48 protein-coding genes and 1 pseudogene (1 of these 49 running past the window's edge) are annotated in these 57,671 nt (G+C 47.8%); 40 read left to right on the top strand and 9 right to left on the bottom strand.

Features of this window, described 5'->3' with window-relative positions:
* Both PPA03S_RS15515 and PPA03S_RS15520 read left to right on the top strand, forming a co-directional pair.
* Nucleotides 1–385: pseudogene (locus PPA03S_RS15515) on the top strand (NADP-dependent phosphogluconate dehydrogenase); the annotation flags it as partial.
* A gap of 519 nt (nt 386–904) precedes the next feature.
* Nucleotides 905–1,414, top strand: coding sequence for a shikimate kinase (locus tag PPA03S_RS15520; RefSeq protein WP_245683634.1), 510 nt, complete (start codon nt 905–907; stop codon nt 1,412–1,414).
* Nucleotides 1,415–1,691: 277 nt separating this feature from the next.
* Here PPA03S_RS15520 and PPA03S_RS15525 read toward each other — a convergent pair whose 3' ends face one another.
* Complete coding sequence (locus PPA03S_RS15525) at nt 1,692–1,997, bottom strand: rhodanese-like domain-containing protein (RefSeq protein ID WP_062324228.1); 306 nt, start codon at nt 1,995–1,997, stop codon at nt 1,692–1,694.
* Nucleotides 1,998–2,145: 148 nt separating this feature from the next.
* Between PPA03S_RS15525 and aroA the strand changes: the two genes are divergently transcribed.
* The 4 genes from aroA (at nt 2,146) to ptsP (ending at nt 7,824) form a co-directional block, all read left to right on the top strand.
* Complete coding sequence (aroA, locus tag PPA03S_RS15530) at nt 2,146–3,441, top strand: 3-phosphoshikimate 1-carboxyvinyltransferase (protein WP_062324229.1); 1,296 nt, start codon at nt 2,146–2,148, stop codon at nt 3,439–3,441.
* Nucleotides 3,442–3,485: 44 nt separating this feature from the next.
* Nucleotides 3,486–3,920 carry a CoA-binding protein gene (locus PPA03S_RS15535; RefSeq protein WP_053784277.1) on the top strand — a complete coding sequence of 145 codons (435 nt, stop codon included), beginning with the start codon at nt 3,486–3,488 and terminating at the stop codon, nt 3,918–3,920.
* Between the two features lie 266 nt (nt 3,921–4,186).
* Nucleotides 4,187–6,067, top strand: a complete 1,881-nt coding sequence (locus PPA03S_RS15540; protein WP_062324230.1) for a glucose PTS transporter subunit IIA — start codon at nt 4,187–4,189, stop codon at nt 6,065–6,067.
* Nucleotides 6,064–7,824: a phosphoenolpyruvate--protein phosphotransferase gene (gene ptsP / locus PPA03S_RS15545; protein WP_062324231.1), complete on the top strand. Its 1,761-nt coding sequence runs from the start codon at nt 6,064–6,066 to the stop codon at nt 7,822–7,824. Before PPA03S_RS15540 ends, ptsP begins: the two co-directional genes overlap by 4 nt.
* Nucleotides 7,825–7,942: 118 nt before the next feature.
* Here ptsP and PPA03S_RS15550 read toward each other — a convergent pair whose 3' ends face one another.
* The gene (locus PPA03S_RS15550; RefSeq protein ID WP_062324232.1) at nt 7,943–8,470 is read right to left on the bottom strand and encodes a type 1 glutamine amidotransferase domain-containing protein; all 528 of its coding nucleotides are present in this window, start codon (nt 8,468–8,470) and stop codon (nt 7,943–7,945) included.
* Between the two features lie 272 nt (nt 8,471–8,742).
* Between PPA03S_RS15550 and PPA03S_RS15555 the strand changes: the two genes are divergently transcribed.
* The 4 genes from PPA03S_RS15555 (at nt 8,743) to PPA03S_RS15570 (ending at nt 11,552) form a co-directional block, all read left to right on the top strand.
* Nucleotides 8,743–9,156 (top strand): hypothetical protein, encoded by a 414-nt coding sequence (locus PPA03S_RS15555; RefSeq protein WP_062324233.1) that lies wholly within the window; start codon nt 8,743–8,745, stop codon nt 9,154–9,156.
* 122 nt (nt 9,157–9,278) lie between these two features.
* Entirely contained in the window at nt 9,279–9,626 is a 348-nt protein-coding gene (gene ytxJ / locus PPA03S_RS15560) for a bacillithiol system redox-active protein YtxJ (RefSeq protein ID WP_062324234.1), read from the top strand.
* A gap of 92 nt (nt 9,627–9,718) precedes the next feature.
* Nucleotides 9,719–10,732: a catabolite control protein A gene (gene ccpA / locus PPA03S_RS15565; RefSeq protein WP_024631149.1), complete on the top strand. Its 1,014-nt coding sequence runs from the start codon at nt 9,719–9,721 to the stop codon at nt 10,730–10,732.
* Nucleotides 10,733–10,856: 124 nt separating this feature from the next.
* Nucleotides 10,857–11,552, top strand: a complete 696-nt coding sequence (locus PPA03S_RS15570; RefSeq protein WP_062324235.1) for a 5'-methylthioadenosine/adenosylhomocysteine nucleosidase — start codon at nt 10,857–10,859, stop codon at nt 11,550–11,552.
* Nucleotides 11,553–11,701: 149 nt separating this feature from the next.
* On the opposite strand, the gene PPA03S_RS15575 is transcribed toward PPA03S_RS15570, so the two are convergent.
* A complete protein-coding gene (locus PPA03S_RS15575) occupies nt 11,702–12,334 on the bottom strand; it encodes a GNAT family N-acetyltransferase (protein ID WP_062324236.1) in 633 nt (210 codons plus the stop codon).
* Between the two features lie 455 nt (nt 12,335–12,789).
* On the opposite strand from PPA03S_RS15575, the gene acsA reads away from it, so the two are divergent.
* Nucleotides 12,790–14,514: an acetate--CoA ligase gene (gene acsA, locus PPA03S_RS15580; RefSeq protein WP_062324237.1), complete on the top strand. Its 1,725-nt coding sequence runs from the start codon at nt 12,790–12,792 to the stop codon at nt 14,512–14,514.
* A 173-nt stretch (nt 14,515–14,687) separates the two neighbouring features.
* On the opposite strand, the gene PPA03S_RS15585 is transcribed toward acsA, so the two are convergent.
* Together PPA03S_RS15585 and rpsD are read right to left on the bottom strand one after the other, a co-directional pair.
* Nucleotides 14,688–17,807, bottom strand: coding sequence for a transglycosylase domain-containing protein (locus PPA03S_RS15585; RefSeq protein ID WP_062324238.1), 3,120 nt, complete (start codon nt 17,805–17,807; stop codon nt 14,688–14,690).
* Nucleotides 17,808–18,168: 361 nt separating this feature from the next.
* Entirely contained in the window at nt 18,169–18,768 is a 600-nt protein-coding gene (rpsD, locus tag PPA03S_RS15590) for a 30S ribosomal protein S4 (RefSeq protein ID WP_062324239.1), read from the bottom strand.
* Nucleotides 18,769–19,235: 467 nt separating this feature from the next.
* Here rpsD and PPA03S_RS15595 point away from each other — a divergent pair, with 467 nt between their 5' ends.
* From PPA03S_RS15595 to PPA03S_RS15615, 5 genes are all read left to right on the top strand, one after another.
* Complete coding sequence (locus tag PPA03S_RS15595; RefSeq protein WP_062324240.1) at nt 19,236–21,215, top strand: sensor domain-containing diguanylate cyclase; 1,980 nt, start codon at nt 19,236–19,238, stop codon at nt 21,213–21,215.
* A gap of 130 nt (nt 21,216–21,345) precedes the next feature.
* Nucleotides 21,346–22,212, top strand: coding sequence for a hypothetical protein (locus PPA03S_RS15600; RefSeq protein ID WP_062324241.1), 867 nt, complete (start codon nt 21,346–21,348; stop codon nt 22,210–22,212).
* 110 nt (nt 22,213–22,322) lie between these two features.
* Nucleotides 22,323–23,438, top strand: a complete 1,116-nt coding sequence (locus tag PPA03S_RS15605) for an aminopeptidase (protein ID WP_062324242.1) — start codon at nt 22,323–22,325, stop codon at nt 23,436–23,438.
* Between the two features lie 96 nt (nt 23,439–23,534).
* Nucleotides 23,535–23,780: an HPr family phosphocarrier protein gene (locus PPA03S_RS15610; protein WP_062324243.1), complete on the top strand. Its 246-nt coding sequence runs from the start codon at nt 23,535–23,537 to the stop codon at nt 23,778–23,780.
* A 224-nt stretch (nt 23,781–24,004) separates the two neighbouring features.
* Complete coding sequence (locus PPA03S_RS15615) at nt 24,005–24,298, top strand: Fpa/YlaN family protein (RefSeq protein ID WP_024631139.1); 294 nt, start codon at nt 24,005–24,007, stop codon at nt 24,296–24,298.
* A gap of 183 nt (nt 24,299–24,481) precedes the next feature.
* Here PPA03S_RS15615 and cax read toward each other — a convergent pair whose 3' ends face one another.
* Nucleotides 24,482–25,591 (bottom strand): calcium/proton exchanger, encoded by a 1,110-nt coding sequence (cax, locus tag PPA03S_RS15620; protein ID WP_411835284.1) that lies wholly within the window; start codon nt 25,589–25,591, stop codon nt 24,482–24,484.
* 145 nt (nt 25,592–25,736) lie between these two features.
* On the opposite strand from cax, the gene PPA03S_RS15625 reads away from it, so the two are divergent.
* Nucleotides 25,737–26,099 carry an Asp23/Gls24 family envelope stress response protein gene (locus tag PPA03S_RS15625; RefSeq protein WP_024631137.1) on the top strand — a complete coding sequence of 121 codons (363 nt, stop codon included), beginning with the start codon at nt 25,737–25,739 and terminating at the stop codon, nt 26,097–26,099.
* 159 nt (nt 26,100–26,258) lie between these two features.
* On the opposite strand, the gene ftsW is transcribed toward PPA03S_RS15625, so the two are convergent.
* Nucleotides 26,259–27,542, bottom strand: coding sequence for a putative lipid II flippase FtsW (gene ftsW, locus PPA03S_RS15630; RefSeq protein ID WP_062324244.1), 1,284 nt, complete (start codon nt 27,540–27,542; stop codon nt 26,259–26,261).
* A 13-nt stretch (nt 27,543–27,555) separates the two neighbouring features.
* Nucleotides 27,556–27,903 (bottom strand): YugN family protein, encoded by a 348-nt coding sequence (locus tag PPA03S_RS15635; protein WP_053784292.1) that lies wholly within the window; start codon nt 27,901–27,903, stop codon nt 27,556–27,558.
* 212 nt (nt 27,904–28,115) lie between these two features.
* Between PPA03S_RS15635 and PPA03S_RS15640 the strand changes: the two genes are divergently transcribed.
* The 8 genes from PPA03S_RS15640 (at nt 28,116) to PPA03S_RS15675 (ending at nt 36,668) form a co-directional block, all read left to right on the top strand.
* Nucleotides 28,116–29,285 (top strand): M20 family metallopeptidase, encoded by a 1,170-nt coding sequence (locus PPA03S_RS15640; RefSeq protein ID WP_062324245.1) that lies wholly within the window; start codon nt 28,116–28,118, stop codon nt 29,283–29,285.
* 203 nt (nt 29,286–29,488) lie between these two features.
* A complete protein-coding gene (locus tag PPA03S_RS15645) occupies nt 29,489–31,162 on the top strand; it encodes a DNA repair helicase XPB (RefSeq protein WP_062324246.1) in 1,674 nt (557 codons plus the stop codon).
* 54 nt (nt 31,163–31,216) lie between these two features.
* Nucleotides 31,217–33,067, top strand: coding sequence for a helicase-associated domain-containing protein (locus tag PPA03S_RS15650; RefSeq protein WP_062324247.1), 1,851 nt, complete (start codon nt 31,217–31,219; stop codon nt 33,065–33,067).
* 135 nt (nt 33,068–33,202) lie between these two features.
* A complete protein-coding gene (locus PPA03S_RS15655; RefSeq protein ID WP_062324248.1) occupies nt 33,203–33,640 on the top strand; it encodes a YlbF/YmcA family competence regulator in 438 nt (145 codons plus the stop codon).
* A gap of 87 nt (nt 33,641–33,727) precedes the next feature.
* Nucleotides 33,728–33,991, top strand: a complete 264-nt coding sequence (locus tag PPA03S_RS15660) for a YlbG family protein (protein WP_062324422.1) — start codon at nt 33,728–33,730, stop codon at nt 33,989–33,991.
* A gap of 214 nt (nt 33,992–34,205) precedes the next feature.
* Nucleotides 34,206–34,643: a hypothetical protein gene (locus PPA03S_RS15665; RefSeq protein ID WP_062324249.1), complete on the top strand. Its 438-nt coding sequence runs from the start codon at nt 34,206–34,208 to the stop codon at nt 34,641–34,643.
* A 135-nt stretch (nt 34,644–34,778) separates the two neighbouring features.
* Nucleotides 34,779–35,705, top strand: a complete 927-nt coding sequence (locus tag PPA03S_RS15670; RefSeq protein ID WP_062324250.1) for a selenium metabolism-associated LysR family transcriptional regulator — start codon at nt 34,779–34,781, stop codon at nt 35,703–35,705.
* 102 nt (nt 35,706–35,807) lie between these two features.
* The gene (locus PPA03S_RS15675) at nt 35,808–36,668 is read left to right on the top strand and encodes a PHP domain-containing protein (protein WP_062324251.1); all 861 of its coding nucleotides are present in this window, start codon (nt 35,808–35,810) and stop codon (nt 36,666–36,668) included.
* A gap of 181 nt (nt 36,669–36,849) precedes the next feature.
* Here PPA03S_RS15675 and PPA03S_RS15680 read toward each other — a convergent pair whose 3' ends face one another.
* Nucleotides 36,850–38,616, bottom strand: a complete 1,767-nt coding sequence (locus tag PPA03S_RS15680; RefSeq protein WP_062324252.1) for an Rqc2 family fibronectin-binding protein — start codon at nt 38,614–38,616, stop codon at nt 36,850–36,852.
* 317 nt (nt 38,617–38,933) lie between these two features.
* Between PPA03S_RS15680 and PPA03S_RS15685 the strand changes: the two genes are divergently transcribed.
* The 15 genes from PPA03S_RS15685 to pknB all read left to right on the top strand — a co-directional run.
* Nucleotides 38,934–41,786, top strand: a complete 2,853-nt coding sequence (locus PPA03S_RS15685) for a calcium-translocating P-type ATPase, SERCA-type (RefSeq protein ID WP_062324253.1) — start codon at nt 38,934–38,936, stop codon at nt 41,784–41,786.
* Nucleotides 41,787–41,919: 133 nt separating this feature from the next.
* A complete protein-coding gene (gene dapF / locus PPA03S_RS15690) occupies nt 41,920–42,753 on the top strand; it encodes a diaminopimelate epimerase (RefSeq protein WP_062324254.1) in 834 nt (277 codons plus the stop codon).
* A gap of 176 nt (nt 42,754–42,929) precedes the next feature.
* Nucleotides 42,930–44,819: a bifunctional homocysteine S-methyltransferase/methylenetetrahydrofolate reductase gene (locus tag PPA03S_RS15695; protein ID WP_062324255.1), complete on the top strand. Its 1,890-nt coding sequence runs from the start codon at nt 42,930–42,932 to the stop codon at nt 44,817–44,819.
* Nucleotides 44,820–44,838: 19 nt separating this feature from the next.
* A complete protein-coding gene (locus tag PPA03S_RS15700; RefSeq protein ID WP_062324256.1) occupies nt 44,839–45,738 on the top strand; it encodes a YicC/YloC family endoribonuclease in 900 nt (299 codons plus the stop codon).
* Between the two features lie 50 nt (nt 45,739–45,788).
* On the top strand, nt 45,789–46,049 hold the full coding sequence (gene remA / locus PPA03S_RS15705; protein WP_006209218.1) for an extracellular matrix/biofilm regulator RemA: 261 nt from the start codon (nt 45,789–45,791) through the stop codon (nt 46,047–46,049).
* A 13-nt stretch (nt 46,050–46,062) separates the two neighbouring features.
* Nucleotides 46,063–46,635, top strand: coding sequence for a guanylate kinase (gene gmk, locus PPA03S_RS15710; RefSeq protein ID WP_024631121.1), 573 nt, complete (start codon nt 46,063–46,065; stop codon nt 46,633–46,635).
* Between the two features lie 154 nt (nt 46,636–46,789).
* Nucleotides 46,790–47,005 (top strand): DNA-directed RNA polymerase subunit omega, encoded by a 216-nt coding sequence (gene rpoZ, locus PPA03S_RS15715; RefSeq protein ID WP_024631120.1) that lies wholly within the window; start codon nt 46,790–46,792, stop codon nt 47,003–47,005.
* A gap of 119 nt (nt 47,006–47,124) precedes the next feature.
* Nucleotides 47,125–48,360: a bifunctional phosphopantothenoylcysteine decarboxylase/phosphopantothenate--cysteine ligase CoaBC gene (coaBC, locus tag PPA03S_RS15720; protein WP_062324257.1), complete on the top strand. Its 1,236-nt coding sequence runs from the start codon at nt 47,125–47,127 to the stop codon at nt 48,358–48,360.
* A gap of 1 nt (nt 48,361) precedes the next feature.
* Nucleotides 48,362–50,911, top strand: a complete 2,550-nt coding sequence (gene priA / locus PPA03S_RS15725; protein WP_062324258.1) for a primosomal protein N' — start codon at nt 48,362–48,364, stop codon at nt 50,909–50,911.
* 183 nt (nt 50,912–51,094) lie between these two features.
* Nucleotides 51,095–51,583, top strand: coding sequence for a peptide deformylase (gene def / locus PPA03S_RS15730; RefSeq protein WP_024631117.1), 489 nt, complete (start codon nt 51,095–51,097; stop codon nt 51,581–51,583).
* Nucleotides 51,584–51,595: 12 nt separating this feature from the next.
* On the top strand, nt 51,596–52,549 hold the full coding sequence (gene fmt / locus PPA03S_RS15735; protein WP_062324259.1) for a methionyl-tRNA formyltransferase: 954 nt from the start codon (nt 51,596–51,598) through the stop codon (nt 52,547–52,549).
* Complete coding sequence (gene rsmB / locus PPA03S_RS15740; protein WP_062324260.1) at nt 52,546–54,066, top strand: 16S rRNA (cytosine(967)-C(5))-methyltransferase RsmB; 1,521 nt, start codon at nt 52,546–52,548, stop codon at nt 54,064–54,066. The genes fmt and rsmB overlap by 4 nt, the downstream gene beginning before the upstream one ends.
* A gap of 229 nt (nt 54,067–54,295) precedes the next feature.
* Nucleotides 54,296–55,336 carry a dual-specificity RNA methyltransferase RlmN gene (gene rlmN / locus PPA03S_RS15745; protein WP_062324423.1) on the top strand — a complete coding sequence of 347 codons (1,041 nt, stop codon included), beginning with the start codon at nt 54,296–54,298 and terminating at the stop codon, nt 55,334–55,336.
* Between the two features lie 7 nt (nt 55,337–55,343).
* Nucleotides 55,344–56,120 (top strand): Stp1/IreP family PP2C-type Ser/Thr phosphatase, encoded by a 777-nt coding sequence (locus PPA03S_RS15750; protein WP_062324261.1) that lies wholly within the window; start codon nt 55,344–55,346, stop codon nt 56,118–56,120.
* Nucleotides 56,117–57,671, top strand: the 5' portion of a protein-coding gene (gene pknB / locus PPA03S_RS15755) for a Stk1 family PASTA domain-containing Ser/Thr kinase (protein ID WP_062324262.1). Its footprint extends 656 nt past the window's final position; 1,555 of the gene's 2,211 nt are visible here — the first part of the coding sequence; it begins with the start codon at nt 56,117–56,119; the stop codon falls past the right edge of the window. The genes PPA03S_RS15750 and pknB overlap by 4 nt, the downstream gene beginning before the upstream one ends.

A 57,671-nucleotide genomic window follows, 5' to 3' on the forward strand; every position in this document is an offset into this window, starting at 1 on the left:
TGCAGCTTCCGATGAGTATGGCTGGGATCTGAAATACGGCAATATCGCCATGATCTTCCGTGGCGGTTGCATCATCCGTTCACAGTTCTTGCAAAACATTAAAGAAGCGTACGACAAAGATGCAGCACTGAAAAACCTGCTTCTGGACCCGTATTTCCAAAATATCGTTGAATCTTACCAAGGCGCATGGCGTGAAGTAGTTGCAGCTGCCGTAACCCAAGGCATCCCGGTTCCTGGATTCTCCAGTGCGTTGTCCTATTATGACAGCTACCGCACAGAGCGTTTGCCTGCAAACCTGCTGCAAGCACAACGTGACTACTTCGGTGCTCACACGTTCAAACGTCTGGACAAAGAAGGAAGCTTCCACCACAACTGGATGGAATAGTATCATATATACGAGTCCGTGAGATTTGGCTAATGCGCCCTGAATCAGGAGCCTTGGCCTGCCGAGAGGCTTAAGAGAGGCTTGGAGATTCGGTTATTGCCGAGGAGCTCCAGGTCTCTTTTTTTACCGTTGTGTATGTATGGGGAGCAGACGGGGCCTGTCCTGCGTCTAACGAATAGGACACTCTATTTCCAGGAAATGAGAAATTTCAATTTTTTATCGAATTGAGGAGTTCTTATTTTGATGATTTGCAGCGGAACTAGGCTGTTTTGACGGTGATTTAGTGAAATAAGTTTAATGAGATTTCTTAGGATTTTAATCGTACTTATTTCCCGTGAATAAGCTCATTGGAGTTCGTTAGGTTACCGATTGGTTATGATTGAGACTTGTGGGGGCTCAAAAGTGCTTGCGGCTGCTGGGAGGATGTCGGGAATAGGATAGCCTTCCCCCGTCCGCAGGGCTGTGTTATGATAGGACAAAAGTGCTCACGAATTGCTTGAAAATAAAGGAGTGTACACCTTGAGCAAGTCTAACAATATTATTCTCATCGGCATGATGGGAACCGGCAAATCAACCGTCGCTGACATGCTCTCACGCGAGCTTGGTTACCGACTGATTGATGTAGACGCCGCGGTGGAGAAAGAGGAAGGCTGTACGATTCCTGAATTGTTCACAGGAAAGGGAGAGACGTATTTCCGCGATGCCGAGAGCCGCATGTTATGCTCGGTGCTGGAGAATAAGTCGCAGGTCATCGCAACCGGAGGCGGTGTGGTTCTGCGTTCGGACAATTGTGATGTCATGTCCAGGAACGGATGGGTGGTTGCCCTGACTGCGGATCCTGCCGTTATAGTACAGCGCGTTAGCGGTTGTGATCATCGTCCACTCTTGGCAGGTAATGCGGAGGAACGTATACAGACGATTATGCAGGAACGGAAGGACGCGTACCGGTTCGCACATTACACAGTGGATACAACAGAGTTATCCGCGGCTGAAGTGACTCGTTTAATTTTAGCGCATTACCGCGTCTAAGCTTGTGATTATTTCATATTTTCGTCAGTAAATGTAGGAATTGATTGTACACAGGAGTACATTGCCGATGCACGGAGAAGGATAACTTTCGCATATGGGAGAAGTTTGTGCCGAAGGAATTAATGGTTCGTGGAGCCGATACATCGGAGTAGGTAGATCTAAAAAACGGGCCGAGGGGCCCGTTTGACATACAGAGGCATGGGCTCAGCCAAGCGATGTAAGACTGCTGATGCAGCTGCTATATATCTCATGCATGAGTCACGCCCCTGATACTATTTTAGTTCTCCTGTTGCCATTGAAGCATACCGCCGACCATGTTCGTGCAGCCATCATATCCTAGCTGCTGTAAATATTCACAGGCACGCTCACTGCGGTAACCGCTCCGACAGATCAGGATAATTTCACCTGATTTCTCGATTTCGGACAGTCTGTCCGGAATTTGCCCAAGGGGGATGTGCTTGGCTCCCTCAATCATGCCTTGCGCGACTTCATCGTCCTCCCGGACGTCTATCATCTGCAGCTTTTCACCCGCCTCTAAACGGCGGCGAAGCTCAGAAGTGTCAATTTCAGCAATTTGTGTCATATTCAGGTCCTCTTTTCTGTATGGACTTAACGCCTATAATGATACCCAAGCGATGCATGGAATGTCAATTTGGCAGAATAGCAGAACTCAAGTAATTACCTTATGAACTCAAGAAGCACATTATACTCAATGAAGGAGAATTTCATCCATGGACGTTATCGTTAATCCGACCCCAACCCTAAACGGGGAAATTGGAGCCCTGTCTTCCAAAAACTACACCACACGCTACTTGCTTGCTGCTGCGCTGGCAGAAGGCACCAGTATAATTCATTATCCAGCACATAGTGAAGATAGTGATGCTATGCGCAGATGTATTCGGGATCTTGGAGCCGTGCTTGAAGAAGATGACAGCAAAATCGTAATCAAGGGCTTTGGCAGCCATCCCCGTGATGTGCGTGAATTAAATGTTGGCAATGCGGGTGCTGTACTGCGCTTCCTGATGGGGGTCACCGCACTTTGCCCTGAAGTAACGTTTGTGAATACGTACCCGGATTCTCTCGGCAAACGTCCACATGATGATCTGATTGATGCACTTGGTCAGCTTGGTGTTGATGTTGAGCACGAGCAAGGGCGTCTGCCGATTACGATCAAAGGCGGTCATGCCAAGGGCGGACATATTCGTGTGTCCGGTTCGGTCAGCTCCCAATACTTGAGTGCATTACTGTTTGTGACACCTCTGCTTGCAGAAGACAGCACCATTGAAGTGCTGAATGATCTGAAATCGAAGGTTGTTATTGGGCAGACGCTGGAAGTACTGGAGCAGGCAGGCATCGTCATTCATGCAAGTGATGATTATATGTCCTTCCGCGTACCTGGGGGGCAGGCTTATCAACCGCAGACGTATACCGTTCAGGGAGACTATCCGGGTTCAGCAGCTGTCCTCGCGGCCGCGGCTGTCACTCAATCGGATGTTAAAATTTTGCGATTGATGGAACAGAGCAAACAGGGGGAGCGTGCTATTGTTGACGTTCTGCGCATGATGGAAGTGCCGTTGACGCATGAGAACGATGTGGTACATGTTCAAGGTAACGGTATATTGAAAGCGATCGAATTTGACGGAGATGCCGCGACGGATGCGGTGCTCGCGATGGTAGCTGCGGCTGTATTTGCGGAAGGGACCTCACGGTTCTATAATGTAGAGAACTTACGTTATAAGGAATGTGACCGAATTACAGATTATTTGAACGAGCTGCGGAAGGCAGGTGCCAACGTAGAGGAACGTCAAGCCGAGATTATCGTACACGGTCGTCCGGAAGGTGTCGAAGGCGGCGTTGAGATCAACGCTCACTACGATCATCGTGTAATTATGGCGCTCACTGTTGTTGGTCTGCGTTCCAAGGAGCCGCTCCGTATTCGGGATGCACACCATGTAGCCAAGTCTTATCCACAATATTTCGATCATTTGCAGGCGCTTGGCGCCTCGGTTCAATGGGTAAAAGAGTAAAAGAATAAAAGAACACGATAAGCAGAAAAGGATGGTGCTTGAACATGGAATTTAACAATCCTACTCGTGAAGAAATTGGACAACTTTTGCGCAAGGCAGGCAACATCGCAGTGGTCGGCTTATCGGACAAATCGGATCGTACCTCCTATATGGTTGCAGAGGCCATGCAAAGCAGAGGTTATCGTATCATACCGGTAAATCCACAAGTGCAAGGCGAGATTCTCGGTGAGACGGTATATGCTACATTGGCTGACATTCCTGAGCCGGTTGACATTGTGAACGTATTCCGCCGTGATGAATATTGTGCGGATGTCGCTCGTGAAGCTGCCGCGATCAAGGCGAATGTATTATGGCTCCAGCTTGGTATTCACAGTGATGAAGCCGTACAGATTGCTGCTGAGAACGGAATGACAGCCGTGACGAATCGTTGTATCAAGGTAGAGGATTCCATCGTTCTGCGCGGTGCTGGACGCGGTTAAATCTCGATTCTTGAAAATCCCGTTAACCTCGAGTTGACGGGATTTTTTCTGTTTTATGAAAAACATAGGAACTCACCTGCAGATTAGAGGAATGAAGTTGAAATCAAAGCGCTGTTCCGCTCCATGTACTAATGGGCGACCACAGATATGCACTCCTTTTTGTCATGTCTGAAGGCAGAGGGATACAAATTGCCAACAGTTTACTGTTTTGCTTTGACAAAACGTTGCGTAAAGCTTACCATCTAGGATAGAAAGGAGAGGTCGCCATGAATTGGCTCGGATCCTTGCAGCAGCTCGGACGAGCGGTAATGCTGCCTACAATGGTCCTGCCCGCCGCCGCAATTTTGCTGAGTGTTGGCAGTTTGCCCTGGGACGCCTGGGGATTGAAAGTTGTTGGTGAAGTGTCTACCGTGGCCGGACACGGTATTTTTTATTTTTTGCCGTATTTGTTCGCTGTCGGTGTAGCACTGGGACTCTCCAACCAGGCCGGACAAGCGGGACTCGCTGCTCTGGCTGGTATTGTGATATATGATCAGGTGACTCGCAATTTCGGGGATGGCACCATTCAACCTGCTTCCTTAATCGGAATTATTCTCGGCGCACTCGCCGGGGTGACGCATAATCGGTTCAAAAGCATTAAACTGCCCGAAATCTTACAGTTTTTTGGCGGCTCAAGATTTGTTTTGCTCATTGTTGGACTGTGCTCTGCACTGTTCTCCTTTTTTATGTTATGGATCGCACCCATTCTGCAGCATGCATTGAACGCCATCGCCACCTGGGAGTACAGTCTCGGCGGTTTTGGGCTGTTTATATATGGGGTCCTGTACAGGGTGCTGGTGGCCTTTGGACTGCATCATCTGCTTAACAATGTGTTCTGGTTCCAACTGGGAACGTATGAAACAGCAGACGGAAATATTGTGCAAGGGGATTTGCCGCGATTTTTTGCAGGCGATCCGACAGCAGGGTATTTTATGGCCGGGTTGTTCCCGATCATGATGTTTGCCATTCCAGCGATTGCCTTTGCGATTATCCAGGAGGCAAGGGAAGATCTGAAGCCGAAAATCAAAAAAACATTTCTAACTTCCGCACTTGTTTGTTTTCTGACAGGGGTATCGGAGCAGATTGAGTTTGCCTTTTTATTTGCGGCACCTTATCTGTTTATCGTACATGCCGTCATGTCGGGTCTTGCGATGTGGATCAGCTATTGGCTGGATATACGCCATGGTTTCTCCTATTCGGCTGGAATTATTGACTACATACTCAATTTTCATCTATCGGAGAATGCGTGGAAGCTCATACCGATTGGCATACTATATGGGTTGGTCTATTATTTCCTGTTCAGGTGGGCGATTCGAACGTTCAAGATTCCAACTCCAGGACGCGAAGAGGGGTCCATGCTGGAGGATTGGGTAGGTAACATACCTTATCAGGCTCCTCTTATTTTGGAAGCACTGGGTGGGAAAGAAAACATTGTGCAGGTAGAGGCCTGTATTACACGGCTTCGGCTCACCGTGCATAATGATCGTTTAATCGATACTGGTGCAATGAAGAGTATGGGGTCGGCAGGTCTCATCAAGCTGGGTGGCGGTAACGTACAAGTCGTATTTGGCACCTATTCGGAGCTAATCCGGGAAGAGATTGCGAAGCTGCTCGAACGGGATCTGCAGCAGGTTCTGTTCTGCGCTCCGGTGCAGGGTAAAATGTTACCGATTGAAGAGGTACCTGACCAGATTTTCGCAGCCAAGCTTGTGGGTGATGGAGTCGCCTTTGTCCCGGAAAAGGGAGAGCTGGTCTCACCTGTGTACGGAACGATTATGCACATGTATCCGACGATGCATGCTCTGGGGATTTCAACCCGGGAAGGACTTGAGGTCCTGTTGCATATCGGAATCGACACATCCCAGTTGAAAGGCCACTTTGAGGCCTTTGTTCAAGAAGGGGATACGGTTGAGCCGGGGCAGTTGCTGATCAAGTTTGACCTGGCTGTATTGAGAGCCGAGGCCGCATCACTGACGACACCGATGGTGATCACGAATCCGGATCGTGTCAAATCATGGAGCTTTGCTCCATTTAAGCAAGTTAAGAAAGGTCAGGCATCCGTTATGTCCGTGGTGCTCTATGACAGGAACGTTGGAGGGGTAGAATGAAGATACAAGGCATCAACGGCGCTGCAGGCATAGCCATCGGCAAAGCATTTGTCCTGCCCAGTTGGGAATGGGATCTGCCGGATCAGAAGATGGATTCGGTGGATCTCGCCCAAGAGTTCGAACGGCTGTACGAGGGCATACGGACATCGAAGGATGAGATCGAATATATCAAGAATGAGTTCAAGGAAGTCGTTGGGCCGGAAGAGTCCAGCATCTTTGATGCCCATCTGGCGATTCTGGAAGATCCCGTATTCATGAACGAGATTCGTGGCATAATTGAACGTCAATACAAGGCGGCAGAAGTGGCCGTCAAAGAAGCGATCGATCATTTTGTCACCATGTTTGATCTGCTTGACGATGAATATATGAAGGAACGCGCCATAGACATCAAGGACGTTGGAAACCGATTGTTAAAGCATTTGCTGGGTGCACCGGAAATTACGCTTCCATCGGATACACAACCTTATATCCTCGTGGCTAAAGAGCTGTCTCCCTCCCAACTGGCGCATTTGAATCCAAGTCATGTGCTGGGCATTGTGACCCTCATCGGAGGTAAAACGTCACACTCCGCTATTATGGCCCGGGCTCTTGGCATTCCACTCGTTTCCGGTCTGGAAGCGAGTCTTGGCATGCCGGTAGAGACCGGGGATATGCTGGTTGTCGATGGAGATAACGGCCTGGTATTTACAGAACCGGATCGCAAGACGATTGAACGTTACACGATGATTCGCAGCAAACAATTGAAGAAAAAAGAACAGCTGCAGGTACTTGCTACAGTGGATGCGGTGACCAAAGACGGCTCCGTTCTGCATCTGGCTTCTAACATCAGTTCCGTCAAGGAACTGGATATGGCACTGAAACATGGGGCGAAGGGCGTAGGATTGTTCCGGACAGAGTTCCTCTACATGGACCGGGCCACATTCCCGGGTGAGCAGGAGCAATATGAGGTCTATCGTCTTGTTGCTGAGAAAACGGCAGGTCAGTCTGTAGTTATTCGGACGCTCGATATTGGCGGTGACAAGCAGCTCGATTATTTCGAACTCCCGGAAGAAGATAACCCGTTTCTGGGATATCGTGCAATTCGAATCAGTCTGGACCGCAAAGATCTGTTCAAAACACAGCTTACAGCCATTTTGCGGGCCAGTGCTGCCGGTAATGTTAAGATTATGTACCCGATGATCTCTTCGGTAGAAGAACTTCAGGAGGCCAATGAAATCCTGCGTGAAGCGATGTCTGACCTGGACGAGCGAGAGCTGCCGTACGATCCGCATATTCAGGTGGGGATCATGATCGAGGTGCCGGCAGCGGTGATGATCGCCGATCTGCTTGCGGAGGAAGCTGATTTCTTCAGTATCGGTACAAATGATTTAGTGCAATATGTACTGGCTGTAGACCGAATGAACGAGCAGATTGCTCACATGTATCACCCGTATCATCCTGCCGTACTGCGAATGCTGCGCGCGACAGTGGAAGCGGCCCATGCTGCAGGGATTGATGTCAGTGTGTGTGGAGAGATGGCCGGAGACGAGCGTTCCATTCCTATATGGCTGGAGCTAGGTATAAGCAATTTGAGCATGTCCCCACAATCCTTGCTGCGTGTGAAGCACAGGGTATTGAATACGACAACTGCGGCTGCCAAAGAGGCAGCACAGGATTGCTTCACCCTGCGGACAAGTGCAGACATCGAACAGCGACTGCAGGTCTTCAATGATTCGATGGGCAGCCCGGATGAACAAAGCGGATCCAATGCATCGTAGATTGGTTAATTTCAATTAAATACCTTTAAATGAAAATAATTACTTTTGTACAATTTTGGTAAAAAGAAGCATTAATAGCAAAACCCCACGCCATATCAATATGGCATGGGGTTTTGTTTTATTTTCCAGCAAGGGCATCGCAGAATGCTTTGCCATACGGAGGAAGGTCAGGTGGACGGCGAGCTGAAATGATGTGTCCATCCACAACAACGGCTTCATCTTTCCAGATGGCTCCGGCATTTTCCATGTCATCCCGGATACCCGGTGTAGATGTGACCGTAACCCCGTCGAGTATTTTGGCGGAGATCAGTACCCACCCTGCATGACAGATTTGTCCAATGGGTTTCTGATCCGCATGCATTTCCTTGACGAGCTCAAGTACTTTGGGATAGCGTCTCAGCTTGTCCGGTGCCCAACCTCCGGGTACAAGAATCCCATCATATTGTGCGCTGTCGAGTTCTTCAAAACTGTATTCCGCCTCGGCGGGAACACCATATTTTCCGATGTAGGTTTTGCCTTTTTTCTCTCCGGCGAGATGCACTTCGGCACCTTCCTCCCGAACACGATGCACCGGATACCACAGTTCCAGATCTTCGAATTCTTCATCGACCAGGGCGATGACTTTTTTGCCTGTTAATCTCATCATCATCTCTCCTTTTGCGGTAATTAGCACATAGCGTCTTTATTGTAACAGATTCTCATGGCAACTTCATGGTGATGCATATTCCCCATCCACGCAAGCGATTACAACTCCATGAATGCCTACATTTGACAACCTTCATCTGGGGGCAGTGGTAATTTGTGCAACCTATGGTTTATAGCAGGATTTGAGCGGAAATAGGTCGAATGGTATCTATATAAGAGCAAAGAACGAATGAGGTGATGACTGTGCGTAAGACGTGCAGATGCGGACATGTAATGGAATTGGAATTAAGAACGGTGGTATACGCCAAAAAAGTGGAGATTCGTAACGTACCTGTATTTGCGTGTACAGATTGTGTTTCCTACGAAGTACTTCAGCCGGTCAAGCCGGATTTGAAAGCGTGCATCAGTACGCTGGGTGAACAGCCTGCGAAACAGGATGTATCGTTTGGGGAGAGAAATGAACTTGCGGATCTCTTTCATGAACAGTTGCTGGCCTGGCCTGATGCTACGGATCGTGAGATGGAGCAGCGGATGCAGTCCGCTGTAGAACAACGTATTAACCTGCTGCTGGATATTATGGGATACGCCCAGAAATCCGGTGATGAAGAGTGGATTGAGACAACGCAGCGCAGATTGGGGCAATTAGCCGGCTTTGTATGGCAGGCGCATTTCTCAAACGCTGTCTAATTTTGACGTGTGAAATGCTTGTTTTCATGAAAATTGGCTTTTTCGCCCGCTTTTTGTTAAGATATCGTAGAGTGAAAACGCTCAACATAGCGGTATTCCTGATAAAGGGGGATGTATATCAAATGGCTGACATGACTAAAATGACAAGTATTGAGCAGCTAAACTCCGCAGTGGAGGCTACCGAGGATCAACCCTTGCTTCTGTTTAAGCATAGTACACGCTGCCCAATTAGCGCGAACGCTTATCAGGAGATGAACGATTATTTGCAAAATAGTCCAGATGAACAAGTGAAATACGGTATCATTTATGTGGTGGAAGACCGCCCAGTTTCCAACGAAGCAGCGGACAAGTTGGGTGTTAAGCACGAATCTCCGCAGGCGATTCTAGTCAAAAAGGGAATTCCTGTATGGCATACTTCCCACTCGAATATTACTTCAACCACAATCATGAAAGCGCTGCGTGAGTCCTAAAGCCTATTTTAATTGATTAATGCATAAATTTGTCGTAATATAAATCTTAATGAAAATGGTATGAAAATTTACTGGTAATGGAGAGAAGTACTGTGACGGTAACCATTTATGATGTGGCACGTGAAGCCGGTGTCTCTATGGCAACGGTATCACGGGTTGTTAATAATAACCCTAATGTGAAGCCACAGACACGCAAAAAAGTATATGAAGCCATCGATCGGCTTGGATATCGTCCGAATGCGGTAGCCAGAGGTCTGGCGAGCAAGAAGACAACCACGGTCGGGGTCGTCATTCCGGACATTTCGAACTCAACCTTTGCAGAGATTGCCCGCGGAATTGAAGATATTGCAAATATGTATCACTACAACATTATTTTGTGTAACGCGGATAAGAAGAAAGAAAAAGAAATTCGTGTAATTAACACCCTGCTGGAAAAACAGGTCGATGGACTGCTCTTCATGGGCGGAACCGTGACGGATGAGCATATTCAAGCCTTCCAGTCAGCGGCAGTGCCGATTGTACTCTGTGCAACAAGTGACGAGAAGGGCACGTACCCTTCTGTTGATATCGATCATGAAGCTGCGGCATTTGACGCTGTGAATACCTTGATCCGTCATGGACACAAGGAAATCGCGATGATCAGTGGTACACTGCAAGACCCTGCCAACGGTTATGCTCGTTTCCAAGGATACAAGAAAGCGCTTGAAGCAGCAGGTATGGAATATCAGGAAGATCTCGTGCGCATCGGTAACTATCGTTATGAGTCCGGTGTGGAAGCGATGAAGTATTTCCTCGGATTGAAGAAAAAACCATCAGCAATTTTCGCTGCGACAGATGAAATGGCGATTGGAGCTATTCACAGTATTCAGGATGAAGGTCTGAAAGTACCGGATGACTTCTCCATCATTAGTGTGGATAACATTCGCATGGCCTCCATGGTCCGTCCTCAGTTGACAACTGTGGCTCAACCGATGTATGACCTGGGTGCTGTAGCGATGCGTTTGCTGACCAAGCTGATGAAGAAAGAAAATGTGGAGAACCCACGGGTTATTTTGCCGCATGAAACGATCCTTCGTTTGTCTGTAAGTCACGCGGACGTCGTTTAATTTCAGGCGTTGGCATAAGAAAGGGAGAAGGCATTCTCTCTACATAGTGGAATGACGAAAGCTCCGGAAACGGAGCTTTTGTGCTGAAATGCAGAATTCAGAATGATATATAGGAGGTCAGACCATGCGTGAAACGATTGGCATTATGGGTGCAATGGATGAGGAAGTAGAACTTCTCTTGGCTGGGATGAAGCAGCTGGAGACTGTGAAACAAACCGGTATTACCTATGTCGCTGGCGAATGGCTGGGCAAGCAAATTGTGGTTTGCAAATCCGGTGTTGGTAAAGTGAATGCAGCTGTGACGACACAGATTTTGATTGACCGTTTCCAGGTTAACCGTATTATCTTCACAGGTGTGGCGGGTGCAGTTCATCCGGAGCTGAACATTGGGGATATGGTCATCTCGTCGGTGTGTGTACAGCATGATATGGATGTGACACCACTTGGGTTTGAGCGCGGCGTTATCCCTTATCAAGAGACGTCTGCCTTCCCGGCGGAATCATCATTGATCGCGCTGGCTGAAGAAGCCTGCAAAGCGCAGGGAGCGAACTATCTGATCGGCAAAGTGCTATCAGGAGATCAATTCATTGCGGACAAGGATACGGTGAACATGCTGTATACCCAAATGGATGGGGCATGTGCGGAGATGGAGGGAGCTGCCGTAGCGCAAGTGAGCTTCATGAACCGTGTCCCATTCGTTGTACTTCGTGCCATGTCTGACAAAGCGGATGGTTCAGCACATGTGAATTTTGCCGAGTTTACGGTGGAGTCTTCCCAGCGTTCTCACCGGATCGTGGAACATATGCTGGAACATATGTAACCCTCTAAAGAATGCATATGTTGTGCATGATAAAGTTAAAAAGGCAACAAAAACCGCTTAATCATAACCGTTCATCCGTGATGAATCTGTTCATGAAAAGGCGGTTTTTTATGTATACATTTTCGGAAATTATCCATGTCGGTTTGTAATCAGTACATAAAACGATGGCGGAATCGCACTCGGTCGAACTGCTCTTCCGATTCCAGGGGCACTTGGCTGCCAATGCGTACCATGAGGCAGTTTGCCGGATGCGAACAGATCTCGGGATCATCCGTGGCGTACCAGGTCATATCAACAGATTGCATCAATTTTTCCATCATCTTGCGATAATCCCATACCGAAAGGGCGCTGCCCTTCAAATCCCAATGCCAGTAATATTCTGTTGTAAATACGATATATTTCTCCATCTGTCCATTTTCAAACGCAGTGAGCAGCATTTCCCGTCCAATCCCCAGCGATCTGTAGGCATCTGCAACCTCAATAGCACCCAGCTCAATCAGATCGGTCATATTGCCTTCGGACCAACGTTCGCATTCATCTGCATAATGGAACGTTACGTAGCCGACAATGGTCTCATTTTCCCGTGCAATGATGATTCGACCTTCGGGCAATGCGGCAATTTCGGCCAATGCCTCCTGCTGCTCCGAAGGGCGTCTGAAGGCATCCAGATCTGCATGAAATTCAAGCTGCTTAATCGTCTCGGCCTGAACGGGTCCTTCAATGATGATTCGGCGGCCGGACTTGAAGATGGAACGCATATGATACTCCTTGATATGCTCCATAGTTCATGCTCCTCTCTCCCCCTACTTGTAGAGGTTGTTCAAAAAGTCCGCTTTTGATTACGAAGGATGCCTAATGGCATCATCAGCATCGAATATGGAATTCAGCCGAAATGTCCGTTGCTCACGTAGTTTTCCCTACGCTCCGCTACTCCCTTTCTAGCTTCATCCCATCTTCTTGGTACTGAAAACCGATCTTTTTGAACACATATTTATAGCAAAAAACCAAAAATTTGAAAAGCCATAGACGATGATTGAAAAGATTTGCTATAATTGCGTAGACAAAAAATGTTCACAAATCAACAGCAGTTTGGATTCATCGGTTTGGCCTGGCAAGTACATGATGAGAAGTTCTCTCTACTAATGTAAGCGCTAACTGGAAGTTCAGTCAACACAAAGGCAATGAGAAGTGACCCATAATGGGAATCGAGATGTCGAGTTGAAGGAGGCTGGCAAGCATGAGTCAAGCACATGGTGAGATGCTGCAAACGGTTGTGTCTGAATCTAATCTGGGCGATTACACGGAGGCCCGAAGCCGGTTTGATTGGGAATCGGTTGAAAGGCACTTTACGTGGCACGCCAGCGGAAAAGTCAACATGGCGCATGAAGCGATAGACCGTCATGTATTGGAAGGAAGAGGCGGAAGAACAGCACTTTTATACAGTGATGCTTCGCGGGAAGAGGCATATACATTTGCTGATTTAAGTGAGCAGTCGAGTCGCTTCGGTAACGTTCTTCGCAAATATGGAGTAACCAAGGGCGATCGTGTGTTTATTTTTATGCCTCGCAGTCCTGAGCTCTACTTCAGTCTGCTGGGCACATTGAAAGCCGGGGCTGTTGTAGGTCCGTTATTTGAAGCTTTTATGGAGACTGCGGTTAAGGACCGTTTGGAGGATAGCGGAGCTGTGGCACTGGTGACGACTCCTCAATTGCTGGGACGAATCAAACGTTCCGAATTGCCGGAACTCAAGCATATTTTTGTTGTGGGTGGAGGTCCGCAAACGGAAGCAGGACTCATCGACTTTGATGCAGAGATGTCCGCAGCTTCGGATGAGATGGAAGTGGAATGGCTGACTCGTGAAGACGGTCTGCTGATCCATTATACGTCTGGCTCTACAGGCAAACCGAAAGGTGTATATCATGTGCAAAATGCAATGATTCAGCATTATTACACCGGCAAGGTTGTACTCGATCTGCGCGAAGATGACGTATACTGGTGCACCGCTGATCCTGGTTGGGTCACAGGTACATCTTATGGAATTTTTGCACCCTGGTTGAATGGCGTGACCAATGTTATACGTGGGGGACGTTTTAGTCCGCAAGATTGGTACAGCACCATTGAGAAAAATAAAGTCAGCGTATGGTACAGTGCACCGACTGCTTTCCGCATGTTAATGGGGGCGGGCGAAGAGACGATTGCCCAGCATGATCTGAGCAGTCTTCGTCACGTCATGTCCGTGGGTGAGCCTCTTAATCCGGAAGTGGTCCGTTGGGGCTGGAAAGCCTATGGCCAGCGTATTCATGACACCTGGTGGATGACGGAGACAGGTGGACAGCTGATCTGTAACTATCCGGGCATGCCGATCAAACCGGGCTCCATGGGACGTCCATTACCAGGAATTGATGCGGCAATTATTGATGATCGAGGACAGGAGCTTCCGCCATATAGTATGGGGAACCTGGCTATTCGTACTTCCTGGCCGTCCATGATGGCGAAGATCTGGAATAACCCGGCCAAATACGAAGAATACTTCCGACTCTCTGGCTGGTATGTATCCGGAGATTCCGCTTATATGGACGAAGATGGCTACTTTTGGTTCCAGGGCCGGATTGATGATGTGATTAACTCTTCTGGTGAACGGATTGGTCCCTTCGAGGTGGAGAGCAAGCTCGTAGAGCATCCTGCAGTAGCAGAGGCGGGCGTAATCGGTAAACCGGATGTAACTCGGGGAGAGATCATCAAAGCCTTTGTGGCACTCCGTGAGGGGTATGAGCCGACACCTGAGCTGAAGGAAGAGATCTATCGATTTGTAAAAGAGGGCTTGTCTGCTCACGCCGCTCCGCGTGAGATTGAGTTCAAGGATAAACTGCCGAAGACCCGCTCTGGCAAGATTATGCGCCGCGTCCTGAAAGCCTGGGAGCTGGATCTGCCAACGGGCGATCTGTCGACCATTGAGGACTAAAGCTTGAACCAGTCAGCGGATGCAACGCATCTGCCTGTCCCATGATTCCAATATAAAGCCTGATCCGTTTCTCATTGCGGATCAGGCTTTTACTTGTGGTGCCAATGAAAAACAAAACCCCATCCTCAAGATGCGAGAATGGGGTGTAAGAGTATAGCCATAACAACACTGTATTATGGTTGGAAATGTACTGCTCCGGAAGGCTCTGATTCGCCTACGCTGTTGCTGGCGGATACCTTGAACCATCCAGTGGTTGATGCAGGTACACCATAGTCCATGGATGTACCAGAAGTCGTCCCAATTTTAGTGTAAGGAGCTGCGCCCGTTTCACTATAATATACAGCATAACTTTGGACGCCGTCTGCTTCCGGATTGGAGGCCCACTGAATGCGCAGCCCTTGGGTAAGAGCTGTAACACTGACTTGACCAGGCGCAGCCGGAGCCGCAGTGGCGGTGTTCTCATTCTGTGAATCTTCCGGGGTAACTACGGTTCCCGGAACATTAATCGGTTCTTTTACCTCTTCATCTGTAGGAGGCTCTGCTATTCCTGCACTGCTAACTGCTGCGCTAGGGGCAGACTCACGTCCGGCGACATCCACTGCTGTGACGTAGAACGCGAAGTTTCCACCTTGTGCATATGCGGTAAATGACCTGGACTCACCTGTCAGAACAACCTGCCCCTGATTCTGGAATCCGGCGCCGTTGACGGAGCGATAGAGACGATATCCGACGACGTCACTTTCCGGTGTGGCGTTAAATGTAATCACAGCGTTTCCGTTACCAACAGATATTCTCACATTGCCCGGCGCGTCTGGTGCCTTGCCGTTATCCGTTCTTGGATCAATCTGTGTCGGCATATCTGCATCCGCATCTTCCGGCAGGTAATAAGCAAGTGATTCGTGACGATTCATACGTGAGAAAGCACTTTGTAATTCTTTGATGAGATCAGAGATCGGTTTCTTGCGTTTGACGACCGTTTTCTCTTTCGTCATGTCTCCAGGTGTTTGATCACGTGGAATGTAGTTTACACCATTGTAAGTGATATATTTGGCTTTTGCGACACCGTCATCGCTGTCTTTCGGTACAAATTTGCTGTTGAATATATCGGTGACAAATCGGTCTGTCAACGAAGTTGGCAATTTGCCACTATAAGCTGATACGGTTCGTGTCTCAATCCCCGATGGTTTTTTGAACGAATCCGTGACGAACATTTCTTTGTCTGTGGCAATGACTTGATTCATGATTTGGGTCCATAGTTGTTGAGCACGTTTCTTTTGTGATTTGGTTTCCAGTGTGTTGATGGACTGTTTGTATCCAACCCATACCCCCAGTGTGACATCTGGCGTGTAACCTTCAAACCAGACATCCGCATAGTTTTGGGTTGAACCCGTCTTACCTACGATCGGCACACTTTTGGAATACTTGTAATTTTCACGGACTTTATCAGCCGTGCCTTCCGTAATAACGGTGCGGAGCATATCGGTCATCAGGTATGCAGTCTGTTCCGAGAAAGCCTGAACAGGTTCCACATCGTGTTTGTATACGATATTTCCTTTGGAGTCTACAATTTTGCTAATCATATAGGAATCATTGTACACCCCATGGTTGGCAATGGCGCCATAAGCACTAGTGAGCTCCTCAACGGTTACACCGTACTGAAGACCTCCAAGAACGCCGGTCTGGGCCTGGTAATCATTCTTCTGGATGGTGGTAATCCCCAGCTTCTTGGCAAAAGCCCATGATTTGTCGATCCCGACTTCTTCATTGAACAGCTTCAGAGCAGGCACATTCAAGGAGTAGTTCAGTGCTCGGCGGGCTGTTACAAGTCCCTGGTAACGATTGTTGGCATTTTTCGGAATATGGAATCCGTTCGGGCCGTCTTTCAGAATGATCGGTGAATCATCGATAATGGAGGCCGGTTGAACAAGACCTTCATCCAATGCAGGCAGATAAGCCGCAATAGGTTTCATGGTCGAACCTGGCTGACGCAACATCTGGGTTGCGTAGTTCATCTGTTCATCCTGGAAATCACGGCCTTCGATCATACCGAGAATAGCTCCCGTTTTGTGATTGATAAGCATGGCAGCAGTCTGTTCTTTTCCTTTGACGGAATCATCTGCTGAGAAATTACTGTCATCTTCGGCAATGGTACGCATCGTTTTGTACACACTCTTGTTGATCGTTGTGTAGATGCGATATCCACCTGTACGCAATTGCGCCTGGGCTTCTTCCAGCAGTGCGCTGCTTTCTTTCTGCGGCGTCTCTTCCGTACCACCATCAGCTTTAGTAGTAGTTTCCGTATCCGCAGCCTTATCCGAATTCAGTTGTTTCATCAGAATCTGTGCAGCTTGACGTTCCGTTTCCATCATAAGATAAGGATAAGTGTTGTAAGCTTTAATTGTTTTAGGTGCAAGAGAACTTTTGATGTCAAACGCCAGTGCTTCGTTATACTCGGTTTGACCAATTTTGCCCAGTTCCAGCATACGGCGCAATACCAGATGCTGACGATTAATGGCACGCTCAAAATTATCCTCGACAAAGTCGCCTTTTCCATTAAAGGCAGAATAAGAGGAGGGGAGTTGAGGCAATCCCGCGAGATAAGCAGCCTGAGCTGTGTTTAACTTGCCCAAATCATTAATGTTGAACAGACCTTTGGCAGCTGCCTTGATTCCGTAGACATTATATCCACTGGAGCCGTTACCAAAAGGAACCTTGTTCAAGTATGCGGTCATAATCTCGTTCTTGGTCAGGAAACGTTCGAGTCGGAGCGAAAGTAATATTTCTTTCACTTTCCGGTCCTCGGTTCGATCCAGATTTAGAAATACTCGCCGGGCCAATTGTTGAGTCAGTGTGCTTCCGCCTGTTTGGACAGACTCTTTCAGCACCTTCTGTTTCACGGCGCGGAGCGTTCCGCTCGTATCTACACCTTTATGTTCGTAAAAATGATTGTCTTCAATCGAAATGACAGCATCAATAACCTTCTGCGGGATCTGGTCAAAAGTGACCGGACGCCTGTCTTCTTCTGTTCGTAACTGGCCGATCGGACTGCCGTCGGCAAAGTAAGCAAAGCCTGTGATGGAGTTTTCGCTGACTTTTTGTTCAATCAGGGCCCTTGACCGGACGGGCTCGTCTTTAACAATGGAACTGACGTAACCCATCAAAGCACCGCCTACAAATAGCACCCCCATGAATCCGAGGACAACCATCCATTTGACGACACTACCCAGTCTGCGGGCAAAACTGCGCTTGCGGGCAGGCTGTTCATCAGGCTTTTTCTTATTAACATCAACCATTCAGTGTCTTCCTCCTTTTAACAGCACTTATTATAGCATAAAAAGGCGGGTTTGCATGCCTGAGAAATACAAGCAATGGTCGAAAATTGCCATTCTTTCTTGGATATTGATATATATCATGCGAAATTAAATTACATATCATGAGAAGCTCTGAAGAATTTCAGTAAAACGTGGAAGTTGCCTGTCTGCAAAGTCGCTATGAAACGTTGAATCAGCTCAAGCAGCTCCAAAAGGGAGTGTATAGTCTATATCGTTACTTGGGGGTTCATTATGTATATGCATATAAAAAACACATAAAAAAACAGCTGCCGAGAAATCTCGGACAGCTGTTTGGTGTAAAGCTTTAATAAAATCCCAACGATTAACGGTTGTAGAACTCGACGATTTGTTTTTCGTCGATGTCTTGGGACAATTCCGAACGCTCAGGCAAACGAATGAATTTACCTTCCAGAGCTGTATCGTTGAATTCAACGTATGCAGGAAGATGCGAACGGTTTTCCAAAGCTTCCTTAACGGAAGAAAGACCGCGGCTTCTTTCACGCAGGCTGATAACGTCGCCAGTGCTTACTTGGTAAGAAGCGATGTCGACTTTTTTGCCGTTTACAGTTACGTGACCGTGGGATACCAACTGACGCGAACCTGCGCGGGAGTTAGCAAATCCAAGACGGTAAACGAGGTTGTCAAGGCGGCTCTCAAGCAAGAACATGAAGTTTTCACCCGCGATACCTTGCATTTTTTGCGCTCTAGCAAAGAGAGTGCGGAATTGCTTCTCGCCCAAACCGTACATGTGACGCAATTTTTGTTTTTCTTGCAACTGCATACCGTAGTTGCTGATTTTTCTCCGTTGGTTTGCTCCGTGCTGACCTGGAGGGAAAGGACGTTTCAATTCTTTGCCTGTTCCGCTCAGGGAAATGCCGAGGCGACGGCTCAATTTAAATTTAGGACCAGTGTAACGTGCCATGTTTAAAGTAGCTCCTTTTTAGTTAAAGTTCATATAGGGCTCTGTTTGCGCTCCAATTTGTTGATGCGGGCCAAGCCTCGCATAGAACGATCAGGAAAGTTCAGCCGCTGTCCTGAAAGCAACAAAAAGAATGAGGGTGACACAACCGGTACTGCCCAAATTTAAAGACCCATTAGTAGTCTTCATCAACAATTTATTTTACAGTTTACTAGAAGCAAAGTCAAGCGTGTGAGAAACGAAAAAAAACGTCTAAATTTGTCGATAGGTCATTAGGCCCAAAATAATGGGACAATTTTCTGAAATATGGATGCAAAAAACCTTTAAAGAGAGTAAAATAGATTGTATCTTAACTTTAAATGATCTTGTACATTAAGGTTATCGCATAGGATTTGCAGGTTTGCGATAACGTCTGCAGATTAATGCATCCGATAGGTTGGATGCAAAAACGGTGCAAAGGAGCGCCTGACATGTTAGAACATCTAAGAAGTATACCAGCCAGCTTGATTTCGCGAAGTTCGGGCGATTCCGCATCTTCTGTCGCTCCTCACGAAGAGCATGTATTCTGGATGCAAAAAATGGATATCACACCTTTTGATTTTTCATATTTGGGAAGTTTGTTACAGCAAGCATATACCGATTGGCAAACCCAACGTCAGCCAAACACGGGCAGATCTCCAATGATTTATAACGTATGGAATACGGAAGGCATTTGCATGGGGCACGGTAATGAGCAGGCCCCGGGGCTGGATGTATATTCCGTGGTATTGCAATGCATTGAATCAGGACAGGCACAATCATTGCGGGGTTCCACGGAACATGGAGAGTATCTTCTCCTTGCAGAGCCGCTTTTCTCCCGGACTAATCAGGATATGTTCGCTGTATTTACCGCAATAACCTACGAGCAAAATCGATATGAAACGTCTGAAGCCGTTGTTCGATCGGAGGCAATGCATTTTCGTACCTGCTTTTACCGAAGATTTGAATACATATTTATGACGGATCTGTTACGTGCTCATGAGCAAACTGCACGAGAAGAACACCGAAGATCGATTCTATTCCAGATCGTTCAACGGATGCATGACAAAATGGATGTAGATGCAATTCTGGACGAAGTGTTTGACAGCATTGATTATTTATATCCAACCACTTGCATGAAATTGTATATGTCTCAGGATCAGAGCAGCTTCAATCCTAGGATCAAACCTTTGCTTGTTCATGAACGGGGAGAAGATATTTGTGTCCGTTCGTTTATGGAGGGCAAGCTTATCATTGTTCGCTCAGAAGAAAGAGAGCAGCGCATTCTGGAGGTAGGTCTTCCTCTAAAAGGCAAACAAGGCATCTATGGTGTATTTCATATTGAAATGAATCAGGAGTTACTGGAAGATTCCGATCTGAAACTCATCACGATGATGGCAGATACAGCAGGGACAGCCTTTGAAAACGCCAAGTTGCATGAACAATCGAATATGTTAATTCAAGAACTTCGTCTAATCAATGATCTGACGCAACGTTTGAATAAAAGCCTGCAGCTGATGGAGATTTATCAATTCTCCGAGCAGGAGTTGAAGGACATTTTTCAAGCTGAAACATGTTGTATCCTTCAACTGAACGACAGTACGAATCATTTCGAAGTAATGTCATCCAATGTACATGAAATATGCCGCAAATCATTCCCGGTGGACTACGGTATTGTAGGTTTGCTCTATGAGAAAGAAGAACCGCTGATCCTATCTGATTATGCAAAATACGATAAGGTGTCTTCGATATTCATGGATCTTACTGGCTCCATGTCATTGATGGCGTCGCCTCTTCGGGTGAATGGTGAGGTGAAGGGGGCAATCTTGCTGGGACATACGAAAAAGCAATATTTTTCGTATGATAATTACCGCCTGCTCCAGATGCTGTCCATTCATATCGGACTTGCACTCTCCAATGCGACGCTTCATGCCGAGGTGCGGCGTTTGGCGAACTTGGATATGCTGACTGGGCTGTATGTGAGGCATTACCTGGATAGTGTGATCCATGAACGGCAGACGAATGAATTCTGTGGTTCACTGGTTGTCGTAGATATTGACCAGTTTAAGCAGGTGAATGATACGTTTGGGCACCAAACGGGTGATCAGGTATTGAAACAGGTGAGTGATATTGTAACAAGCTCTGTTCGGTCTGATGATATCTCTGCCAGATGGGGCGGGGAAGAGCTGGCCATCTATATGCCGCAGATCGGTTCTCGTCAGGCACTTGAATATGCCGAAATCATTCGCAGAAGGGTGGCCGAAGAGACGAGGCCTCCCGTGACCGTATCCAGTGGTATTGCCGAATGGAACTGGATGGATGAGAAAGTCAGTGTGGAATCGTTATTCTACCGCGCTGATATGGCTCTGTATAGTGCGAAGCATGGCGGTCGGAACCGGATTGTCGTGGAAGAACAGGAAGTTACACGTTAAGAGAGGACTATTCCGTTTGAGGAGTTGTCCTCTCTTTATTTTTGCAAGCAGTAATGCCAAAGGAAGGAAGTATAAGCAAATAAGGGAGGGGCAGGCTATGGAGAAAGTTGACGAAAGGGTGAAGTAGAACATGTTGAACCGTCGGTATGTTCGTGGGCTATTGTTGATTCTAAGTATTGTGGTGGTATGTGCTCCTGGTTGCGGTCTGCTTCAGCAAAATCAAAGTCCGGAGGAATTATTCTCACGAGCACTATCGGGAATTGCCGGTAAAGAAACGTTGAGTTTTGATGGAGAGGCGGGACTGCGACGTGAGAGCAGCGGACTATTTGAGAATCAATTCAAATTTGAAGGCAAGCTTGAGAATCATGATCGACTGACTTTGCAAACGAGGCTGCCTGGAGCTGTTACGGCTGTCGGAACAGGATCAAACGGAGTGAATGCCGCGGCTGTGAACAATAACGGTCAACCGAGCGGATTTAGCGCTTCGTTTGAACGCAAACAAGGACAATGGATGGCTTTAACAGCCGAGCATGAGCCTCTGCGCGGTTCGCTTTCCCGTTTCAATCCAATCGCTCAAATGGAAAGTATCGATCGGTTGAACAAAACAATTAAGTCCGAGTACGGTTCAGGTCGCCGAACCAAAATATTGCGGATTGAACTTGCGCCCAAAGACGCCAAAACCTGGGCACTCGCTCAGCTTCAGGACGAGATGAATGCGATACGTGCAGAGTACATGCACAAGGCCAGCAAGGTTAAGGGAGCGAGTCAGGAGAAGCTGGAGAAGGATTTGAATAAAGTGTGGGAGCAAGGTGAAGCGTCGATGGAACAGATGATGAAGCAGGCCGACGTACAGACGGTATATCATCTTACGGTGGACCGTAAAACCAGCTTGCCTTTGCGACTTTCCTCGGAAAGCCAGGTAGACTATAAAGACATGAACAACAAAAGCAACAAGGAAGCACTGGTCACGGATGTAAACTTCAGGTCTTATGAGTAAATGAGTTTGAGTGACTGCCTGCTGACGGGATCGTTGTAGCATGCTACAATAGTATCGTAATTTACCGTTGTTCAATTCAAAGATGGCAGATGACAGGAGGAGTTTACAAGATGAAGGACCCAAGAATTCAGAAGCTCGCAGCCAATCTGGTGGGCTACTCTGTAGATGTACAGCCCGGTGAAAATGTGCTGGTTGAAATGATCGGCACGGAACGTGATCTGATGAATGCGATCATTGAAGAAGTAGGAAAAAAAGGTGGTAACGTCTTTGTACAACTGACCGACAAGACGGTACAGCGTGCAATGCTGAAAAGTGCGACAGAAGACATGATGAAAACCTGGGCAGAGATCGATCTGAACCGAATGAAGCAAATGGATTGTTACATCGGTATTCGTGCAGGAGAGAATGTGAACGATCTGTCTGATGTGCCAGAAGAAAAAATGAAAATGTACAATTCACTTTATTCTCATCCGGTACATAGTGAGCAGCGGGTTAAACATACGAAATGGGTTGTGCTTCGTTACCCGAATGCAAGCATGGCGCAGCTGGCGAATACGAGCACAGAAGCTTTTGAAGATTTCTACTTCGACGTGTGCAACCTGGATTATGCCAAAATGGACAAAGCACAGGATTCCCTGGCTAACCTCATGAAGCGTACGGACAAAGTCCGGATTACAGGACCTGGAACAGATCTAAGCTTCTCTATTAAAGATATCGGTGCAGAGAAATGTTCTGGCCAAAAAAATATTCCGGATGGCGAAGTGTACAGTGCCCCTGTGCGTGATTCCGTGAACGGAACAATTAGTTATAATACGCCAACGTTGTATAACGGAATTACTTTTGAGAATATCAAGTTCACGTTCAAAGACGGTAAAATTGTTGAAGCCACGAGCAACGACACGGAACGTCTTAATGAAATTCTGAACTCAGATGATGGCGCTCGTCATATCGGTGAGTTCGCCATTGGATTCAATCCACATATTTTGCACCCGATGAAGGACATTCTGTTTGATGAAAAAATCGCAGGCAGCTTGCACTTTACACCAGGGCAGGCATATGAAGAAACAGATAATGGAAACCGCTCCTCCATTCACTGGGATCTGGTATTGATTCAGCGCCCAGACTACGGTGGTGGCGAAATTTATTTTGATGATGTATTGATCCGTAAAGACGGTATTTTCGTTATTCCTGAGCTGGAATGCCTTAATCCAGACCGTCTGAAGTAGGAACAGCATTTTGCTGTTGCTAGGAAAGCGGATTCACGGTATCATGTAGTGGTAATTAATAGATGATACCAAAAGTGAAAAGACGGAGGGATTCCTATGTCGAGTAATAATGCGGCGGTAGTGGAAATTGCCCAAACAGCGGGCAAGTTTACTTCTTCAATCGTGCTTCATTCGGAGAACAAGTATATCGATGTCAAAAGTATTCTCGGGCTGTTTACAACGTTAATCAGTACGCACAGTTATGAACTGCATGTTCATGGCCCGGATGCAGCAGAAGCTAAAGCAGCCATGTCAGAAGTGTTTGCCAAGCATGGACTGAATGTAAGTATCGCATCCGAGTAATGACTCCAGGAAGCATCTCTGCCAATGATGGCAGAGATGCTTTTTTTGAATAGGGTAAACATGTGTACAGCAAGACCTCCGTAAAATCAGGAGATTAGACAGCAATAAAGGTCTTCAGGTTATATGGTTATTTTGGTCAGGTTCTTGTATTAGCTCCTGATTTCGTCTAATATTAGACGTAGAACGTCTTTACGCGATTTTTGGGACATAGGGGGGAAAAATGCATGACTTCATCTGATCTGCAGGACCAGTTGCACTTGAAAGCGATCAGTCTTCTTCAAGAAGATGCAGATAAAATACAGAAGCTTATAGAAGTACAGATGGAGAATCTGGCTACCCGCTACTGCCCTCTCTATGAGGAAGTATTGGATACACAGATGTATGGGTTCTCCAAGGAAGTTGATTTTGCTGTTCGTGCAGGGCTTCTTCCAGAAGGTGCAGGTAAGCAGCTGGTTAGCGCGCTTGAGCGGAATCTGGCAATTCTATATGAAGCTTTGAATAAGAAGAATGAGCAATAGCCTGCAATAGCGTGGGTCAGAATAGAAGGCATGCAGGTGTTTGCATGCTTTTTTTGTACGTTTGAAGCGAAATGGATGTCGGATGTGCTGGGGGCGAAGAGATAAATAAAGAGGCAGCCCGAAAATGTATTTTCGGGCTGCCTCTTACGCTAAATGGTCTAAGACGGGAAAAGGCTGAGCGGGTTACACCAAGAAGAACGATACGCCCAGAATGATATACACGACGAGCAGGAGCAAACCTTCGTACCAGTTCGTGGAACCGTCCTGAGTGATGGACTTGGCTATGAACACCGATACACCGATGGCAACCAGCTCAATCGTTGTAAAGACAATATTCATCGTGTTACCCATGAAATAACTGACAAAAATCAGAACAGGTGCAACGAAGAGTGCGATTTGCAAACTGCTTCCGACTGCGATTTCCACGGCGGCACCGATCTTGTTTTTCATGGCAAGCATGATGGCTGCACTATGCTCGGCGGCGTTACCGATAATCGCAACGAGGAATGCCCCGACAAACAGCTCACTCAGGCCAAACTGTTCAGTGAACACTTCAAGCGTACCTACAAGCCATTCACTGACGAAAGCAACCATGACTGTTGCCAGAACGAGATAGAGAATTGATTTTTTCTTCGACCATTCTGGTGCATGTTCATGTGGTAATTCTTCATCCCCATCCTCTGTGACATCGGCGAGATAGTTCTTGTGAGTCACCATGGAGAAAAGCAACCAGGCTATGTAGGCGAGGATCAGCAATCCTGCGACAATGAGACTGAGTGTATTCGTATCCTTCTGTGTAATGGAATGGGTGTTCAGGAAGACGGCTGGAATAAACAGAGCAATGATGGCAACAATCATCAGGGAGCCGTTCAGACCTGCAAGCGATACATTGTAATTCTGAATTTTGAATTTGAGCCCTCCGGCAAAAATACTTAAACCGAGCACCAGCAGCAGGTTACCGATAATAGAACCAGTCAAACTGGCTTTCACCATGTCGAATAGTCCTTCTTTAACCAGAAAAATGGCGATAATCAACTCGGCAGCATTGCCGAAGGTCGCATTCAGAAATCCGCCCAGCCGCTGACCGGCATAATGGGCCACATTTTCGGTAGCCTTGCCTAAAAAACCGGCTACGAAAATAACCGAAATGGCTGATATCACGAACTGTAGAATCGAATCCCATTTCATGTAGTGGGCGACGGCGCTGAGTGCAAAAGTGACAATCAGCAGAATGGATGAAATCCGGTTTCTCACAACAAACACCTCGGTTAACTGATTATTTTGTTTGAACATCATCATAAAAATTCGTATGAGATTATTTTCATATTTCAATATAACCAAATCGTAGTAGGTTGTAAACGCATCTTTTTGAGTTTAATTTGCTTTTTGGGGTGGAAAGGATTTAAAATACGAGTAACGAAGTGAAGGAGGATGTGGCATGGCAGAACAACTTCAACTGGAGGGCGGAAACATCCGGATTGCCGATGACGTAGTGGCGAAAATTGCCGGAATGGCTGCGATGGAGACGCCCGGAATTGCCGCAATGTCTGGAGGATTGTCAGAGGGCTGGGCCAAGCGCCTGAGCGGTAAAAACGTACAGAAAGGCGTAGGCGTCGAGGTCGGCCAGCTGGAAGCAGCCATTGATCTGCGCATCATCGTCCTGTACGAGACACCGATTCATGAAGTTTCCCGCATGCTCCAGCAGAATGTACGAGAAGCGGTAGAGACCATGACCGGATTACGTGTTGTTGAAGTTAATGTAAAGGTAGAAGGCGTATCTTTCAGAGGCGACGACCTGTAAACTTTAACAATCCGTAATGAAGAACAACGGTACATCTGCCGATTCTTCATCGAGATAAACAACACCAAAAAGACTTCGCACCCGAATAGGATGCGAAGTCTTTTTGCTTGCTTTCATTTGGACTTGGTTCATAAACCATTCGTTTCACGTTGCTCCCATTTACCGAATTCGGCGGATCGAATCCCGTGAACGAAGCGCTGGAGAGGTACGTGATGTCTGAACTGTCACTGACTTCGTTTTCTCTTCCTTGATGACGTCCAGATTATTAGTGCGTGAGATGCTAAGCAGGATGCCCATCGCCACCATCATCACAAAGAGTGAGGTACCGCCATAACTGATAAACGGGAGAGTAACCCCTGTCACCGGAATGGTTTGCGTTACGCCCCCGATGTTGATAAATGCCTGGATTGCAATCAATCCCATAATCCCTATACCGACCAGCGTCCCGAATGGATCGGGACAGCGGAGGGATACGATAATTCCTCGCCAGATGAAGTACAGGTAGACCAGCAGAAACAGGACACTTCCAAGAAAACCAAGCTCTTCCCCAATCACGGAGAAAATGAAGTCATTATAGGCATTCGGCAAATAATGCAGCTTCATCGTACCTTGCCCGATACCAGAACCGGTGATGCCCCCATCCCCAATCGCAACCAGGGAGCGATAAAGGTTAAGGCTTCCTCCTGTTTTCTCGGATAATGGATCAAGGAACGCATGAATCCGATCGATTTTGTAGTTCTGTGTTGCTTCTGTAGCTGGGCCAGTTGTCGTATCTGGAGTAGATACGGAGGAGAACAGGGCGTTTGCTCCCAGCGCCAATGCTCCTCCCAGCACAACCAGCAGAATGGAACCCATAATATGTTTCATGCTGGCGCCGCCTGCATAAATGACAAGGCCGCATGTAGCCACGAGTATGAAGCATGTACCAAAGTCGGGTTGCAGCATAATCAGTCCGGCGATGAACCCGACAATGACCAGCACAGGAATATATCCGGTCTTGAGATCCCTGAAGCGTTCCCCTTTTTTGGTGATCAATGCAGCAAGGTACAGAATAATAGCAATTTTGGCAAACTCGGCAGGCTGGACACTGAATCCAAAGATGCGAATCCAGCTTCGTGCACCGTTCAACATCGCGCCTGAAACCAAAACAACCAGTAGCATCACCGTGGTGAAGAGGAAAAAGGGTGCATAAAGTTTTTTGTATTTGTTAAATCGGATATTCATGGCAAAAAACATGCCCACTAAACCGATAACCGCCCACATAAGTTGTTTTTTCGTGAAGAACAGGGCATCATTGTTAAAATTTTTGTTTGCAATTGCAATGCTGGAACTGGAGCTGAACACCATCACCAGTCCGAAGCCCACCAACAATAAAGTGAGGATTAGCAGTTGGAAATCCGGCGTGCCTCTCTTCGTTTTCGTTTGGGCCGTTTGTTGTTTCATGATTCGGCCCAGCCTATGCTTCCAGCAGTTCTTTAAGCTGCTGTAATTTTTGGGCCGCCAGCTTCACGACTGGCTGTGGTACGGTAGAGTCATAATCGAGACCATGCGGGAAGGTTGCTTTTCCTAGATAAACAGCTTCAACCGCGAGAACCGTATCCGGTTTTTCGAGTTTGCCATCGATCGCACGGGTATTAATACGTACAAAGTATTCCGATTTGGTTTGTTCGTCTTCAATTTTGTAGTCATATGTAGCACGGTAATATTCCCATTGCCACCGGACAAATCCGACTTTCTCGGCGCTCTCATCCAGGTATGCCAAGTCGCTCTTCAAGCCATCCAAGCCTGTATTCTCAAAAATCATAAGCGTCTGATCCTCCTCATAAGCTTCCGAGAGTATAAATCTCGTTCTTTTCTCTAGTTTATGATAGTATGTTTCCCCTTCCCGTGCAAGCTTTGCAGGGGTCATTCGTATCGGTTTTCTTCCAATTCTGCTACAATATACAGCAATAGGTTTCAAGAGGAAGGTTCGGGCTTGATGAAAGTCCCGTTCAGAGAGCGAAAGGATGGGGAGACATGACAAATAATATATGGTGGAATGACTTGCAAATCCACATGGTAGAATGGCGTCGTCATCTTCATCGGAATCCTGAGGTTTCCTTTCATGAGGAGAAGACATCCTCTTTTGTAGCGGGTATGCTGGAGAGCTTTGGCGTTGAAGTGAAGCGTCACGTGGGCGGACATGGAGTTATTGGAACCCTTCGGGGGGACGAGCCAGGGCCTGTCGTGATGCTTCGAGCAGATATGGATGCACTTCCGATCCAGGATGAAAAGGACGTTGAATATGCATCACAACAAGCAGGAGCTATGCACGCCTGCGGCCATGATGGACATGTATCCATTTTGCTGGGAACGGCACTGTATTTTAGTCGCCATAAACATGAGATCAAGGGTGAGATACGCTTTTTGTTCCAACCTGCTGAAGAATTGCTTCCGGGTGGAGCGCTCAAGGTTATTGCAGACGGTGGACTGGAAGGGGTGGACGTCATCTATGGCATTCATCTGTGGACCCCGCTTCCTGTAGGCGTGGCTGCGAGTACACCAGGACCGATGATGGCAGCGGCAGATGACTTCTATATTGAGATCAAAGGAAAAGGCGGACATGGCGGCATGCCACAGTCCACAGTGGACAGTCTGGTGGCCGGTTCTGCACTGGTGATGCAGTTGCAGACGGTGGTCAGTCGCTCAGTGGATCCCTTGCGTCCAGCGGTATTGACCATTGGCACAATGCAGGCGGGTTCTGCGCAGAATGTCATCGCTGAACTATGCAAATTGACGGGGACGGTGAGAACCTTCGACGAAGAGACGCGCAGTGTCATGAAAGAACGTGTGCATTCGATCGTTGCTCAGACAGGAGCAATCTACGGTGCAGAGACTCAGTTGAACTATATTATGGGGTATCCTCCAGTCGTCAATGATGAGCAGGAAACAGCGCGTTTCTTCAGGGAAGCAGCGGACGTATTCGGGGCAGACTCTGTACAGAAGTCACCCATGATGATGCCCGCTGAAGATTTTGCTTATTATCTGCAGCAGATTCCTGGCTGTTTTATGTTTGTCGGAGCAGGGAATCCGGAGAAGAATGCGATTTATCCGCATCATCATCCGAAGTTTGACTTTGATGAAGATGCCATGCAAAACGCTGTAAAACTATTTATTGCCATGGCTAAGGGGTATACAGCCGAATGATTTGAATGCAGATGGGCATCCTATTCATACCAAGGTATGAGCAGGGTGCTTTTTTTTTGATATGGTCTTTCTAGAGTTAAGTTAAGGCGGAGCTGCCGCAGTGTAAGGTTCATTTTCGGGAAGACACCGGACCGGAATTGGACTTTTTGTGATGCCTCTTATTCGGAGGAATAGATATTTTTTTCAATTAGGGAGGAAGCGGAATGGAGAAAACGGATGCCTGTATTGTTCAGCGGGATTTTACAGTATTGCTTGAAGTGGGCCATCCCGGATTTGATGAGGCTAGAGCTCAACTGGGGATGTATGCTGAACTGGTAAAGACACCAGCAGCTTTTCATACCTACCGAATCACGGCCTTGTCATTATGGAATGCCGCTGCCCTCGGATGGAGTGCTGATCAAGTGATTGCGAGTCTGGAATCAGTGTCCCGTTGGAATGTTCCTGCCGCCCTGATCCAGGATATCCGAAGAATTGTAGATCAGTATGGAAAGTTAAAATTGCAGCCTGAGGCTGGGTTGGGCAAAATGCGTCTTGTCAGTGATGATGAGCGATTGCTGGATGAGTTAAGTGGCATGAAGACGATCTCGGCTTTCCGGATGGAACGTATCGATCCCCATGAACTTGTGTTGGGAGGGGAGCAGCGCGGATTGCTGAAGCGCGAATTGACCCGGTTGGGTTATCCGGTGCTGGATTATGCAGGATACAGAAATGGAACAAATCTTCCATTTGGTTGGCGAGAGGATACAAGCGCGGATTCAGGAAAATTCGAGCTGCGTCCTTACCAGCGAGACGCTGTGAATGCTTTTGAAGGCAGCGAGGGTATGGGAGGAAGTGGTCTGCTTGTGCTGCCCTGCGGAGCAGGCAAGACGGTTATTGGATTGGCCGTATTGGAACGTCTGCAATGTGAATGCCTTATTTTGACCTCGAACACCACGTCCGTGCGGCAATGGATGGAGGAATTACAGAATAAAACAACCATAACCAGTGAACAGATTGGAGAGTATTCCGGTCAAAAAAAACAAGTGAGACCTGTGACTGTGGCTACATACCAGATTCTTACGCACAGAAAGTCCAAGGATGCTGATTTTACCCATATCAAATTGCTCAGTGAACGTCAGTGGGGGCTCATTATTTATGATGAGGTACACTTGCTGCCAGCACCTGTATTTCGAGCTACGGCAGATATTCAGGCTACACGAAGGCTGGGATTGACTGCAACATTGGTGCGTGAAGATGGTTGTGAGCAAGATGTATTTTCACTTATTGGTCCGAAGCTATATGACATGCCATGGAAAGAGTTGGAGCAGCAAGGCTGGATTGCTGATGTACAATGCCAGGAGATACGTGTTCCTTTTTCAACTGAATGGAGATCTAGTTATTTGGAAGCAGAGGTAAAACATCAATTTCGTATTGCGGCCGAAAACCCTGCCAAATTAGCTGTAATCCGAAAGATTCTGGAACGTCATCAGGGGTTGCCATCTCTTGTCATTGGACAATATTTGAATCAGCTTGAAACCATTGCCCGGGAAATTGATGCTCCACTTATATCTGGTACGATGTCTCAGCAGGAGCGAGTTAAATGGTTTGCGGCCTTTCGACGGGGTGAGATCAAAACAATTGTCGTATCCAAGGTCGCCAATTTTGCTGTAGATTTGCCTGATGCGGCTGTTGCACTCGAAATATCTGGAAGCTTCGGCTCAAGACAGGAAGAGGCGCAACGACTGGGTCGAATTCTAAGACCGAAGTCTGGTGAAAATAAAGCTTATTTCTATGCGCTTGTATCGGAAGACAGCAAGGAACAGGAGTTTGCATTACGTCGTCAGATGTTCCTGGTTGAACAAGGATATGAATACGAGATTGTTCATGAGTTACAATGAGTTATCCGTGTTCATTTCCGTGTCTAAAATAAAAGAGAAAGGATTGGTCAGCCCATGAATCATACACAGGACCTTCTGGATATGAGTTTGTTCAACGAGCTTTCGTGTATGGAGCAGAGGGTACTTGGTGCGATTTTTCACAAACAAGCCGGACAACCTTTTTCCGCCATGATGTCAACAGCAGAGTGGGCTTCAATAGGTCTCAGCAGAGCAGAAGCGATAACCACATTTATAACACTTCGGCAAAAAGGATGGATTGAAGCCGTGCTCAAAACGTGGGGCGAACGGCTTTATTACATACCTCATTCTTTGCTTCCTTTGATGACGATAGCCTATGCAGACCGGGTTGGACACTTCCTGCAACAAAAGGTGGACGTGGCGCCGGATGAGATTGCGATAAATAACTCCAGGTCTTGTCATGAAATTCAGGTGATCCGAGAGGGAAAACCCGATATTGCGGCAGAGCTTCTACACATATTGGCTTGGATCGTTAGAGAAGGCCAGGACCAGGGACTTCCTCTCACTAGCAAAGGGACTGTTCATAAGAAAATAGTCAAGCAATTAAGCCGGATCACGATGCTGGATCTTGAAGATTTTGCTGGATTGGATATTCGCTACACTGATATGGATGTATACCCGGTTCATGTTGCTGTTATGGTTGATGTGCTCCTCAGTCTGGGTTTAATTGAAAAGAGCCATAACCGGATATATGTATCCATGGATCGTCTGAATCACTGGTTGTCATTGTCGTGGCCTTCCATGCATCGGGTAATTTATAACGTATGCATGGACCGATACGGTGCAGCCGAGCCAGTACTTCAGCACTTTCGCTATCAATTAATGTTACTTGCTCCAGCCTCCAATGTTTGGTTCGCTATCGCAGCAGGGACTCCAGACAGGGATTGGTTAAAAGAAGGGATGGATATTAAAGAAAAAGTACGAGGGTGGCTTGATCTTATGGCAGCGTTTGGCTATGGCGAAGTAGGTGAGACTTCCGAAGGAGGATTGCATTATCGCTGGTTGATTGAACCGGTCATTTTGTTAGACTCGGGTAATGACGGGACAATGGATTCAGGAAACCAAACCTTTTTTGTGCAGCCTGACTTTGAAATTATTGTTCCGCCAGATATTCCTCCGCAGGTGCGCTGGAACCTGGAGATGATTTCAGAGCTTACAAGTCGTGACCGGATGTCTATATATCGGGTGACAAAGGAACGGATCATCGCTGCATCAGAGATCGGTTTCACTACAGATGTTATAGTCAGCTTTCTTGGACGGTATGCCGGATCAGGTTTGCCTGAGCATGTGAAACTGGCCATACAGCAATGGGGAAAAGAAGTAACTCCCATGCAAGCAGACGCTGGTCAAAATACCGGTCTAACGGACAAGGTCGAAGAAGCGAAGAACATGAATGGATGGATTTTTGATTTTAGACAAGAGTTATCTGAAAAGCGGAAGAGGATGGAAATAGTACAAACTGTTGATGAATCCATTGCAGGACTTGAGCAGGGAAAGGAACTCTTTTATGTGCGTGGTCGTGAGGGACTCATTGAAACAGGCTCTAATCTGCATCTTTATGATCAGGACAAGTCGATTACGGAGCAATCAGGTCTTTTTCCCGGGTATGGAGAGATTCCGGAGGTATGGCACAACCAGTGGAGAGGGTATCATATGTCCACAGCCCGTCAGATTGCAGCAAAAGCGATTGAATGGCAGACCAAACTGGGCCTGAAGCTGGACAACGATATCGTTTATGTTATTCCGGATCAGATTCACGGTTATGAAGATTGGACACTAACAGGATGGCATTCATCCGACATTGGTGTACATCCCGTACGGCGTACATTTACCCCCTCCGAATGGAGCGAGATACGTCTGATCATCCCTGAACAACCGAAAACATGAATCTGCTCTATATTGCCGATTCCCTGTTCCCCGGATTTCTATTTGCAGGAAAAACTCTTCTTAACTATTCGGGGATATGCTATTATGAAATAGTCTACTTTACGTAGAACTTTATATATAGATAGGATGAATTTCATGAGCGTAGCGGAAATGAACACGGTCGATATGGCCCAAGTGTTAACGGGCGCATATGAACTGGGCGACATGATTAACCAATCTGCCGAAGTATCGGATTATTTATATTGGAAGCAGCAAGTGGAGACGAACCCTGAAATTCAGGCGGGTATACGCAAGCTGAACGCCAAGAAGGAATTATTTGAAGAAACCCAGCGTTTTGGTCATTTTCACCCGGACTATCACGCGGCGAAAGATCAGGTTAAGGCGTTGGAGCTGGAGTTGGAAGGATTTGAGGCGGTAGCGCGTTTCAAACAAGCGGAGAAATCGCTGGATGAGATGTTGTTCCAGATGTCAGAGACGATTGCTTTCGCAGTTTCAACAACGATTAAGGTACCAAGTAATGATCCAAATCCGAAAGGCGGCTGTGGAAGCGGCGGCAAATGCGGTTGCAGCTAGGGAATAATGATAATTCAATAGACTCATGATAGACCGGACCCTTTTGAGGCTCCGGTCTCCATTATAGAAAGGGGCGGGGAAGCGATGATGTTTGCGGAAAGGACAGGATTTATTATTTGGGTCAGTGATTTGAAAGCGGCTCGTAATCTCGAAAAGTATGGCACCGTTCATTATATCTCCCGCCGTATGCATTATGTGGTCATGTATGTTAATGCAGATCGAGCTGAAGATACAATGAAAAATGTAAACAGGCTTTCCTATGTGCGCAAGGTCGAACGTTCCTACCGGAATGAAATTAAAACAGAGTATGCCAGCAAAACGATGGACAAAACGAGTTTTTACGGAATATAACGAATCGTCATGTTGGGACAGTGAACTTGTTGCCACTGTTCAATTCGAAATGATGAACACAGAGGGGCCCTACGGGGCCGCTCTTTTATTGAAATAGGCGTAAAACGGCTTTTGTGAAAAATCTGAACTTACGACTTGAGGTTGCGGGACTTATGTTGTAATATATTGGGTAAAGAAATAGATAGAAAGTCCTATCTGGTGGAGAGTGATTCCCATGCGTGATAAGGTGATGCAACGTTGGAGCACCTACGAGCCTTTTTTTGTGGCTCTTGGAGACAAGAAAGTGGCCGACATCGTCATTACCCATCATGCTAAAGTGCGGTACGCAGACCGTATTGAGCCGACACGTAATGATGATGACCATATTGCGGCATGGTTATGGGAGTGTCTGAAGCAGGACCGTATTACACCATACTACCGTAATGAGCAGGATGTCTACCTAATTGACGAAGATCTGGTCGTGGTTGCTGAATTTTCCGAACTTGAAGGGGAATATGATATTGCTGGCAATCCGCTTCATAAGATGATTGTAGTTACGTTTCTGGGGAAAATGTCCGAGACCATTGAATTACGTGATCTGAAATCGTATTATTCATGGCTGAGGCATTCAAGACGAATGACTCTTGTTAAGAACAGTCGCAAGCATAAGTAGGTTCGGAATTATCCATATTTTCTGAAATATTTATAGATTCAGGCTACATCGCATGCAGACAAGCTGCATGCTTTTTTTGTTGTAATTATAGAAATCGGCTACAATGGGGAAAGCGTACAGAAGAGGGGCGAAGATATGAATTTTCATCAATTGCATATTTTTTATACCGTTGCGGAGAAGGGGAGTTTTTCAGCTGCTGCGCAAGCACTACATATGACACAACCTGCGGTGACGATGCAGATTCAATCCCTTGAGGATTACTTTGGCACTAAGCTGCTGCTCCGTTCGACCAAAAAAATAGAATTGTCCGAGGCTGGACAAACATTATTACCTCATGCAAAACGAAGTGTGGAACTCGTTAGACAGACCGATGAGGCGATGTCTGCGTTCACACAAATGCTGCAAGGACGATTGCAGCTCGGGGCAAGTTTGACGATCGGTGAATATGTATTGCCACGGATGCTGGGGCCATTTGCCCGTCAATACCCGGATATCTCCATCGTTATGAAAGTAATGAACACAACGCAAATTATGGATGATATTTTGAAACATCAGCTTAACTTTGGTTTGATCGAAGCGCCGGTTCACCACCCGGACATGATTGTAGAGCCGGTCATGCAGGATGAACTGAAGCTGGTGGTTCCGGCTGGACATGCTCTGGCAGATCGTGGGGAAGTGGAGCTCGAAGAGGTACTGAACTATGCATTTGTGCTGCGGGAAAAAGGTTCGGGTACCCGTCAGGTCATGGAAGACCAGCTGCAGAAGAGAAATATTGATCCCCAGGACATGAATGTGGTGATGGAGCTTGGAAGTACGGGGGCTGTGAAATCTGCCGTGGAAGCGGGAGTGGGAATTACAATGTTATCTCCCTCATCTGTCCAACATGAACTTGCCCTTGGACTGGTGCATATCGTGGATATTCGTGGACTTGAGTTCAAACGGCAGTTCTATGCCATACATCTGAAATCTTCCTTGCTTCCCTTGTCGGCAGTAGCCTTTTTGAATTATTTGCGTCAACAGGAGCAGGCAGCGTTAGAAGGGTCGATGGAGAAGAGGAAATAAATGCGGTTGCTGGACAAGTGCATGATAGATCCGAGATTGGTGGAATGCAATCAATTGCAATCGTTTGACCTGTAATGAGCTGATTAAAGGGAGCTGTTATTTATGAGTCATTATCAAGGACGTTGTGACCTTCATACCCATAGCCAGGCTTCAGATGGAATGCAGCCACCTGCCGAGAACGTTAAGCTTGCCAAACAAAGGGGCTTGTCTGCAGTTGCGCTGACAGATCACGATACAGTAGCGGGTGTAGCCGAGGCACAGCAGGCTGGCCGCGAGTATGGTATAGACGTTGTGGCCGGAGTAGAGATTAGTACCCGGGCTGGTGGCAAGGATATTCATGTGCTGGGGTATTATGTGAATACAGAAGATGAGAAATTTCTGGAGCGGCTGCACGGGCTTCGGGAAGCGAGGGAAGAACGCAATCATCGGATCATTGCCAAGCTGCAGGAGCTTGGACTGGACATCAGCTGGCAGGAGGTCATTGAGGGCCTTGGCCGACCGCTGGAGCCGGATGAAAGCATCGGTAGACCTCATATGGCCGATGTGTTGGTACGAAAAGGATATGCAACGGATATGAGGGATGCGTTCAATCGTTATCTGGCTGAAGGCCAACCGGGCTTTGTGTCGGTTCCCCGAGTTGCACCGGAAGATGCATGCCAGTGGATTAAAGATGCGGGTGGTGCTGCTGTTATCGCCCATCCTGGTTTATACGGGGACGATGAATTGGTTCGTCATATTATTGTGGACTCCAACCCTGACGGCATTGAAGTGGTTCATTCCGATCATGGGCCCGAAGAAGAGCACAGATATGCGGAACTGGCACGGGAATTTGGATTAATTCAAACAGGCGGATCGGATTACCACGGAGTAAGGCAAGGAGTTGTTTTCCACGGGGATCTGGGCAGCAAAACCGTAACCATGGATGTGCTCGATAAACTCCGGGCTGCAGCCGGAAAGTCTTAAGTTGAAATATCTTTCTATGTCTTTTTTAATCCATTTGATTTAAAATCTGACGACATACTCTTGCATTAATGTAGCCATATTCAGATCGTAGTGTGATGACACGCTTAAAAACAAAAAATCCCCCAAACAGAGGCTGTTTTGGGGATTTTAAGCTGCCTAAAAGAATGAGGTTATTCATTCCTTATCCATTTTTGATCGTGGCTGGCAAGCTCTTAACCAATTCTTCGTTCGGCGTCACAAACAGGGTCTTCTGGTGGTCATAAATGACGAAGCCTGGTTTGGAGCCACTTGGCTTGCGTACATGTCGGATAAAGGTGTAATCCACAGGCACACTGCTGGATTCTTTGGCCTGGCTGAAGTATGCCGCCAATTGTGCAGCTTCTTCCAGGGTTGCTTCGCCAAAGTCAGTGCTGCGAATGACGACATGTGAACCCGGGATGTCTTTGGTATGCAACCAGGTGTCATTGGACGAAGCCAGACGATTGGTTACGTACTCATTTTGAAGGTTGTTTTTGCCTACAAGAATATCAATACCTTCCGAAGAAGTAAACTGATGCACCGTTGGGCGGTCGTTTTTCTTTTTCTTCTTGCCTTTTTTGTTGCGGTCGCGCAGATAACCCTGTTGCACAAGCTCCTCGCGAATTTCCTCGATATCGTTCATGGATGCGATGGACAGCTGCTGGAGCAGATTATCGAGATACTCGATCTCATCTTTCGTTTTTCCAAGCTGCTCATGGATGACAGCCAGGCTGTTCTTGTATTTATTGTATCTTTTGAAATAACGCTGCGCGTTGTCAGATGGTGTAAGCAATGGGTCAAGCTGAATGGTAATGTTGGCTTGATCTTCATCATAGAAGTTTACCAGCTCCACACTTTTGTCCCCTTTGCTGACTTGATGCAGGGAAGCGAATAACAGCTCACCCCATAATCTGAATTTATCCGCATCGTCGGCTTCCAGCAAATCCTTGTTCAGGTTGTCCAATTTTTTAATGTTTTTGCTGCGCTCGTTTTGCAGAAAACGCAGCAGATCGCTCACTCTTTGCTTGACCGTATCCCGCTCGGCCTTGTCTCCGTAATAATCCTCCATACACTTACTCATCGTGTCATAGGTTTTCTCTGCGTCCTGAATGCTTTGAAGCTGAACCGCCGAGAAAATCATTTTGCCTTTGGCATTCAGCCCGGTCACAGGGGTGTAGTTGTGGTCTTTTACGGGCCCCATCACGGACGCAAAAGCAATCCACAGCGCATCGGCTTCGATGCTAGCCTTATCTTCATTTACAGCTTGATCAGCTCCTCGAGGGGCTGGCACTCGGGAGGCAATCTCTCCGGCGATCAGCGGGCTAAGACCGCTGAATGAATTCACCAACCAGCGAGAGGCATCTTCTTCAGTAGCAGTATAGCTATTTTGGAATTCAGTGCTGTTTATTTCCAGCGGATTGCTTTTATGTTGTTCTGGCGGTTCTGTGTACGAAAATCCCGGCATGATAACCCGGTAGCTACTGATCGACGGAGTCACATGGTGAATACCATCCAGGATGGTTCCCGTCATCGGATCGACCAACACAATATTACTGTGACGCCCCATCAATTCAATGATAATCCGTTTGACTGAAACATCACCCAACTCGTCGCGCTGACGCACGTCGATATGAATGATCCGCTCCATGCCAATTTGACGAATCTCCTCAATAATTGCTCCTTCACAGTGTTTCCGCAGCAGCATGCAGAACATGGGAGCTTCCGTCGGGTTAACAAACGTTTTCTCCGTAAAGTGTACACGCGGATACGTTGGGCTGGCAGAGATAAGCAATTTGCTATTCCCGCGCTGAGCCCGAAGGGTCAGAACTACATCATGGCCGTTAGGCTGATGAATTTTGCTAATGCGTCCGCCAATGCAGCCTTGCAGTTCATGTACGATGGCTCGTGTTACGATACCGTCCAATGCCATTTTTTTCAACTTCCTCTCTATCTATAACTGAAACGGGCAACCGGTATATGTAAAAAGAACAGAACCCGTTGCAGATTCGTCGTCGTTTGCATTGCAAAATCGGATTGCTACTGCACATATAACCGCAGACCTTTATTTTAGCTTATTCTGTCCATCAGGGAAAGGATTCGCCTTTCGGTGCTAATCGGGGCCCTGTCCGAATACATATAGAGCAGGTAGTTTGTCCGGCATAGCGTACAGCCTGTGGATTAGCATAGCCGGTGATTCAAGGGTGAGGTTTTACAGAGGAAATACAGACTGGGAGGGAATCTTGAAGCATGGAACATACCAAGTGGCACCAACTAAGCGTTGAGGAGCTTCGTAATACCCTTGGCGTAAGTCCGGAGGAAGGGTTAACCGAAGAAGCTGCACTGGAGAAGAGGAAAGCTGTCGGTTCGAATGAACTGAGCGAAGGCAAGCGCATATCTCCAATTACATTATTGCTGAATCAATTTAAGGATTTTATGGTTCTGGTATTGATGGGAGCCACGCTGGTATCCGGATTGCTTGGAGAGTATCTGGATGCTGTAACGATTGTTGCCATCATCGTACTTAATGCCATCCTTGGTTTTGTACAGGAATTCAGGGCCGAGCGTTCGCTTCGTGCACTGAAGCAGCTGTCGGCACCGCTTGCCAAAGTGCTCAGGTCTGGTCAGGAAGTGCAATTGGCAGCCAAGCAGCTGGTTCCAGGGGATATTGTTTTTGTGGAGAGCGGGGACCGCATACCAGCCGATGTACGCTGGCTGGAGACGAACAGCCTGGACGTTGAGGAATCCGCATTGACCGGTGAATCGGTTCCTGTAAGCAAACATTGTAATTCCATTGCTGCTGAAGACGTACCGCTCGGAGACCAGAAGAATATTGGATTCATGGGGACGATGGTCACTCGTGGCACTGCCAAAGGTGTGGTGATCCGTACAGGGATGGATACCGAGATGGGCAAAATCGCTGATCTGATCCAAAACACGGAGGAACAGGAAACACCACTCCAACACAGGCTGGAACAATTGGGTAAAATTCTGATTTTTGTCGCGCTCGGGTTAACCGTCATGGTTGTTGTTGCAGGTATTCTGCATGGACAACCGGCAGTAGGTATGTTTCTGGCAGGGGTCAGCCTAGCGGTGGCCGCCATACCGGAGGGTCTGCCGGCCATTGTAACCATTGCGCTGGCCCTTGGTGTACAGCGGATGATTAAGCGAAAAGCCATCGTACGCAAGCTTCCATCCGTCGAAACTCTTGGTTGTGCATCGGTCATCTGTTCGGACAAGACAGGCACATTGACCCAGAACAAGATGACCGTTACGGATGTCTGGCTGGAGGGGCGCAGCATCAAGGTAACTGGAGACGGTTATGCACCGGAAGGACAGATGCTGGAGAACGGTCGTAACGTCGAACTAAAGAGTGATCAGACCTTGCGCAGGCTGCTCCAGATTAGCGCATTATGTAACAATGCAAGTATTATCGAGACTGTTTCGGATGAGATGCGGAATAAAAAGAAAGGAAAAGAATCGAAAAAGGATAGTAAGAAAGCTGCAAAGAATGATCATGCTAAGGAAATGGTCAAAGAAGACAATGTGATATGGGAGCTGAAAGGTGACCCTACGGAAGGAGCACTTGTAACCCTGGCTTCCAAGATGGGGCTCACCCCTGCAGGACTGAAAGAATTATATGCACGTCAGCAGGAATTCCCGTTCGATTCGGATCGGAAACGGATGTCTGTTCTGGTTCAACATCAGGGTGGTCGTATGATATATACGAAAGGTGCACCTGATGTACTGATTGGACAATGCAGCTACATTTTGTGGGAAGGCAATGTGGTGCCTTTCACGGGGACATTGCGCCAGAAGGTTATGGCAGCTAACGAGAGTATGGCCGGGTCTGCGCTGCGGGTTCTTGGAATGGCTTATCGCGATGTGAGGCCGGATGAAAAAGTGGATAATGAACATGCTGCGGAGAACCAGCTCGTCTTTGTAGGGCTGACAGGCATGATTGATCCACCGCGACGAGAAGTACGGGATGCGATTGCGACTTGTCGCAGAGCAGGCATACGTACCGTTATGATTACGGGTGACCATGGCACCACAGCAGAGGCCATCGCCCAGCAGTTGGGTATCCTTCAACGGGGTGGGGCTTCTCTTAGCGGCCAGCAATTGGCAGGCATGACGGACGAGCAACTGGATAAACAGGTGGAGGGCATTTACGTGTTCTCACGGGTATCGCCTGAGCACAAACTGCGTATTGTAAAATCATTGCAGCGCAAAGGGCATGTCGTAGCGATGACCGGTGATGGTGTTAACGATGCACCAGCCATCAAAGCGGCAGACATCGGTATTGCGATGGGAATCACAGGCACGGACGTGACGAAGGAAGCATCAGCGTTAATCCTGAGTGACGATAACTTTTCTACGATTGTGGCTGCGATTGAAGAAGGCCGTAATATTTATGAGAACATCCGAAAATTTATCCGTTATTTGCTGGCATCGAATGTGGGCGAGATTTTAACCATGTTTTTTGCGATGATGATGGGCTTGCCTTTGCCGCTCGTGCCAATCCAGATTCTATGGGTCAACCTGGTGACGGATGGATTGCCGGCCATGGCACTGGGTGTGGATCAACCGGAAAAAGATTTGATGGAACACAAGCCGCGCGGCGCCAAGGAAAACATTTTTGCCAGACGACTGGGCTGGAAAATCGTCAGTCGGGGTGTATTGATCGGACTTTGCACACTTGGAGCGTTCTGGCTCACCCTTCAGGCTGCGCCGGATCAACCGGGTCAGCTCATTAAAGCTCAATCCGTAGCGTTTGCTACACTCGTTCTGGCACAGCTCATCCATGTATTCGACTGCCGTAGTTCCCGCTCCATTTTTCACCGGAATCCACTGCAAAACAAGTATCTGGTTCTGGCAGTCATTTCATCCATTGTGCTGATGCTGGTGGTCATGTATGTGGAGCCATTACAGCCGATCTTCAAAACCGTACCGCTGGGCATGCGTGAATGGGCCATTTCCATCGTTGCCGCAGGCATTCCAACCTTCCTGATGGGTGCAGGCAGCGTGTGGGGAGGTCGTCGCAACCGTCGCCGCATGGGCCCTGGGCGCTTCGTACCGAAAAGTACAAAGTTTTCGGCATAAAATCAATAGCAATTCCTTATCGTTTTCGTTATGCTATCCTCAAAATGATTCGAGGCAGGTCCCTCGGCATTTTGCAGGATAGCTTTTTTTATAACGCTTTGGCAGCAGACTGCCAAAAGGAGTGGGCAAGGTTATGGAATTTACGAAAATGCATGGACTCGGCAACGATTTTATTGTTGTGTTTGGAGAACAACAGCTTCCGGCTGATGCGGCAGAATTGGCTGTAAAATGGTGCAACCGTTTCTTCGGCATCGGCGCGGATGGCCTGGTTTATATACTACCTTCAGAGAAGGCGGATTTTCAGATGCGCATCATGAATTCGGACGGTTCCGAAGCAGAGCAGTGTGGAAATGCCATACGCTGTGTATCGAAATATGTATATGATCATGGTCATGTGACCCAGGAACAGATTACGATTGAAACCATCGGTGCAGGTGTACAACCCGTAAGCCTGAACATTCGTGATGGTAAAGTGGAAACCGTTCGTGTGGATATGGGAGAGCCCATCTTGGACGGGCTCCAAGTTCCAACAACCGTGGATGCCAATCCGGTGGTGGATCATTCTATTGAAGCGAACGGACAGGAGTTCAAATTTACGGCTGTATCCATGGGTAACCCCCATGCAGTCATCTATGTGGATGATGCCGTGAATTTTGATCTCACCACATGGGGGCCAGTTCTGGAGGTTCATCCCATGTTCCCCAAAAAAATGAATGTGGAGTTTGCAACAGTTCGCGATCGCGGATATGTGGACATGCGTGTATGGGAACGCGGCGCTGGGCCAACCCTTGCCTGCGGAACCGGGGCTTGTGCAACACTGGTATCCTCCGTTCTGAACGGACACACGGATCGTACAGCAGTGATCAGCCTTAAGGGTGGAGACCTTCATATTGAATGGAACGAAGTTGATAATCACGTATACATGACTGGACCCGCTGAAGTTGTGTTTAAAGGAGTCACTTCGTAAGAGGACGATTTAGATGAAGAGGCCTGAGGGCCTCTTTTTTTGCAGTTATAGGCATTCCTGCTTGTTCAGATGGTTATGGAGACTTAATTTCTCGGAAAACCTGTGTTTTTCTTCGTTCCGGGACGTTTTTTGTGTTACATTAGTATGAAATGATCAGCCAGGCGGGGGGAAAAGGGATGAAGGCGGATTTGCGCAGTGTAATGCAGGAACGGGTTCTCATTGGGGATGGGGCGATGGGAACCTTCCTGTATCAGATGGGATTCCCGGTAGGGATTTCATATGAAGAGTTAAACTTGATTTCACCAGAAGTGGTGGCAGATGTACATCGTCGTTATCGCGATGCGGGTACGGAAATTCACGAAACCAATACGTATTCTGCCAATTACGATAAGCTGTCCAAGTTCGGTCTGGAATCCAAGGTCGAGGATGTCAATCGTGCCGGTGTCCGAATCGCCAAAGAAGTCGCTGGAGCAAATGGTTATGTTCTCGGCGCAGTTGGCTCTATCCGTGGAGGAAAGCGGACGAACGTATCAACGAGTGAATTGAAGCGTTTCTATCAGCAACAGATTTTTGCACTGCTGGATGAAGGAGTGGACGGCATTCTGCTCGAAACCTTCTATGATATCGAGGAAATGGATATCGCCCTTTTGCAGGCGCGCAAGCTAAGTGATTTGCCGGTCATTGGACAGTTCGCTGTTGAGGATGTTGGGCATACACTGGATGGGTATACGATGCCTGAGGCCTTCCGAATCATGCGTGAGCAAGGGGCTGACGTCATCGGTTTCAACTGTCGTTCTGGTCCAAACGGAATTATGCGGGCGATGGAAACGGTGTCGGGTCGTATCGGTATTCCCATGTCTGTCTATCCGAATGCGGGGGCAGCGGACTATGTAGATGGTCAGTTCCGTTATGGGGCGTCACCGGAATACTTCGGGCAGACCGCAGTGCAATTTGCTGATCTGGGCGCGCGTATTATCGGGGGCTGCTGTGGTACGACACCAGACCATATCACGGCCATTGCCCAGGCTCTTGCGGAATATACACCTGCTCCTATACTGGAACCTGATCCATCCGAGTCCAAACCTCGTATTATCCTGCATGAGAATGTAGATGAACGTTCCGGACGAGGTGGACAGCCGACGATTGTGGATCTGGTCAAACAGCGCCATACGGTCATCGTCGAACTTGACCCGCCGCGTGATCTCGATATAGCGAAGTTCATGAAAGGGGCCGAGACACTGAAAGCAGCTGGTGCTGATGCGCTAACGTTGGCTGACAATTCTCTTGCGGTTACCCGGATGAGCAATATGGCTCTCGGTCATCTTGTTCAGGATCGCACAGGATTGCGTCCGCTGGTACATATTGCCTGCCGTGACCGGAATCTGATCGGGACACAGTCACACATGATGGGATTTGACGCGCTAGGCATTAACCATGTACTGGCTGTAACTGGTGACCCTGCACGATTTGGCGACTTGCCTGGATCAAGCTCGGTATATGATCTGACTTCTTTTGAAATTATACGTATGATTAAGCAGTTGAACGACGGTGTGTCCTTCTCCGGTAAACCGCTCAAGCAGAAGGCCGGATTTGTTATTGGTGCCGCATTTAACCCAAATGTGAAATATCTGGATAAAGCTGTACAGCGGCTGGAGAAAAAGATTGCTTCCGGAGCCGACTATATTATGACGCAACCGGTGTACGATCCTGAATTAATTGTAGCCATGCATGAGGCGACCAAGCACTTGGATGTGCCCATTTTTGTGGGAGTTATGCCACTTGCCAGCGGTCGAAACGCAGAGTACCTGCATAATGAGGTTCCGGGTATTCAGCTGTCGGATGAAGTGCGTTCCCGGATGGCAGGTCTTGAAGGCGAAGAAGGCCGGGCCATGGGTGTGAAGATTGCCAAAGAGCTTCTGGATGTAGCTACGGAATATTTCAAAGGAATCTATTTAATGACTCCGTTCATGTTCTATAGTATGACGGCCGAACTGACCCAATATGTCTGGGAGAAATCAGAGCATCAATGTCCTACTTGTTTCAACCCTAATAATCAATTACAATAGTGTAACGGATGTGATGCCGATGTCATTCAGTATGACCGGATACGGTCAATCCGCCTTTCATTTTGGAGGCTATAAGGTACAGTTGGAAATCAAGTCTGTTAATCATCGTTATTGCGAAGTGATGATGCGTCTCCCGAGAGAGTGGACGTGTTATGAAGACGGATTGAGGAAAAAGGTACAGAGCCGATTAAAACGTGGGCGGATTGATGTTTATGTGATGAAAGAAAAAGATGAAGACCAGGCTCTTCCCGCTGTTCTGAATGAGCAGGCGGTCAGGGCCTATCTTCAGGCCGCAGAGCAATTGGAAAGCCGCTATGGCTTGCAGGGCAGACCGAGTATTATGGATATGCTGGCACTTCCAGAAGTCATGGTACATTCGGATGGGACAAGTTCGATTCCGGAAGAACAGAAAGACGAATGGGAGCGTGTCCTGCAGCAGGGGTTGGAAGAGGCTTTGTCCAGTCTGGAGCAGATGCGCGCTCGCGAGGGTCTTCATCTCGCCAGTGATCTGGAGCGACGAGTCAGTCGTCTGGAATCACTGCATACCGAGATGCTTGCTCTTGCGCCGACTGTGGTGAGCGATCATCGCAACAAGTTAAGACAAAGGCTTACGGAAATGCAGGAAGAAGGCTCTTTCCCTTTTGACGAGCATAAATTAGGTATGGAAATTGCTATGTTTGCCGATCGTTCTGACATAGAGGAAGAGCTTACGCGTCTACTGAGTCACTTTGGACAGAGCAGGGAGCTGCTGAAGAGTGATGAGCCAGTAGGCCGCAAGTTGGACTTTCTTATTCAGGAGATGAATAGGGAAGTTAATACGATTGGATCAAAAGCCAACCATTTGGCTCTGGTGAACCGTGTTGTCGAGATGAAGGCGGAACTGGAGAAGATTCGTGAGCAAGCGGCGAATATCGAATGAACGGTCATTTTCGGCAAAAGAGTCGCATGTATAGGGGGAAGAACCTGATTATGGCAATCAAACTCATTAACATTGGATTCGGTAACATCGTATCGGCGAACCGGATTATATCCATCGTGAGTCCGGAATCGGCGCCGATCAAGAGAATTATACAAGAGGCAAGAGATCGTCATATGCTGATAGACGCAACGTACGGAAGACGTACTCGTGCCGTTATTATTACGGATAGCGATCATGTCATTCTGTCTGCGGTACAGCCAGAGACGGTCGCCCATCGTCTTTCTTCGAAAGATGATGATAACGACGAATAAAATGGAGTGTAATATGTCTAAAGGATTACTGGTTGTGTTGTCCGGCCCATCTGGGGTCGGGAAGGGTACAGTATGCAGCGCTTTGCGCAAACGGGTGCCGGAATTGATTTATTCTGTATCGGCAACGACTCGTCAGCCTCGTCTGGGAGAGGAACATGGCGTCAACTATTTCTTCAGAAGCCATGAAGAATTTCTGAACATGATTGCTGAAGATCAATTGTTGGAACATGCAGAATATGTAGGGAACTATTACGGAACACCGCGTGATTTTGTGGAGAAAACGATTAATGAAGGCCGGGACATCATTCTTGAGATTGAAGTTCAAGGCGCATTGAAAGTGAAAGAGAAGTTCCCTGAAGGGATCTTTGTATTTCTGCTGCCTCCTTCATTGGACGAGCTTAAAGATCGCATTCAGGGCCGTGGTACGGAAAGTCAGGCGACGATTGATCACCGGATGTCCGTCGCGGTAGATGAGATCAGTCTGCTGGAGCAGTACGATTACGCTGTCGTTAATGACGAAATTGATTTGGCGTGTAAACGAATAGAAAGCATCATTATCGCCGAACATTGTAAGATCAATAAATAATCCATTTCCGCTAAGGATTGCGATAATCAGTGGAGCTGCTGTCATAGGATATAGGTAGAGCAGCTCCAGTCTGGTTAACGTGGTCAGACGGTTCATCATGATCCGTCAGGTGGTGCATTGCGATTATACTAATGCAAAGAGGTGTTTTGTAAATATGCTGTATCCTTCTATTGATGAAATGATGAACAAAGTTGACAGCAAGTATTCGCTTGTTGTTGCCGCTTCCCGCCGGGCCAGACAGCTTCGTGAAGGTGAGAAAACGGATTTGAGAAATGCCAGATCCCATAAACAGGTTGGCGTTGCACTCGAAGAAATTTATGGTGATCTGCTCGTTGTCATCAAAGGACAGGACGAAGAGGAAGAAGAGTAAGCCGCTAGCGGCACTCTTCAACTGCATAACGGCGCAAGCCGGATTTATTTGACAACCGCGAGGTTGTTATTTTTTTCTCTATTCATCCTTATAATGTCATATATATCGGGGGAATAACCATGTTGAACGGTAAAAAAATCGTACTTGGGGTGACTGGCGGCATAGCCGCATACAAGGCGGCGACATTGTGCAGCAGGCTGGTGCAAAAAGGGGCGGATGTCCATGTCATCATGACGGATTCCGCGAAACAGTTTATTACCGAATTAACGCTTCAAACTTTGACCCGAAATGTGGTATATAGTGATACATTTGATGAGCGGGAGCCTTCCGTTGTCTCTCATATTCATCTGGCGGATATGGCCGATCTGGTATTGGTTGCTCCGGCAACAGCCAATGTTATTGCCAAAATGGCGCATGGCATGGCCGATGATATGCTCACAACGACCTTGCTTGCAACGACGGCTCCCGTGATGATCGCTCCGGCGATGAATGTACATATGTATGATCATCCGGCCGTTCAGCACAACATGTGTCTGCTCACCGAACGGGGAACCATGATGATTGAGCCGGGGGAAGGGCAGCTGGCTTGCGGGTATGTTGGTAAAGGGCGTCTGGAAGAGCCGGAGACCATTGTCGATGTGGTCGAACGCTTCTTTGAACAACAGGAGTCAGCGAAACGGGAACGTCATGAACAAAATTCTTTGTTAAGTGGGAAGAAGGTTGTGGTCACTGCAGGAGGTACCATAGAACGCATTGATCCGGTGAGATATATAACCAACGATTCCTCTGGAAAAATGGGTTTTGCCATTGCAGCGGCAGCGCGTGATCTGGGGGCAGATGTAACCTTAGTTATGGGGAATACCCAGGTTCAGCCACCAGCCGATGTACATGTGATCCCGGTGCAGTCAGCGCAGGATATGTATGATGCGGTAGCAGGTGAGTGGGATGATGCAGATATCGTGGTTAAGGCCGCAGCTGTTGCGGATTATCGTCCCAAGGAAGTGTACACGGAGAAAATCAAGAAGAAAGGCGATACATTATCGCTTGAACTTATTAAAAATATAGATATTCTTGAAACGCTGGGCAAGCTGAAGAGCCATCAATTTTTGATTGGTTTTGCTGCGGAGACAAATTCATTAGAAATGTATGCACGTGAGAAACTGGAACGGAAAAACTGTGATCTGATCGTAGCCAATGATGTCACCCGTGCGGGTGCCGGATTTGGAACAGATACCAACGCGGTGCACATTTATGATCGTGAAGGGTTGGTGGAAGAGCTTCAGGTGGTGGCGAAGGAAGAGGTCGCCCGCCGGTTGCTTTCGATTGCGGCGGAGCGCATTGCCGGGAGGAATTAGTATGGAAATCGCCAAGGTCATTGTCGATGTTCCTGTGAAGCAGACGGATCGGCCTTTTGACTATCTGGTGCCGGAATCCATGCGTGAATGGATTGAGATTGGCAGCAGGGTAGGTGTACCTTTTGGTCATCGGACGGTACAAGGTTTCGTCGTTGATCTGGTGCCTCGCACGGGCACGGAGTCTTTCAAACTCAAGCCGATTCAGGAACTGTTGGATATCGTTCCACCGTTATCTGAAGATTTGGTTGAATTGGCCGAATGGATGAGTGAACGTTATGCCAGCAACCGCATTTTGTCTTTACAAGTCATGGTACCGACTGCACTGAAAGGGAAAGCAGAGCGTTATATCTCACTTGGAGATGCCCTCGACGGACAAACGGCAGGTTCGGAGACCGGTGAAGAGGTTCTATTTGTATGGGGAGAGGAATCGACGACAGAGAAAGTGCAGCAGGACATTATTCGTTTTGTGAAGAGTCGCGGACAGGTCCCACTGCAACAACTCAGTCGGAAGTATCCCAATCATGCGATGCTGATCAAGAAGCTGTTGCTAAGCGGTGTGTTACTGGAGAGCCAGGCGATTAAGGACAAGCTGAATAAAAAAACGATGAAGTCCATTAATCTGGCTGTGGATGTGGCAGCTGCGGAAGAGGCATTGGCTTCGTTCCCGGCAAAGGCGCAACGGCAGAAGGAAGTTTTGGCTTTTATGCTGGAAATGAAAGAACTGCTGCCGATGGCAATGAAAGCATTGTTGTCCACCCTTCAGGTATCAGCGGCTACAGTCAAAGGGCTTGAGGAGAAAGGGTTGGTTGTGACGGAGGACGTCGAAGTCTTTCGTGACCCTTATCAGGGCCGTACGTTTCGTGCGACCGAGCCATTGAAACTGACCGACGAGCAGCAGCATGTCTATAACCATATTAATGGTCGATTACAGGAAAGGCGCCACGGCGTCTTTTTGCTTCATGGTGTAACAGGCAGCGGCAAGACGGAAGTATACCTCCAGACCATTCAGCGCTGTATTGAACAGGATCGGCAGGCCATTGTGCTTGTACCCGAGATTGCATTGACACCGCAGATGGTTGAGCGTTTTAAAGGACGTTTTGGTGATCAGGTTGCCGTAATGCACAGTCGTCTGTCTGGTGGAGAGCGTTATGATGAGTGGCGTAAAATTCGGGAAGGTCAGGTGAAGGTTGCCATTGGCGCCCGTTCTGCAGTCTTTGCTCCATTTAGTCGTCTGGGTCTGATCATTATGGATGAGGAGCATGAGACATCATATAAACAGGAAGAAACCCCGAAATATCATGCCCGTGATGTAGCGGTAAAAAGAGCCCAGCAGCATCAGGCAGTCGTTGTCCTGGGTTCAGCAACACCTTCATTGGAAAGTTACTATGCTGCCCGTTCGCAGAGCAATGATGATTTTGCACCACTGTTGTTGGAAATGCCTACCCGTGCATTGGGCAATAAGCTGCCGGAGGTACGGATTGTTGATATGCGTGAAGAGCTGAAGGATGGAAATCGCTCGATGTTCAGCCGTGCCTTGCACAAAGGGCTGGAAGAACGGCTGGAACGCGGGGAACAGACTGTGCTTCTGCTGAATCGACGCGGCTATTCCACCTTTGTCATGTGTCGCAGTTGTGGATACGTCGCAGGCTGTCCCGAGTGTGATATTTCATTAACCTATCATCAGCGCTCCAACAATCTTCGTTGTCATTATTGCGGATATGCGGAAGCAGCGCCCGAAGTGTGCCCGGATTGCGGCAGCGAGCATATTCGATATTTCGGTACAGGTACACAGCGGGTAGAGGAAGAGTTGGCGAAGCTGTTCCCGGGTATTCGCGTCATTCGGATGGATGTGGATACGACCAGTGAAAAAGGATCACATGAGAAACTGCTGAAGCAATTTCGTGAGAAAAAGGCGGACGTATTGCTCGGCACCCAGATGGTTGCCAAAGGGCTTGATTTTCCAGATGTCACCCTGGTTGGTGTCATTACAGCAGACTCGGCACTCAATTTGCCAGATTTCCGGGCAGCCGAAAAAACATTTCAACTCCTTACACAGGTAGCGGGCCGTGCAGGCCGGCATCAACTTCCGGGTGAGGTCTTTGTTCAGTCCTATACCCCAGAGCATTATTCGATTGGGCATGCGAGCCAGCATGACTATGTTTCGTTTGTCCGTGAGGAACTGCTGCATCGGCGTAATCTGCAGTATCCGCCGTACTGTCGCCTGATTTTGGTGACCTTCTCGCATGAGCAGCTTCCGGTATTGATACGGTTAGCCGAAAACTATACACGAATACTGAAGGAAAAGGCTAATGCTGCCGGATGGCTGGGCAGTCTTGATCGTTTCAGCAATGAAGCCTTTGATGTGCTTGGACCGGTAGCATCGCCTATTCCTCGGATCAAGAATAGATACCGATTCCAATGTATGATAAAATGGCGGGGGGATGTCGACGCCATCGGCCTGGCGCTTGCGACGGCCCGGCGCATGGACGACGATGTTCAGGCGCAGAAGCTGCAAATTAGTCTGGATGTAGACCCGCAAATGTTAATGTGAGCATTTGTAGTAAAATGCGGATGTAAACAAGCGGTATAAACATAGATTAAAAACAACATGAATGATGGCTCAATTCTTTAAAAAAACAGTTTTGATACCTGCTACATAGCAGAAATGCTGTACTCTTTTGAAATGAGCCTGATGTGCAGAAATTATGATGAGGATTAGGAAGGTGCTTACAACATGTCGATTCGTATTATCGTGAAAGAACCGGATGAGGTACTACACAAAAGAGCTAAAGAAGTAACTAAAGTTACACCCAATGTACAGAAACTGCTGGATGATATGGCAGATACGATGTATGACGCAGAAGGCGTAGGTCTGGCTGCACCACAGGTTGGTATTTTGAAACGCCTGATTGTGATCGATTGTGGAGATGAGCAGGGCTTGATCAAGATGATCAATCCGGAGATAATTTCGAGCGAGGGAGAGCAATTTGGACCCGAAGGCTGCTTGAGTATTCCTGGCATTAATGGTGATGTGCGTCGTTTTGAGACGGTTACCGTCAAAGGGCTGGACCGTGAAGGCAAGGAACTGATTATAACGGGCAGCGGGTTGTTGTCACGCGCATTCCAGCATGAAATTGACCATTTGGATGGCGTACTCTTTACGGATATTGCTGAAAAGGTGTACGAAATTGCAGCCGATCAAACCGGGCCGCGTCGTAACTAAGGAGTGATTGATTTGAATATTGTTTTTATGGGAACACCTGAATTTGCAGTACCTTCTCTTGATATGCTTATAGCTGAGGGTTATAACGTGGTTGGCGTAGTAACACAGCCGGATAAACCACAGGGTCGCAAAAAGGTGCTTACACCAACACCAGTCAAGGCTGCGGCAGAACGCCACGGCCTGCCTGTATTTCAACCAGTAAAACTGCGTGCTCCGGAAGCTGTGGCACGATTGGCCGAATGGCAGCCGGATCTGATTGTAACCGCAGCCTTTGGGCAGATTTTGCCCAAAGCTGTACTGGATATGCCTGTTCGTGGTTGTGTTAACGTGCATGGTTCACTTTTGCCCAAATATCGCGGTGGAGCCCCGATTCAACGTTCCATTATTAATGGTGAACCGGTAACGGGAGTTACGCTGATGTTCATGGCGGAAGGTCTGGATACGGGGGATATGATCTCACGTGTGGAAGTGCCGATTACAGATGAAGAAACATCTGGCTCCATGTTTGTAAAACTCAGTGAAGCGGGCGCCAAGTTGCTTCAGGAAGAAATGCCGCGGCTGGTTGCAGGCGAAACAACGGCTGTCCCACAGGATGAAGCCGAGGCTTCATATGCACGCAATCTGACTCGGGATGACGAGAAGATGGACTGGAATCGAACGTCGCGTGAATTGTTCAATCAGATTCGCGGTCTTGTGCCGTTCTCGGGTGCATTTACGATGTGGGATGAGCAGGTCTTCAAGGTCTGGGCAGCAGCAAATCCGGAGCAGGCGGGTGTGCTCACGTCTTCGGATGTTGGACAAGCTGAGCCGGGAACGGTGTTACAATTGGGCAAAAACGGCATTGAAGTTCGCACAGGTGACGGTTCTCTCTGGCTTACTGAGGTTCAGCCCGCCGGCAAAAAAGTAATGCAAGCTGCTGACTTTGCCCGTGGCGGTACTCTGAAACCAGGAACGGTGCTGAAATGAGCGGAAATACGCCGGGTCGCCCGTCAGGAAATGGTCATAAAGTCGCAGGAAATACGTCAGGGCGTGGAGGGAATCAACGTCGTCCGAACTCGGGAAAATCGGGTGGCGCAGGGAATTCATCTGCTTCCTCATCTTCGGCAAATGGCGCATCTCGCTCCGAGCGGCCCAGAACATCAGCTCGTGCACTCGCAGTCAAGGTGCTCAGCGCTGTTGAGCAAGAGGGGGCTTACAGCAACCTTGAGCTGAATCGGCGTTTGAAAGAAGCCGAGCTGAGCCCAGCAGATGCGGGACTGGCTACAGAACTGGTCTATGGTACGATTTCGAGACGGAATACCCTTGATTATTTTCTGGAACGATACGTAGCCAAAGGTGTATCCAAACTTCAACCCTGGGTTCGGAGTTTGCTGCGCATCAGTGTATACCAGATGATATATCTGGACCGTATTCCGGAACACGCGGTGGTGAGTGAAGCCGTCAACTTGGCTAAAAAGTTAGGTCATCAGGGCATTTCCGGTATGGTGAACGGGGTTCTGCGGAATATGATCCGTAACCGTGATCAACTGCATATTCCCGAGCATCTTCCTGCGGCTGAACGTATTTCACTTGAGCATTCTCACCCGCTGTGGTTGGTCAAACGCTGGATCAGCCAATATGGCGAAAAGACAGCAGAAGCGATCTGTCGTGCGAATAATGAGCCGCCTGCGGTTAGTGTTCGTGTGAACACGACAATGACTACACGTGAGAAACTGATGGAAGAGATGGAGAGCACGGGTGCGATCGTGGAACCTTCCCGGCTTAGTTCGGACGGCATCCTCGTTCGAAGTGGGGGCAACATGGCACTTACGTCCTGGTATCGGGATGGCCTGCTGTCCGTTCAAGATGAAAGTTCCATGCTCGTAGCCGAGGCAGTGGGGCCTGAAGAAGGTCAAACTGTACTGGACTGCTGTGCAGCACCTGGTGGCAAGACAGCCCATATGGCAGAGAAAATGCAGGACCGTGGACGGATTGTTGCGAATGATGTACATGCTCATAAACGTCAATTGATTATGGATCAGGCGGACCGTCTGGGACTCAGTTGCATTGATGCTGTTACAGGAGATGCTCTGGATCTGGATGAGCGTTATCCAGAGGCATCATTCGATCGTATACTGCTGGATGCACCGTGTTCCGGTTTAGGTGTTATTCGCCGCAAGCCTGATGTCAAATGGACCAAATCCGCAGAAGACATCAAGGATATTTCCAACTTGCAGCGTGAACTGCTGGATCGGGTTGCACCTCTGTTAAAGCCAGGTGGTATTCTGGTATATAGTACATGTACGATTGAGCCTGCGGAGAACGAGCATATGGTCGCTGACTTTTTGAACAGGCACCCGGAATATAAGGCGGCTGAAGAGTCGGTCTGGTCTGGATCGGACACAGCCGCTTGGAAGGTTGTGAACGGTGGTGTGCAGATCTTGCCACAGTACGCTCACAGTGACGGATTTTTCATTGCGAGGTTGACAAGGATAGCCGATTAACCGTTTAATAAAGCACGGAAGGATGACCGCCGAGGGGAACTTCGGCGGATTTCTTTGTGATAAGGCAGAAGGTTGAACAGCAGTAAAAGTAAGGATAGGGTGCGATGCAGGCACTGAGGTGTTATAATGCATGAAGTACAGGCAACAAGGGTATACATGGATGTAAAGTGGTCTTTGTGATAGAATAGGAAGAATGAAAAGAAAAGAAGGAATAGGTGTTGACAACAAAATGAAACCTTTTATATATGATTATTCCCTGGAAGAGCTGCAACAGTGGGCTATCGATAACGGGGAGCCGGCTTTTCGCGGTGGTCAGATTTTTGACTGGATTTATGTGAAACGTGTAAATGATTTCAGTGAAATGACGAATCTGTCCAAAGCACTGCGTGAAAAGCTGACTGAACAGTTTGAATTCGTTACACTTACCGAAATTACGAAGTTTGAGTCCAAGGATGGAACGGTGAAATTCCTGTTTGGTCTGCATGATGATCATGCAATCGAAACAGTGATTATGAAGCACAATTATGGTAACAGCATCTGTGTAACGACACAGGTTGGCTGCCGAATCGGTTGTACGTTCTGCGCGTCCACGCTGGGCGGACTCAAGCGTAACCTTACAGCTGGCGAAATTGTCGCTCAGGTTGTGCAAGCCCAAAAAATTCTGGATGAGCGCGGCGAACGTGTCAGCAGCATCGTAATCATGGGTTCGGGTGAACCTTTTGAAAACTATGAAGCCACGATGACGTTCTTGCGTATCATGATTCATGAAAAAGGACTGAATATCGGTCAGCGTCATATCACGGTATCCACAAGCGGAATCGTACCGAACATCTACAAGTTTGCTGATGAAGACACGCAGATTAACCTCGCGATCTCCATCCATGCGCCTAACGATGCATTGCGTTCCAAACTGATGCCGGTAAACCGTCGTTTTCCTTTCGATGATGTTATGGAGTCACTGCGTTATTATCTGGCCAAAACCGGAAGAAGAATTACGTTTGAATACGCACTTATTGGTGGCGTGAATGATCAGCCGGAGCATGCAGCAGAACTGGCAGGCGTGTTAAAGAATATGTTGTGCCACGTCAACCTGATTCCGGTCAACCATGTACCTGAGCGGAAATACGTAAGAACATCCAGAAGTGATATTTTCAATTTCCAGAAAATTCTTTCGGAGCAGGGTGTGAATGTAACCATTCGTCGTGAACAGGGACATGATATTGCTGCCGCTTGCGGCCAGCTTCGTGCAAAGCATATGGAGTTGAGGTGAGAACGTTTTGATCAAAACAGTTCATGTGAGCCATATCGGACGAGTGCGTTCGGTGAATGAAGATTCAGCCTGGATTCGAAATCTTGAAACAGGTTATATACTGGGTATTGTTGCCGATGGTATGGGCGGACATCTTGCAGGAGATACGGCGAGCCGTCTGGCGGTAGAGACGTTGGTGCAGGATCTGGGGACGCTTGAACCTGGTCTGTCACATGCGTCTTTGTCAGCCGCATTGAGCGATGCTATTTTGCATGCCAACGAAGTCATCTTCCGTACCGCATCCACGAATGACAATTACCATAACATGGGTACCACTGTGGTTGCAGCTTTATTGAATGATACAGAGGGCGTTATCGGTCATATCGGTGACAGCAGGGCATACAAAATAGCAAACAAACATCTGGTCCAGTTGACTGAAGACCATACTCTGGTGAATGAATTGTTCAAAAATGGTCAGATCAGCAAAGAAGACGTCTCTCATCATCCGCGTCGCAACGTGCTGACACGAGCACTTGGCACAGATGCCGAAGTGAAGGTTGATCTGGATACGGTCAAATTGGAGGAGGGCGAGGTTCTTCTCCTGTGCAGTGATGGTTTAAGTAACCTGGTCAGCAATGAGCAACTGATTCAAGTCGCAGGTAATTTGGATCTGGCATTGGAAGATCGGGCAGACCGTTTGCTTCAACTGGCTCTGCTTGCTGGTGGAGATGACAATATTACGGTTGCATTGTTTGAATTGCAGAAGGAAGGTTCCGTGGAATCGGAAACGGGGTGTGAGTCATGATTGGGCACCAGCTAGGCGGACGCTATGAAGTAATCGAGCGTGTCGGCGGTGGCGGCATGGCTCTCGTGTATAAGGCCCAGGATCTTTTACTCAATCGGAACGTAGCCATCAAAGTGTTAAGGCAGCAATTTGTGCATGATGAAGAGTTTATTCGTCGTTTCCGCAGGGAAGCACAATCCGCAGCATCACTTTCCCATCCTAATGTAGTCAGTATTTACGATGTGGGGCAGGAAGATGACGTGCACTATATTGTCATGGAGTACGTTGAAGGCAAAAACCTGAATGAAATAATTAAAGAACGGGCGCCTCTGCAAGTGGACGAAGCGGTTCGAATCGCTTCCCAGATTGCGGATGCCCTTGATCATGCACATCATAATCAGATCATTCATCGGGATATCAAACCGCATAATATATTGATTGGGCGTAATGGCCGTGTGAAAGTAACAGACTTCGGGATTGCCCGTGCGGTTACGTCCACAACCATTACACAGACCGGCTCGGTAGTCGGTTCCGTACATTATTTCTCACCGGAGCATGCCAAAGGCATTGTGACTGGCGAGAAGTCGGACTTATATTCTCTAGGTATTGTACTTTATCAAATGCTGACTGGGCAGCTTCCGTTCCTGGGAGAGAGTCCAATCAGTGTTGCGCTGAAACATTTACAGGAAGAGTTTGATGAACCACGCAAATTCAATCCTTTGATTCCGCAGAGCGTGGAGAACGTTATTCTGAAATCCATGCGCAAAAATCCGCAGGAGCGCTACCAGTCGGCCAGAGAAATGCAAACAGATCTCGAAACCTGCCTGATGCCGGAACGACGGAATGAAACGAAGATTGATTTTCCCGATGAGGATGATATCGATCAAACCCGTGTCATGCCAGCAATTAAGCCAGAGCCGCGTGGCGTTACTTCGACAGGTGCTGCACCTGTAATGGAGTCTGACGATGACCACAATAGGAGCAAGTCCAAAACAAAGAGTTGGAAGAAACCGGCGCTGCTGATCTCGTTGACGGTGCTCATTCTTATCGCCATGGTTGGGGTCGTATGGTACGTGAAAGGCATGCTTGTTGTGCCTGATGTTACGGTGCCCAATGTAATTGGCCAAACCGAGGAAAAGGCTCGTCAGATGCTGCAGGATCAAGGGCTTGTGGTCAGTAACGAGGTCATCCGGGAATACAAGGAAGGCGTGGACCCAGGGGTTGTATTTGACCAGACCCGAAATGAAGGGGATATCGTCAAAGAAGGTTCTGAAGTCCAGCTGAGTGTGGGGGCTGAAAAAGAACCTCTGAAGATGGAGGATCTTAAGGATATCTCTTATGAAGAGGCAGTCAAAAAGCTTATTGCGCTCGGTGTCAAAGAAGATCAGATCCAGCGTAAGGAAGAATACTCGAATGATAAGTCATCGGGTACCGTTCTTTCCCAGACGCCTGGGGTGAATGAAGAATATGATCCGGCAGAGGTTCAGATTACTTTGACTGTAAGTAAGGGCTCTGAAACGGTAAAAATGCCTGAACTGAAAAATCTGACGCGAAGTGAAGCGGAGAAGAAAC

Origin of the sequence: Paenibacillus pabuli NBRC 13638 (assembly GCF_001514495.1) — a bacterium.
GTDB lineage: Bacteria > Bacillota > Bacilli > Paenibacillales > Paenibacillaceae > Paenibacillus > Paenibacillus pabuli.

Coding starts and splice junctions, on each gene's coding strand:
- coaBC (WP_062324257.1), top strand. CDS start 47,125: ATGTTGAACGGTAAAAAAATCGTACTTGGGGTGACTGGCGGCATAGCC.
- rsmB (WP_062324260.1), top strand. CDS start 52,546: ATGAGCGGAAATACGCCGGGTCGCCCGTCAGGAAATGGTCATAAAGTC.
- PPA03S_RS15585 (WP_062324238.1), bottom strand. CDS start 17,807: ATGGTTGATGTTAATAAGAAAAAGCCTGATGAACAGCCTGCCCGCAAG.
- aroA (WP_062324229.1), top strand. CDS start 2,146: ATGGACGTTATCGTTAATCCGACCCCAACCCTAAACGGGGAAATTGGA.
- priA (WP_062324258.1), top strand. CDS start 48,362: ATGGAAATCGCCAAGGTCATTGTCGATGTTCCTGTGAAGCAGACGGAT.
- PPA03S_RS15570 (WP_062324235.1), top strand. CDS start 10,857: ATGCGTGAAACGATTGGCATTATGGGTGCAATGGATGAGGAAGTAGAA.
- def (WP_024631117.1), top strand. CDS start 51,095: ATGTCGATTCGTATTATCGTGAAAGAACCGGATGAGGTACTACACAAA.
- rpsD (WP_062324239.1), bottom strand. CDS start 18,768: ATGGCACGTTACACTGGTCCTAAATTTAAATTGAGCCGTCGCCTCGGC.
- PPA03S_RS15680 (WP_062324252.1), bottom strand. CDS start 38,616: ATGGCATTGGACGGTATCGTAACACGAGCCATCGTACATGAACTGCAA.
- rpoZ (WP_024631120.1), top strand. CDS start 46,790: ATGCTGTATCCTTCTATTGATGAAATGATGAACAAAGTTGACAGCAAG.
- PPA03S_RS15550 (WP_062324232.1), bottom strand. CDS start 8,470: ATGATGAGATTAACAGGCAAAAAAGTCATCGCCCTGGTCGATGAAGAA.
- PPA03S_RS15660 (WP_062324422.1), top strand. CDS start 33,728: ATGTTTGCGGAAAGGACAGGATTTATTATTTGGGTCAGTGATTTGAAA.
- PPA03S_RS15625 (WP_024631137.1), top strand. CDS start 25,737: ATGGCAGAACAACTTCAACTGGAGGGCGGAAACATCCGGATTGCCGAT.
- PPA03S_RS15640 (WP_062324245.1), top strand. CDS start 28,116: ATGACAAATAATATATGGTGGAATGACTTGCAAATCCACATGGTAGAA.
- PPA03S_RS15540 (WP_062324230.1), top strand. CDS start 4,187: ATGAATTGGCTCGGATCCTTGCAGCAGCTCGGACGAGCGGTAATGCTG.
- PPA03S_RS15650 (WP_062324247.1), top strand. CDS start 31,217: ATGAATCATACACAGGACCTTCTGGATATGAGTTTGTTCAACGAGCTT.
- PPA03S_RS15645 (WP_062324246.1), top strand. CDS start 29,489: ATGGAGAAAACGGATGCCTGTATTGTTCAGCGGGATTTTACAGTATTG.
- PPA03S_RS15695 (WP_062324255.1), top strand. CDS start 42,930: ATGAAGGCGGATTTGCGCAGTGTAATGCAGGAACGGGTTCTCATTGGG.
- PPA03S_RS15635 (WP_053784292.1), bottom strand. CDS start 27,903: ATGATTTTTGAGAATACAGGCTTGGATGGCTTGAAGAGCGACTTGGCA.
- ptsP (WP_062324231.1), top strand. CDS start 6,064: ATGAAGATACAAGGCATCAACGGCGCTGCAGGCATAGCCATCGGCAAA.
- PPA03S_RS15595 (WP_062324240.1), top strand. CDS start 19,236: ATGTTAGAACATCTAAGAAGTATACCAGCCAGCTTGATTTCGCGAAGT.
- acsA (WP_062324237.1), top strand. CDS start 12,790: ATGAGTCAAGCACATGGTGAGATGCTGCAAACGGTTGTGTCTGAATCT.
- gmk (WP_024631121.1), top strand. CDS start 46,063: ATGTCTAAAGGATTACTGGTTGTGTTGTCCGGCCCATCTGGGGTCGGG.
- rlmN (WP_062324423.1), top strand. CDS start 54,296: ATGAAACCTTTTATATATGATTATTCCCTGGAAGAGCTGCAACAGTGG.
- PPA03S_RS15525 (WP_062324228.1), bottom strand. CDS start 1,997: ATGACACAAATTGCTGAAATTGACACTTCTGAGCTTCGCCGCCGTTTA.
- PPA03S_RS15555 (WP_062324233.1), top strand. CDS start 8,743: ATGGAATTGGAATTAAGAACGGTGGTATACGCCAAAAAAGTGGAGATT.
- PPA03S_RS15605 (WP_062324242.1), top strand. CDS start 22,323: ATGAAGGACCCAAGAATTCAGAAGCTCGCAGCCAATCTGGTGGGCTAC.
- cax (WP_411835284.1), bottom strand. CDS start 25,591: ATGTTCAAACAAAATAATCAGTTAACCGAGGTGTTTGTTGTGAGAAAC.
- PPA03S_RS15655 (WP_062324248.1), top strand. CDS start 33,203: ATGAGCGTAGCGGAAATGAACACGGTCGATATGGCCCAAGTGTTAACG.
- PPA03S_RS15610 (WP_062324243.1), top strand. CDS start 23,535: ATGTCGAGTAATAATGCGGCGGTAGTGGAAATTGCCCAAACAGCGGGC.
- PPA03S_RS15575 (WP_062324236.1), bottom strand. CDS start 12,334: ATGGAGCATATCAAGGAGTATCATATGCGTTCCATCTTCAAGTCCGGC.
- PPA03S_RS15670 (WP_062324250.1), top strand. CDS start 34,779: ATGAATTTTCATCAATTGCATATTTTTTATACCGTTGCGGAGAAGGGG.
- PPA03S_RS15615 (WP_024631139.1), top strand. CDS start 24,005: ATGACTTCATCTGATCTGCAGGACCAGTTGCACTTGAAAGCGATCAGT.
- ftsW (WP_062324244.1), bottom strand. CDS start 27,542: ATGAAACAACAAACGGCCCAAACGAAAACGAAGAGAGGCACGCCGGAT.
- remA (WP_006209218.1), top strand. CDS start 45,789: ATGGCAATCAAACTCATTAACATTGGATTCGGTAACATCGTATCGGCG.
- PPA03S_RS15600 (WP_062324241.1), top strand. CDS start 21,346: ATGTTGAACCGTCGGTATGTTCGTGGGCTATTGTTGATTCTAAGTATT.
- PPA03S_RS15665 (WP_062324249.1), top strand. CDS start 34,206: ATGCGTGATAAGGTGATGCAACGTTGGAGCACCTACGAGCCTTTTTTT.
- PPA03S_RS15700 (WP_062324256.1), top strand. CDS start 44,839: ATGTCATTCAGTATGACCGGATACGGTCAATCCGCCTTTCATTTTGGA.
- PPA03S_RS15685 (WP_062324253.1), top strand. CDS start 38,934: ATGGAACATACCAAGTGGCACCAACTAAGCGTTGAGGAGCTTCGTAAT.
- PPA03S_RS15535 (WP_053784277.1), top strand. CDS start 3,486: ATGGAATTTAACAATCCTACTCGTGAAGAAATTGGACAACTTTTGCGC.
- PPA03S_RS15675 (WP_062324251.1), top strand. CDS start 35,808: ATGAGTCATTATCAAGGACGTTGTGACCTTCATACCCATAGCCAGGCT.
- ytxJ (WP_062324234.1), top strand. CDS start 9,279: ATGGCTGACATGACTAAAATGACAAGTATTGAGCAGCTAAACTCCGCA.
- dapF (WP_062324254.1), top strand. CDS start 41,920: ATGGAATTTACGAAAATGCATGGACTCGGCAACGATTTTATTGTTGTG.